Consider the following 56,643-nt stretch of genomic DNA (forward strand, 5'->3'; position numbering starts at 1 on the left):
TGGCGAATTTCGCCTGCATATCGGCGATGACCTTGGGTGTCGCGGTGGCCGTCAGCAGCAATACCTGGGGAATATTGAACTGGTGCTGGTAATCGGGAAGCTTGAGGTAATCAGGTCGGAAGTTATGCCCCCATTCCGAAATGCAGTGGGCCTCGTCCACCACCAGCAACGAGATCGGCACCTGCTGCAGGAAATTGCGAAAGCGCTCGTTCTTCAGGCGCTCCACGGAAACCATCAGGATCTTCAACTCACCTGAACGGGCCCGCGCCATGGCGTCGTTGGCTTCGTCACGGCTCTGGGCCGAATCGATGCTGGCCGCCGCGATGCCGTGGCGCTGGAGGAACGCCAACTGGTCCTGCATCAACGCCAGCAACGGTGAGACCACCAGCGTCAGGTGCGGCAAGAGCAGGGCCGACAATTGATAACACAGGGACTTGCCCGATCCGGTGGGAAAGATGGCCGCCGCCGACCGACCGGCCAGTACGGCACCGATGACCGCCTCCTGACCGGGACGAAACTGTGGATAACCGAAAACCTGTTCCAGGGTGCTGTGCATGCGCGGTCGCTCCTTTGACTGCTGCGATGCCCAAAGCCTAGCGGGACAATGCGGCGAGTCGAGAAAAGGTCGGGGTCGAATCGATACGGGATGATACAGCCTGAATGGTCGCGACGCGGATCGACTCAAGAGGCAACGCAAGCGCGAAGACGTTTGATAACTGACCGTTTGAGCTTGGCGTTCAGTCATAAGACGTTAAATAAAGATCCAGCCCCTGCGGAAACTCAATGAGGCCAATCGTTCAATTTCAGGCACCTGCTCTGCAGCAGCGCTGGCAGCAGCACCAAGGGAAACCGGCATAGTCCGATCCAGGGCAAACGTGCCGAAGCTTGCCGGCAACGACCCGCCGATGTTCTTAAGCTGATCTTCTTCTTTTTCCAATGGCCAGCGATTCCCCCTAAACTTTCCCTCCAGACGAACACACGCCAACGCCCCGGAAACCTCGCCATGCACCTCGCCCCAGACTTCCCTGACGATCACACCATGCGCCAGCTCATGGAGCTGCTCCACGAAGAAATCGGCCTGCCTGAACGCAAGACGATTCGCCTGGACACCGCGATCAATCTCGACTGGGGTTGTGACGGCGCGGACGCTCGGCATCTGATGGAAGCAGTGGAGGAACGATTCGCCATCGAGTTCATCGACTACGACGCCTATCGCTATTTCCAGCCTGAAGGATTCGATGTGTTTCAAAAGCGCAGGGCCAAGGGCCGGGGGAACAAGCTGCCATTGACCATCGGCATGCTTTACAAGGCGATCAAGGCACAGCGATGGGATACGCGGGAAGTGGAAGAGGCCTAGCTGATCGGGGTGCCTCGAATAACCATGCATAAAAAAACCGCCCATTGAAGGGCGGTTTTTTATTCACCAACCAAGCCTTACAGCTGTGGACCTGCCGCCTTGATCGCGTCGCTCACGTCGAACTTCTTGAAGTTCTCGATGAACAGACCGGCCAATGCCTTGGCGGCTTCGTCGTAGGCGGCTTTGTCGGCCCAGGTGTTGCGTGGGTTCAACAGGCCAGTCTCGACGCCTGGAACTGCCAGCGGCACGTCCAGGTTGATGATGTCCAGGTGTTCGGTTTCAGCACCGATCAGCGCGCCGCTCTGGATCGCTGCGATCACAGCACGGGTGGTCGGGATGTTGAAGCGCTTGCCGACGCCGTAGCCACCACCGGTCCAACCGGTGTTGACCAGGTAGACCTTGGAGCCGAAACCGCGGATGCGCTTGATCAGCAGCTCAGCGTATTCACCGGCTGGACGCGGGAAGAACGGGGCGCCGAAGCAGGTGGAGAAGGTCGACTTGATGCCGCTGCCCGAACCCATTTCGGTCGAGCCCACCAGTGCGGTGTAGCCGGACAGGAAGTGGTAGGCGGCTTGTTCTTCGCTGAGGATCGACACCGGCGGCAAAACGCCGGTCAGGTCGCAGGTCAGGAAGATTACAGCGTTTGGCTCGCCACCGAGGTTTTTCGGTGCGCGTTTTTCGATCAGCTCACGCGGGTAGGCGGCGCGGCTGTTCTGGGTCAGGCTGTCGTCGGCGTAGTCGGCTTTCTTGGTGACGGGGTCCAGAACGACGTTTTCCAGTACGGCACCGTGCTGGATGGCTTTCCAGATGACCGGCTCGTTCTTCTCGGACAGGTCGATGCACTTGGCATAGCAACCGCCCTCAATGTTGAAGACCACGCCCACGCCCCAGCCGTGCTCGTCGTCACCGATCAGGTAACGGCTTTCATCGGCAGACAGGGTGGTCTTGCCGGTGCCCGACAAGCCGAAGAACAGGGTCACATCGCCCTCTTCGCCCATGTTCGCGGCGCAGTGCATCGGCAGCACGTCAACAGCCGGCAGCAGGAAGTTCTGCACGGAGAACAGGGCTTTTTTCATCTCACCGGCGTAGCGCATGCCGGCGATCAGCACTTTCTTGGCCGCAAAGTTGATGATCACGGTGCCGTCGGAGTTGGTGCCGTCGCGCTCAGGCTCGCAAACGAAATTCGGCGCGTTGAGGATCTGCCATTCGTCCTTGCCACCGGCGTTGTACTGCTCGGGGTTGATGAACAGGCAACGGCCGAACAGGTTGTGCCACGCCGTCTCGGTGGTCATCTTGACCGGCAGGTAGTGCGCAGGATCGGAGCCTACATGCACATGGGATACAAAACGCTCGCGCTCGCCCAGGTAGGCTTCAACGCGGCTCCACAGGGCATCGAACTTGTCGGCCGGGAACTTGCGGTTGATCGGGCCCCAGGCGATGGCGTCCTGGGTGGTTGGCTCTTCCACAATGAAACGGTCGACTGGCGAGCGACCGGTACGATGACCGGTACGGACAACCAGCGCGCCAGTATCGGCAAGCTCGCCTTCACCGCGATTCAGGGCTTCTTTGACCAGATCATCGACACTCAGATCGGTGTACACGGCGTTATTGGCTTGCGTCATGAGATTCCCCGTCGGCCCGTGGCCGAGTGCTCCAAACGTTTTGTAGTAGGAAGTCGCGCACTACTACCCGAAAAAAGTGGGCCGGATTATGCCAGAAAACCCCAAAAAGAGTAGGGCCCTCCCGTCAGTACGGCGTAAATCCGGCGTTTGCCAGGAGATTTACCTGCGCTGAACCGTTTTAGTGTCGAGTATCTGACGGTGTGTCGACACCCGCACCGGCGAACAATTGAGCGATGTCCGCCGCGTCGAACAGGTAGCGTTCGTTGCAGAACTGGCAGTCGACTTCGATGGCGCCGCCATGCTCGATCACCAGTTGCTGCGCATCTTCCAGACCCAGACTGACCAGCGCATTGCCGGAACGTTCACGAGAGCAACTGCATTGGAAGCGCAACGGCTGGCCGTCGAACAAGCGTACCTGCTCCTCGTGGTAGAGGCGATGCAGCACCGTTTCGTTGTCCAGGCCCAGTAGCTCATCGGCGCTCAAGGTGCTGGCCAGAGCGGTGATGTGCTGCCAGCTGGCATCACGTTCTTCCGGGTCACGCAGGCGATCGGCAGGCAGCTGTTGCAGCAGCAAACCACGCGCGCGCCGCCCGTCGGCGTAGAGCCAGAAGCGGGTATTGGTCTGCTGGGACATGACGAAGTAGTTGGTGAAGCATTCAGCCAGGGTCGCCCCGTCCAGATCGACGATGCCCTGGTAACGCTGGCCTTGGGTCGGATCGACCGTCAGGGCCAGCACGCCGTTGGGCATCATGTCGGCCAGGGTGGCGTCGGGCGCGATCTGTTCGGCGTCATACCGGGCCAGGCCACGGATCTCACGCTCGCTGGAGCATTCGATCATCAGCAGCGGGACCGGACCTTCGGAGCGCGCCTGGAGAATCAGCAAGCCATCGAACTTCAAGGTGCCCACCAGCAACGCTGCGGCCGCCATCAGCTCGCCGAGCATTTGTGCGACCGGCTCCGGATAGGGGTGCTTGGCGAGGACTTCGGCGTAGCTACGCTCCAACGCCACCAGCTCGCCACGGGCGTCGCTGTCATCGAAGATGAAACGCTGGGTGTAGTCGGTATCCGGTAAATCAGTCATAGGGTCTGGTATCTGAAGTGATGACAAATGATGGCAGGCATTTTAGGGGCATTCAGGGTGGGTTCCAAGCAAGGCTTGGGTTTGCCTGACGGGAAGGGACTGACGCCCATCTGAATGTGTAGGCTGACACATTGTGGCGAGAGAGCTTGCTCCCGCTCGGTTGCGCAGCGACCGCAAGATTTCGGGGCCGCTGCGCAGCCCAGCGGGAGCAAGCTCCCTCGCCACGGGTGACATGACCGGCGTTTTATTCGTTGTTGCTGCCATGAAACTTGAACAGGTCCCGGCGCTGCTTCTTGCTCGGTTTGCCGTCGGTGCTGACCCCCAGGGCGCCGGCCTTGCGTTGCGCGGCGGCGGCTTCGCGCTTGGCGATGCTGGCTTCGGTTTCACGATACAGCGCCTGTGCTTCAGGCGCGCCGCGCCGCACGATCGACAGGGCCTCGACCACCACGGTCTTTTCATCGAACCCGGTGCGGATGACAAACTCATCGCCGATACGTGGCTCCTTGCCCGGCTTGCAACGTTCTCCCCGGTGATGGACCTTGCCGCTTTCGATGGCGGTCTTGGCCAGGGCCCGCGTCTTGTAGAATCGCGCCGCCCATAACCATTTATCGAGACGGACCTTGTCGTCCTCTTCCTTTTTTTGTGCCACTGCCATTCCTCTTTTCTGCCAATAGCCGGAACTGTACTACCGTTTTTGTCGGGCGCACGAATCCGGCCCGACGGATAGAATGCCCGTCAAACCGACGCCGTACGCATCGCTGGGGTCGGAATCGGTTACAAGCACAAACAAGTGCGTAGATAACTGTCGCCATTTTGTGATTATTCTGCGTGAATACCGCGATTCGCGGAGTCCACGATCCGATGTGCCAATTTCAGGTTGTTCTTATTGAAGACTTTTGACCATCTGACCGTCGTCGGTCTGCGCGAATGGGTGGCGCTCCCGGACCTGGGAGTCGCGGGCCTGCGGGCAAAAATCGACACCGGGGCCAGCACCTCCAGCCTGCATGCCACTGACATCGAACCTTTCGAGCGCGATGGCGAAAAGTGGGTACGCTTCACCGCGCACCTCGGCACGGTGGTGCAATTGCGCCATCGCCGCTGCGAAGCCCCGCTGGTGGCGCGCAAGACCATCAAGAGTTCCAACGGTCACGCCCAGGTCCGCTACGTGATCAGCACCACGTTGGCGCTGGGCGACCGGATCTGGCGGGTCGAGTTCACCCTGGCCTGCCGCAAATCCATGCGATATCGCCTGTTACTGGGTTCCAAAGCCTTGATCGACGGCCAACTGGTGGTCAATCCGGGTAGCAAATACGTTCAAGACAAGCCGGCATTCCCGGTGTCCACTACCTCTGCCACAGGTGTTGCATGAAGATCGCTGTGCTGTCGCGTAATCCGCGTCTGTATTCCACCCGTCGCCTGGTCGAAGCAGGGACCGAACGTGGCCATGAAATGGTGGTGATCGATACCCTGCGCGCCTACATGAACATCGCCAGCCACAAGCCGCAGATCCATTACCGTGGCAAACCGCTGGAAGGGTTCGACGCGGTGATCCCGCGGATCGGCGCATCCGTGACGTTCTATGGCTGCGCGGTGTTGCGCCAGTTCGAAATGATGGGGGTGTTTCCCCTCAACGAGTCGGTGGCCATCGCCCGTTCCCGGGACAAATTGCGCTCGTTGCAGTTGCTCTCACGGCGTGGGATCGGCCTGCCGGTCACCGGTTTTGCCCACTCCCCCGACGATATTCCCGACCTGATTGCGATGGTCAACGGCGCACCGCTGGTGATCAAGGTGCTGGAAGGCACCCAGGGCATCGGCGTGGTCCTGTGTGAGACCGCGACGGCGGCGGAGTCGGTGATCGAAGCGTTCATGGGCCTGAAGCAGAACATCATGGTCCAGGAATACATCAAGGAAGCCGGGGGCGCAGACATTCGCTGCTTCGTGGTCGGCGACAAGGTGATTGCCTCGATGAAACGCCAGGCCAAGCCCGGTGAATTCCGCTCCAACCTGCATCGCGGCGGCAGCGCCAGCCTGATCAAGATCACGCCGGAAGAGCGCATGACCGCCCTGCGGGCCGCAAAGGTCATGGGCCTGGCCGTGGCCGGCGTGGATATCCTGCGCTCCAATCATGGGCCGCTGGTGATGGAGGTCAATTCCTCGCCGGGCCTGGAAGGCATCGAGACCACCACGAACAAGAACGTGGCGGGAATCATCATTGAGCACCTGGAAAAGAATGGCGGGCCGAACATGACCCGGACCAAGGGTAAGGGTTAATTCAACACAAACCCCTGCGGGAGCTAGCTTTTGTGGGAGCCGAGCTTGCTCGCGATAGCGGTGTGTCAGTCAAGATCAACTTTACTGATCCACCGCTATCGCGAGCAAGCTCGGCTCCCACAGGACTCGCTCCCACAGCGTCTCTGTCTTGCTTGAGAGAGATCGCTACACCGCATCCCGAGGCAGCATCAAGCCCAACGGCAACCGCACCCGAGCTTCCAATCCACCACCGGCGCGGTTGCGCAGCTCGACGTTGCCGCCGTGCATCGAGGCGATGCGCTTGACGATGGCCAGGCCCAGCCCCGTGCCCTTCCCCCCACGGGCGCGATCGCCCCGGGTGAAGGGGTTGAAGATGGCTTCCAGCTCCGAGGGATCGATGCCGGCGCCACGGTCCATGACGCTCAGCACCACGTAGGGCGCGCTGGTGTCGCCGGAGACATAGGCCGCGACTTCGACGCCAGCACCGGCATGGTTCAGGGCATTGCCGATCAGGTTGTTCAGCAAACGCTTCATCGACACCCGGCGTAATGGAAACGGCTGGATCGGTTCCAGGCGCAACTGCACTTTCTCGTCGTTCTGGTTATAGGGCGCGACCACTTCCCGCACCAACTCGCTGAGGTCCACCTCTTCCACGGACTCATCACGCCCGTCGCGAATGAACGCCAGGAACTGGTCGAGAATCGCGTCCATATCCTCGATATCGCGGACCATCTCGTCGGTCAGGTCGGTGTGCTCACCCATCAACTCCAGCGACAGCCGCAGCCGGGTCAGCGGCGTACGCAGGTCGTGGGAGACGCCCGCAAGCATCAATTCGCGCTCGCGCCCGGCCTGTTCCACATCCTCGGCCATCTGGTTGAAGGCACGGTAGACCTCAGTCATCTCGCTGGGCGTATCGCTGATCGGCAGCCGCACGCTGCGCCCCTGGCCCAGTTGCCGAGCGGCGTAGACCAGGCGCTTCAACGGTTGGTTGAGCTGGCTGACGAAGATCCACGCCGACGCGGTCGACAGCAGGCCGATAGCCAGGAACCAGCCGAGCACGTTCCAGATTTTCTGACCGCGCAGCGGATGCGGATACAGCGGCACCTTCAGCCAGCCATCTCCCAGGCTCGGGGCTCGCACCCAAAGCGCCGGCGGCGAATGCATGCGCAATCGCACCTCGGTGTCGGCGCCCAGTTCGGCCTGCATCTGGCGTTGATAAATCTCGCTGTACGGCCAGTGCTGCTCGCCCACCGGCACGCCGGCACCGACGACGCGGATCAGCGTCGCCGCCTCGGCGATTTTCGCCCGGTTGGTTTCGTCCGCCGCCCAATAAGCCCGCAGGGTCAGAGCAACGCCATGGCTGTACTGCCGATCCACGAGCACGTCTTCGTTCATCAGCAGGTACACCAACGTCAGTGCCTTGGAGAAGAGCACGACGATCAGCACCAGCCAGAGGGTGCGGGAGAAGAAACTCTGGGGGAACCACACGGGGGTTTTCATGAATAACCGCTACACACTTGCAGGAGCGAGCGATGCTCGCACAATGACAGACCGCGAGTCGCCTGGAAGAAGACATTTCAACCGGCCAGGCCACCCGCTCCTACAAATCGCCGATCACTTGCTGGCGGCGCCATCCGGCACGAACACATAACCGACGCCCCAGACGGTCTGGATGTACCGCGGCTTGGAAGGATCGGGCTCGATCATCCGGCGCAGGCGGGAAATCTGTACGTCGATGGAGCGCTCCAGCGCATCCCACTCACGGCCACGGGCCAGGTTCATCAGTTTGTCGCGGGTCAGCGGCTGGCGGGCGTTCATCACCAGGGCCTTGAGCACGGCGAACTCACCGGTGGTGAGCATGTGGACCTCATCGCCGCGCTTGAGCTCGCGGGTGGCCAGGGACAGTTCATAGTCGCCGAAGGTCACGCTTTCGTCTTCGCTGCCCGGCGCACCCGGCACCGGTGCCGACTGGCGACGCAGCACCGCCTTGACGCGGGCCATCAGCTCGTCGGGGTTGAACGGCTTGGCCAGGTAATCGTCGGCGCCCAGTTCAAGACCCTTGATACGGCTCAGCTCGTCGCCCTTGGCGGTGAGCATGATGATCGGGATCTGGTTGTTGGCGCCGCGCAGGCGGCGGCAGGCAGTCAGGCCGTCTTCGCCGGGTAGCATCAGGTCGAGTACGACCAGGTTGAACACTTCACGGGCCAGCAACCGGTCCATTTGCTCGGTGTTCGGGACGGTGCGGGCGCGGTAGCCCTTGCTGACGAAAAAACGCTCCAGCAGGCTGCTCAGCCCTGGATCGTCGTCAACAATCAGAATTTTTTCGCCTTCAGCAGTTTGTGCAGTGCTGCTCATAGGAAGCTCCTTTGATCTTGGCGCGCATTATGGCTTAGCTGCCGTTATACGCACCGTGTGCATTGTTAGCAGATTTTTCCTCTATCTCCAGCAAACCGCCCATCAAAACCACATTCCACAACGCCCCCCGAACAGCGGAACGCTGGTTATAATGCGCGGCCCTTTGTGCCAGGGCAGACCGGATCGCTGGATCGGCGCCGCGCTTTATTATCTTGGCCAGGCAGCACTTTTTGAATTTCGCGGGTCAACAGGCAGCCTTTTGACCCAGGCAGCGGCGCATGCCAGGCCGCTCAACCAGTCTCGCCGAGCCCTGTTTCTGCGGTGGCGAGCCTGATTTCACAATTTGTCAGGTGGTTTTATGGACAGCATCAACAGCCGCATCGCCGAGGAACTCGGTGTACGCCCACAGCAGGTCGAAGCGGCCGTCGCGCTACTCGATGAAGGCTCCACGGTGCCTTTCATCGCCCGTTACCGGAAAGAAGTAACCGGCAGCCTCGATGACACCCAATTGCGGCATCTGGAAGAGCGCCTGCGCTACCTGCGAGAACTCGACGAACGGCGCATCAGCATCCTGGCCAGCATCCAGGAGCAGGGCAAGCTGACCCCGCAACTCGAGCGCGACATCAAGTTGGCCGACACCAAGACCCGTCTCGAAGACTTGTACCTACCCTACAAGCAAAAGCGCCGCACCAAGGGCCAGATCGCCCTGGAAGCCGGCCTCGGCGAGCTGGCCGACGGCCTGTTCAACGACCCGACCCTGGCCCCGGAAACCGAAGCCGCGCGCTTCGTCGATGCCGAAAAAGGCGTGGCGGACGTGAAGGCGGCGCTGGAAGGCGCCAAGTACATCCTCATGGAGCGTTTCGCCGAAGACGCCAACCTGCTGGAAAAGCTGCGCAGCTACCTCAAGCAGGAAGCCACCCTCAGCGCCCGGGTCATCGCCGGCAAGGAAGAGGAAGGCGCGAAGTTCCGCGACTATTTCGAACACGACGAACCGCTCAAGAGCATGCCGTCCCACCGCGCCCTGGCGATTTTCCGTGGTCGCAACGAAGGCATTCTCAGTTCTGCACTGAAGGTCGGTGAAGAATTGCCCGGCACCATGCACCCGTGCGAAGGCATGATCGGCCAGCAGTTTGGCATCCAGAACCAGAACCGCGCCGCCGACAAATGGCTGGCCGAAGTGGTGCGCTGGACCTGGAAGGTCAAGCTCTACACCCATCTGGAAACCGACCTGCTGGGCGAGTTGCGTGACAACGCCGAGACCGAGGCGATCAACGTGTTCGCCCACAACCTGCACGACCTGTTGCTGGCCGCGCCGGCCGGCCCGCGCGCCACCCTGGGCCTTGACCCGGGCCTGCGCACCGGTTGCAAGGTAGCCGTAGTGGATTCCACCGGCAAACTGCTGGACCACGCCACGGTCTACCCGCACGTGCCGCACAATAAGTGGGACCAGACCCTCGCCGTGCTCGCCGCCCTGTGCGCCAAGCATTCGGTGGACCTGATCGCCATCGGCAACGGCACCGCCAGCCGTGAGACCGACAAGCTGGCCGCCGAGCTGATCAAGAAATACCCAGCCATGAAGATGACCAAGGTCATGGTCTCCGAGGCCGGCGCTTCGGTTTACTCGGCGTCGGAACTGGCTTCTAAGGAATTCCCGGACCTGGACGTGTCGATCCGTGGCGCGGTGTCCATCGCCCGTCGCCTGCAGGATCCACTGGCAGAGCTGGTGAAGATCGACCCTAAATCCATTGGTGTCGGCCAGTACCAGCACGACGTCTCCCAACTGAAACTGGCGCGCGGCCTGGACGCCGTGGTGGAAGATTGCGTGAACGCCGTGGGCGTGGACGTGAACACCGCTTCGGTGGCGCTGTTGGCGCGCATTTCCGGCCTGAACGCCACGCTGGCGCAGAACATCGTCACCCACCGTGACGAACACGGCGCGTTCAAGACCCGCGCCGCGCTGAAGAAGGTCCCACGCCTGGGCGAGAAAACCTTCGAACAGGCCGCCGGTTTCCTACGAGTCATGAATGGCGACAATCCGCTCGATTCGTCGGCGGTCCACCCTGAAGCCTACCCGCTGGTGCAACGTATCGCCGCCCAGACCGACCGCGACATCCGCTCGCTGATCGGTGACGCCGCGTTCCTCAAGCGCCTGGATCCGAAGAAATTTACCGACGAAACCTTCGGCCTGCCGACCGTGACCGACATCCTGCAAGAACTGGAGAAACCGGGCCGCGACCCACGTCCAGAGTTCAAGACCGCCGAGTTCCAGGACGGCGTCGAAGACCTCAAGGACCTGCAACCGGGCATGATCCTCGAAGGCGTGGTGACCAACGTCACCAACTTCGGTGCCTTCGTCGACATCGGCGTGCACCAGGACGGCCTGGTACACATCTCGGCCTTGTCCGAGAAGTTCATCAAGGACCCGCGCGAAGCGGTGAAGGCCGGTGATGTGGTGAAAGTGAAGGTCATGGAAGTCGACATCCCACGCAAACGCGTCGGCCTGTCGATGCGCATGAGCGACACGCCGGGCGAGAAAGTCGACGGTGCCCGTGGTGCGCGTCCTGGCTCGACGCCACGCCAGTCGCAAAACACCGCGCCGCGCAAGGAAACCGCCACCGCAGCCCCGGCGAACAGCGCCATGGCTTCGTTGTTCGCCAACGCCAAGCAGTTGAAGAAACGCTGATGGACGCACCGGCCGGGTTGGTGGAGAGCGCGTTCTTCAAGCTGCTCGGCTGCCGTCTGCAGAGCCTTGGGGATGGGGTGGCGCAAGTCGCCCTGAGCCTCGAGCCGCCGCTGCGCAACCGCGGCGGCAAGCTGCACGGCGGCGCGCTGTTCAGCCTGGTGGACATTGCCATGGGACTGGCCTGCTCCAGTGTCCATGGCTTTGACCAGCAGAGCGCGACCATCGAATGCAAGATCAACTACATTCGCGCCGTGTCCGACGGCGACGTGTTGTGCACCGCCCGGGTCATCCACCCCGGCCGGCGCACGCTGGTGGTCGAGGCCGAGGTGATGCAAGGCGACAAACTGGTCGCAAAAGCGCAAGGCACGTTCGCTGTCCTATAGCTCCCTGTCATCGATTTGAGTTAATTTCGACGCATGAATGCGGTGTCGAAATTTCTCCGTGGGAGCGGGCTTGCTCGCGAAGGCGGTGTGTCAGGCGACTACAATGTTGACTGACAGTCCCTATTCGCGAGCAAGCCCGCTCCCACAGGGGATCGAGGCGATCAGTCCTTGACCCAAAAAACCAGGCGAAAACGCCAGTTTTAACTTCACCCTTGTAGACCGTCTTGCCCACCCCCATATTGGGGCGACTGACGCGTGAAGGAATTCAACTTGAGCGACCTTTTAAACCGCCGCCTGGCCCTGCTCGGCGAGCGCGCCAACCTCTCCCTGCTCGAACAGTGCCTGCACGGCATCGAGCGTGAATGCCTGCGCGTCACTGGCGATGGGCGCCTGGCGCAGACCCCGCATCCCAAGGCCCTGGGCTCGGCGTTGACCAACGAGCAGATCACCACCGACTATTCCGAGTCGCTGCTGGAGTTCATCACGCCGGCCCTGGCCGACCCAGCCGATACCCTGCGCAGCCTCGACAAGATCCACCGGTTCGCCTACAGCAAGCTCGGCGACGAGTACTTGTGGAGCCCCTCGATGCCGTGCCCGTTGCCGGCGGAAGAAAACATTCCGATCGCGTATTACGGCACCTCGAATATCGGTCGGCTCAAGTACGTCTATCGCCAGGGCCTGGCCCTGCGCTACGGCAAGACCATGCAATGCATTGCCGGGATCCACTACAACTTTTCCCTGCCGGAAAAACTCTGGCCACTGCTCCGGCAGGACGAAGCCGCCGAGGTGAGCGACCGTGACTTCCAGTCGTCGGCCTACATCGCGCTGATCCGCAATTTCCGCCGCTACAGCTGGTTGCTGATGTACCTGTTCGGTGCCTCGCCGGCCCTGGACATCGGTTTCCTGCGAGGCCGTCCGCACCAGTTGGAGCAGTTGGATCCGGACACCTTGTACCTGCCCTACGCCACCAGCCTGCGCATGAGCGACCTGGGTTACCAAAGCAACGCCCAAGCCGGCCTCACGCCGTGCTACAACGACCTGGCGAGCTACACCGACAGCCTGCGCAAAGCGGTGGCGACGCCCTACGCACCGTACGTCGAAGTCGGCACGCACCAGAACGGCGAGTGGGTGCAGCTCAATACCAACATCCTGCAGATCGAAAACGAGTATTACTCCAACATCCGCCCCAAACGCGTGACCTACACCGGCGAGCGGCCGATCCAGGCCTTGATGGCCCGGGGTATCCAGTACGTCGAAGTGCGTTGCCTGGACATTAACCCGTTCCTGCCGATGGGCATCGATCTCACCGAGTCGCGCTTCCTCGATGCGTTCCTGCTGTATTGCGGCCTCAACGACAGCCCGCAGCTGGAAAACAACGAATGCGGCAACGCCACCAGCAACTTCCTGACCGTGGTCAAGGAAGGCCGCAAGCCTGGCCTGCAATTGCAGCGTCAGGGCCAAGCGGTGGATATGCAGACCTGGGCCGTCGAATTGCTGGAAAAAATCGCCCCGCTGGCCTCGTTGCTCGACCAGAGCCAGGGTGGCGATGCCCACCGCCAGGCCCTGGATGCGCAACTGGCGAAAGTCCGCGACCCGTCCTTGACCCCTTCCGCCCAGGTGCTGGCCGCCATGGCCGAACACCAGGAAAGCTTCGCCCAGTTCTCCCTGCGCCAGAGCAAGGCCCACGCCGAGTTCTTCCGCGCCGAGCCGTTGCCTGCCCAGGAGCAAGCGACGTTCGAGGAAACTGCCCGTAAGTCATTGGTCCAGCAGGCCGAGCTGGAACAGAACGAGGTGGGGGATTTCGATGTGTTCGTGGGCTCGTATCAGGCGAGCATCCTGGCGATCAGTAACTGAATCCCGGGGTACGAGAACGCTTTTTGTGGCGAGGGAGCTTGCTCCCGCTCGGCTGCGCAGCAGTCGTGAAAACGGGCCTGCTGCGCAGTCCAGCGGGAGCAAGCTCCCTCGCCACAAAGGTTCCGAGCCGCTCTCGATAGATTTTTTCGAAAATAAGCTCATTCGAAAAAGTTATTTATTTTCTAATTCTTAGATCATTTAGTCTCCTCCAACGCCGAACTCCCGGCGGTCTGTTGAGGAGCTTCCCCATGTCTTTGCGCTTCCCCCTTCGCCTTCTCGCAGCCGCCTCCCTGGCTGCAACGAGTCTTTTTGCCCAGGCGGCCGACCTGACCGTCGCTTACCAGACCACCGTCGACCCGGCCAAAGTCGCCCAGGCCGATGGCGCCTATGAAAAAGCCACCCAAGCCAAGATCGACTGGCGCAAGTTCGACAATGGCGCCGACGTCATCACTGCCATTGCCTCGGGCGATGTGCAGATCGGCTACCTCGGTTCCAGCCCGTTGACTGCGGCCATTACCCGCCAGGTCCCGGTGGAAACCTTCCTCATCGCTACGCAGATCGGCGCCGCCGAAGCCTTGGTGGTGCGTGACGGCTCTGGCATCAATTCACCAAAAGACCTGATCGGCAAGAAAATCGCCGTGCCGTTCGTCTCCACGGGCCACTACAGCCTGCTCGGCGCGTTGAAGCACTGGAACATCGACCCGTCGACAGTCACCGTGCTCAACCTGGCGCCACCGGCCATCATCGCTGCCTGGAAGCGTGGCGACATCGACGCCACTTATGTCTGGGACCCGGCCCTGGGCGTGGCCAAGGAAAACGGCAAGGTGCTGATCACCTCCGCGGAGCTGGCCAAGTTCGGCGCACCGACCTTCGACGCCTGGATCGTGCGCAAGGACTTCGCCCAGAAGCATCCCGAGATTGTCACCGCCTTCGCTAAAGTGACCCTGGATGCCTACGCCCAGTACCGCAAGGACCCGCAGGCCTGGCTGGCCGATGCGTCCAACGTCGACAAACTGGTGAAGCTCTCCGGCGCCAAGGCCAGCGATATCCCGCTGTTGCTGCAAGGCAACGTCTTCCCCCTGGCAGCCGATCAGGTCGTGAGCCTCGGCGCGCCGACTACCCAAGCCATCACCGACACCGCGGCGTTCCTGAAGGAGCAAGGCAAGGTCGACGCCGTGCTGCCGGACTACGCACCGTACGTCAGCGCCAAATACATCACTCGCTGATCGAAAAAGGGAGACACGCGATGGCCTTGCTACAGCTGGAGCGCATCAGCGCACAGTACCCCGGCGAGACGGAACCGGTGCTGGCGGATATATCCCTGACCCTGGGGCCGAAGCAATTGCTGGTTGCCCTCGGCCCGTCCGGCAGCGGCAAGACCTCGCTGTTGAACCTGATTGCCGGGTTCGTCGAGCCCAGCGCCGGACAGATCACCCTCGACGGCACACCCGTCAAGGGCCCGGGCGCCGAGCGCGGCGTGGTGTTCCAGGACGATGCGCTGCTGCCTTGGCAGGACGTGTTGGCAAACGTTGGGTTCGGCCTGGAACTGGCCGGGGTCGCCAAGCAAACGCGCGAAACCCAGGCTCGGGAAATGCTGGCACTGGTGGACCTGGCCGGCTTCGAGCAACGCCGCGTCTGGCAGCTCTCCGGCGGCCAGAAACAACGTGTTGGCCTGGCCCGGGCATTGGCGGCCGACCCTCGCGTGCTGTTGATGGACGAACCGTTCGGTGCCCTGGATGCCTTCACCCGCGAGCAGATGCAGGAACTGTTGCTGCAGGTCTGGCAGCGCACCGCCAAGCCGGTGTTCCTGATCACCCACGACATTGAAGAAGCGGTGTTCCTTGCCACTGACTTGATTCTGCTGGCACCGAACCCGGGGCAAATCGTCGAGCGCCTGAGCCTGGATTTCGGCCAGCGCTACGGGGCCGGAGAATCGGCGCGCTCGATCAAGTCCGACCCGCGCTTCATCGAAACCCGCGAGCATGTGCTCGCCAAAGTGTTCTCCCAACGCAGCGCCACTCGGCCACAGGAGCGCGCATGAGCAGCTATGAAATTCCAGCGGTGGTCCGTGACGCGGCGACCAAGCCCACGGCCCGTGGCTTGAGACTCCACCTGAGCACGCGCTGGATCAGCGGCTTGACCCTGATCACCTTGCTGGTGATCTGGTGGGCCGTCACCGCCAGCGGCCTGATCGAACCGCTGTTCCTGCCCTCACCGTCGGCCGTGCTGGAAAAAGGCTGGCTGCTGGCGACTCGCGGCTACATGGATTCCACCCTCTGGCAGCACTTGGCCGCCAGCCTTGAACGCATTGGCCTGGGACTGTTGTTCGCGGTGCTGACGGCGGTGCCGGTGGGCATCGCCATCGGCGCCAACCGCATCGCGCGCGGCGTGCTCGATCCGTTGATCGAGTTCTACCGGCCGATTCCACCGTTGGCGTACCTGCCGTTGATCGTGATCTGGTGCGGCATCGGCGAGCTGTCGAAGGTGCTGCTGATCTACCTGGCGATCTTCGCCCCGATTGCCATTGCCACCGCCACCGGCGTGCGCACGGTCGATCGGGTCAAACTGCGCGCGGCGCAATCGTTGGGTGCCACGCGGGCTCAGTTGATTCGCCATGTGATCGTGCCTAGTGCCCTGCCGGACATTCTCACCGGCATTCGCATTGGCCTGGGTGTGGGTTGGTCGACGCTGGTGGCCGCCGAACTGATTGCCGCCACCAGTGGCCTGGGGTTCATGGTGCAGTCGGCGGCGCAGTTCCTCGTTACTGACGTGGTGGTGCTGGGCATCCTGGTGATCGCACTGATCGCCTTCGCCATGGAAATGGGCCTGCGCGCCCTGCAACGCAAACTGGTGCCGTGGCACGGCCAGACCCATTGATATCCAATGACCACGCCGACCATTCGGCGCCCCAGACCGAGAACATTGCGATGAACCGTCCGACCATTACGCCTTTGAGCACCGCCCTCGGCGCGCAGATCGATGGGATCGACATCAGCCAGCCGCTGAGCCTGGCGGATCGCGACACCGTTAAGCAGGCGCTGCTTGAGCATCAGGTATTGTTTTTCCGCGACCAGCCGATCGAGCCGCCCCAGCAGGCACGCTTCGCCGCGTATTTTGGCGACCTGCACATTCATCCGATCTACCCCAACGTGCCGGAGCAGCCCGAAGTATTGGTGCTCGACACCGCCGTCACCGATGTGCGCGACAACGCCGTGTGGCACACCGACGTGACCTTTCTCCCGACGCCCGCCCTGGGCGCGGTGCTCAGCGCCAAGCTGCTACCGGCGGTGGGTGGCGATACGTTGTGGGCCAGCGGCATCGCCGCCTACGAAGCCTTGTCGACGCCCATGAAACGTTTGCTGGAAGGCCTGACGGCCACCCACGATTTCACCCGGTCGTTTCCGTTGGAGCGGTTTGGCAATAGCGCCGAGGACCTGGCGCGCTGGGAAGAAGCACGGCGAAAAAACCCGCCGCTGTCCCATCCGGTGATCCGCACTCACCCGGTGAGCGGGCGACGGTCGATGTTCGTCAATGAAGGCTTCACCACGCGCATCAACGAGCTGTCGGACACCGAGAGCGAGGTGATCCTGAAACTGCTCTTCGCCCATGCCACCCGCCCGGAGTTCACCCTGCGCTGGCGCTGGCAGGTCAACGACGTGGCGTTCTGGGACAACCGCGTCACCCAGCATTTTGCCGTGGACGACTACCGCCCTGCCCGGAGGGTGATGCACCGTGCGACGGTGTTGGGGGATGTGCCGTTTTTCAGGTGAGTGTCTTGCCCGAATGGTTTTCCGGGGTAACGCATATCCCCGTGGCGAGGGAGCTTGCTCCCGCTCGACTGCGCAGCGGTCGCAAAATCTGTCCCACTGCTTTTCCTGATACGCAGTGTTGAATGGGTTTGGGGCCGCTTCGCGGCCCAGCGGGAGCAAGCTCCCTCGCCACAGGGATTTGTGTGCACCCTCCTTGCGTTACTCAGCCGACGAAGGCTTCTCCCAAAGATTGATCCCGCCTTCCTGGGCAAACCGGTCGATCTCGGCCAGTTCGTCGGCGCTGAAACTCAAATTCTGCAACGCCGCGACGTTCTCGATGATCTGCTCCGGCCGGCTGGCGCCGATCAGGGCGGAGGTGATCCGTGGGTCGCGCAAAGTCCAGGCCAGAGCCATCTGGGCCAGGCTCTGGCCGCGTCGCTGGGCGATCTCATTGAGCGCCCGCACGTGGGCAAGGTTCTCCTGCGACAAGTGCGAAGCCTGCAACGAACCGCCCCCCGGACGATTCACTCGGGCATCGGCCGGAACGCCCTTGAGGTACTTGTCGGTCAGCAGGCCTTGGGCCAAGGGGGTGAAGGCGATCACACCCGTACCCAATTCCTCGGTGGCACCCAGCAGGTCTTTTTCCACCCAGCGGTTGAGCAGGTTGTAGGCCGGTTGGTGAATCAGCAAGGGGACTTTCCATTCCTTGAGCAGCGCCGCCATTTCCCGGGTCTTCACTCCGGAATACGAGGAAATGCCGATGTACAGCGCCTTGCCCTGCTGCACCGCAGTGGCCAGCGCACTGGCGGTTTCTTCCAGGGGCGTATCGGGGTCGAAACGGTGGGAATAAAAGATATCCACATAGTCCAGCCCCAGGCGCTGCAGGCTCTGGTCGAGGCTGGCCAGCACGTATTTGCGCGAGCCCCCGCCCTGGCCGTAAGGCCCCGGCCACATGTCCCAACCGGCCTTGCTGGAGATGATCAACTCATCGCGGTACTGCTTGAAGTCTTCGCGCAGCAAGCGGCCAAAATTGATCTCGGCGCTGCCGTAGGGCGGGCCGTAATTGTTCGCCAGGTCGAAATGGTTGATGCCCAGGTCGAACGCCGTGCGCAGCAAGGCGCGCTGGGTGTCGATGGGCGTGCTGTCGCCAAAGTTATGCCACAACCCCAGCGACAACGCCGGCAGCACCAGCCCGCTGCGCCCGACGCGGCGGTAAGGAATGGACTCGTAGCGGTTTTGCGCAGCGGTGTAGGTCATCGAAAAGGCTCTCTGTTCGGACGGCTGGAGGCAGAAGCTAACATTTCACAGACGCCTCGGTCAGGCGGAAAGTTCGCGAATCAGGTGTGGGAGCGAGCTTGCTCGCGAACGCATCTGCCCAGACAACCCAGAACCCGTGGCGAGGGAGCTTGCTCCCGCTGGCCTGCGCAGCAGGGCCCCGGCATGCTGACAGGCAGAACGCGTTGTTTGATTTTACGACTGCTGCGCAACCGAGCGGGAGCAAGCTCCCTCGCCACAGGGGCTTGGCAATGGCCGGAATTTGGTACCCATCCACAGGGTTTTGCAGTGCGAGGAAATCGGGGACCACGTTAACGCGCCTGCGCAAACACCTCCGCCACCCAATCCACAAACACGCGAACCCGCGGCGACATGAGTCGGTTGTGCGGATAGAGCACCGACACCGGCATGGACGGTGGTGGGGTGTGGGTGAGGACCTCCTGCATCAGGCCCTGCCGGATCGGCTCTTCCATTCGGTAATGCGGGCATTGGATCAGGCCCAGGCCGGCGATGGCCGAGGCGGCGTAGATTTCCGCGCCGGACACCGACAACGTCCCCCCGATCGGCACCTCCTTGAGTTCGCCATCGACCATGAACTCAAACGGATAGAGCTTGGCGGTGGTCCGCGAGACGTAATTCACTGCCCGGTGATGCTTCAAGTCATCGAGGCTTTTCGGTTCGCCGTACTGGCGAAGGTAACCGGGACTGGCACAGGTGATCTGCCGAAGATTGGCGACACGCCGACCAATCAATGAAGAGTCCGCCAACGTACCGGAGCGCAGCACGCAATCGACGCCTTCGGCTATCAGGTCAACGAAACGATCTGCTTCGCTGATGAACAGTTCTATTTCGGGGTAGCGGGCCATGAATTGCGGCAATGCCGGAATGACGAAATACCTGGCCTGGGTGCCGTGCAGGTCCACCCTCAGTTTGCCTTTTGGCGCCACGCCACGAAACGCCAGTTCGGCTTCTTCCAGCTCCGCCAGCAATTGCACGCAGCGCGGGTAATAGGCTTCGCCGTCGAGGGTCGGGCGCACCTTGCGGGTGCTGCGCTCCAGCAAACGCACGCCCAGCCAGGCTTCGAATTGGTTGAGTGTGTGGGTCAGCGTGGCCCGGGGCATGTTCAGGTCTTCAGCGGCCAGGGTGAAACTGCTGCGCTCGTAGATGCGGACAAACACCCTCATTGCCTTGACCTGATCCATCTGAATCCTGCGCTCTGATTGTTGGGGAATGTTGAACAGTCAAGGCAACTTTCCGGCATTTATCGCCAAGAGTAAACATGTGAATCTGGCTTCAACGACTCAAGCCTCAACAACAAAGGGAACCCTCACATGACTGTTCAAAACTCGAAAGTTGCCATCGTGACCGGCGCCTCCCGCGGCATCGGCGCCGAAATCGCCAAGCACCTGGCCAGCGAAGGCTTCGCCGTTGTCGTCAATTACGCCAACAGCGCCAGCGAAGCGTCCAAGCTGGTGGTGCAATTGCGCCAGGCCGGCCACCAAGCCATAGCGGTCAAGGCAGACGTGTCATCTGCCGCCGATATCCGTCGGCTGTTCGATGAAACCGAAGCGCAGTTGGGCAAGGTCGATGTGTTGATCAACAACGCCGGCATCCTACAAGTGATGCCCCTGGCGCAGCACAGCGACGAGTTGTTCGACCAGACGTTCGCCATCAACACCCGTGGCACCTTCAACACCCTGCGCGAAGCCGCGACCCGCCTGAACGACGGCGGCCGGATAGTGAATTTTTCCAGCAGCACCGTAGGCCTGAACCTGCCCGGCTACTCGGTGTACATCGCCAGCAAGGCGGCGGTGGAATCCTTGACCCAGGTATTTGCCAAGGAACTGCGCGGTCGCCAGATCACGGTCAATGCCGTAGCTCCCGGCCCGGTCGCCACTGAGTTGTTCATGCACGGCAAGAGTGAGGAGCAGGTGCAACACTACGCCAAGATGCCGCCCCTGGAGCGCCTCGGCCAGCCGCAGGACATTGCCAGCATCATCGCGTTCCTGGTGAGCCCGGCCGCGGGCTGGGTGAATGGGCAGATCTTGCGGGCCAATGGCGGGCTGGTCTGAGGTTTAGTTCTGTGGCGAGGGAGCTTGCTCCCGCTGGGTCGCGAAGCGGCCCTGTTCTGGGACTGCTACGCAGCCCAGCGGGAGAAAGCTCCCTCGCCACGGTTTGTATGTTTGCCTGTGGCATCTACTTAACTGACAGGCATTAGGCACTGCGGTCCCTTTGGGTCACCGCACCAAATGCAGGAACTGCAGGTGCCGCTCGTACTGGTCGAGGATGTCGTTGATGACTTGCTCCTTGGTGTAGCCCACTAGGTCGTAATCCTGGCTGCCTTCGCTCAAGTGCACCTCGGCGCGGTAGTAACGACGGTTGTTCAATTGCTTGGACCCCATGCCGCCACGGGCGAAGGACGGCGTGAAGTAGCCGCGCATCTGCACCTGGTAGATGAACGGATGCTGCTCGCCATGGCCAATCTCCAGGCTGACGCTGTCGTTGGCCGGGTCGGGCTGGGTCACCACCGTCAGGCCCTTCTCGGCAAACACCGCGGTCACTTCTTCAATGGCCGGGCGCACCGTGGTGTCGAGAAAACGGTACACCTCATCACGGGACGGGAAATGCACCGCCTGGCTCAAGCGTTGGCGCCAGCCGCCCGTGCCCCGACGTGAACCCGAGACCGGTGCCAGGGAATGCAATTGTGCGATCTGCTTCTGGGATTCCAGGTAGAACGCCTTGTGCAGGCCCCACATCATCAGCAAGAGAATCAGCGAGAACGGCAGGGACGTCAGCACCACCGCCGACTTCAAGGCATCGATGCTGCCGGAGAACAACAACGCACTGGTCACCAGGGCGGTCATCGCGCCCCAGAACACTCGCAACCATTTCGGCCCGTCCTCGTCGGGGTTGCCACCCTTGGCCGACAGCGTCGACAGCACCACGGTGCCTGAGTCGGCGGACGTGACGAAAAACACGAAGCTGATGAACACCGTGACCGCGATGACGGTCTTGCTCCAGGGGTAGGTCTCCAGCAGCAGGTAAAGGCTCATCGATGGGTTTTCCAGGGCAGACATGCCCAGGGCGCTCATGCCGTGGTTCAACACCTGGTCGATGGCGCTGTTGCCGAAGATCGACATCCACGCCAGGGTGAACCCCAGGGGAATCAGCAGCACGCCAAAGACAAATTCACGGATGGTGCGACCGCGGGAAATCCGGGCGATGAACAGCCCCACGAACGGCGACCACGCGATCCACCAGGCCCAGTAGAACACCGTCCAGCCACCCAGCCAGTCGCTGGGTTCGTTGTAGGCGTACAGGTCGAAACTCTTCATCGGCAGGGCGCCGAGGTAATCGCCGATGTTCTGGATCAAGGTGTTGAGCAAATGCTGGGTCGGGCCGGCGAACAACACGAACAGCAACAACGCGCAGGCCAGCAGCATGTTGATGTCGGACATGACCCGCACGCCCTTGTCGACGCCGGCCACGGCGACGATGATCGCCGCCCCCATCATCAGCACGATCAGGCCGACCTGAATCCATTGGGTGTGGGCGATGCCGAACAGATAATCGAGCCCGGAATTGAGGTGCAGCACACCAAAGCCCATGTCCGCGCCGAGGCCGAACACCGTCGCGATAATGCCGAAGCCGTCCACGGCGTAACCGATGGGACCGTTGATGCGCTTGCCGATCAGCGGGTAAAGCGCCGAGCGCAGGGCCAGGGGCAAATTGTGCCGGTAGGCGAAGTACGCCAGGGCCATGCCGACGAACGCAAAAACGCCCCAGCCATGCAGGCCCCAGTGCAAGAACAAGATCTGCATGGCCTGGCGCGCTGCCTGCGCGGTACCGGCTTCACCCTGGGGTGGCTGCACCATGTGAGTCAGCGGCTCGGACACGCAGAAGAAAAACAGCGTGATGCTGATGCCGGCGGCGAACAACATGCCGGCCCAGGACAGATAACTGAATTCGGGCTCGTCGTGGTCGGCACCGAGCTTGATCTTGCCGTAGCCGGACAAGGCGGTGACCACCACGAAGACCAGATACAGCGTCATCGCCAGCATGTAGTACCAGCCGACCGTATTGGCCGCCCAGTTCTGCGCGGCCAGCAACCAGGCGCCGGCCTGCGCAGGCATGGCGATCACCACCAGGCCGAACAGCAAAATGAAAGTCGCAGCGAAGTAAAAGACCGGCGGGTTCATGCGGACCAGGCCGCTGGGTGGAAGGGACGAAGCGCTCATGAACGAAGCACCTCGGGAAGCGAAAGGGCGGCAGTGATATACGGACTCGGCAAAGGCAAGCCTCCTGTTGTGAGCGGGCAGCAAACCGACGGTTTAACTTGAATGAACGTTCAAGTTAAACATGAATAGGCAGCTAAGGACTAATCGCAGGGCTAAACGGCATGTTTCCTACACTAGCTTACGGGTGGGTATGACGGTGCCAGTAGAGCATTCGTTCATTAGCGGCAATCCCAAAGTGGGAGCGGGCTTGCTCGCGAAGGCGTCGGCATATCCAACATCATCGGTACAGACAGATCGCTTTCGCGAGCAAACCCGCTCCCACAGGTCAAGTACAGGACAAGCGGGCGGTGTCGCCAGATTCAAGCTCGGACAAAAACATGCCGGTTGCCCCTGAATATCCGCATGCCTATAGTCCAGGCATCGCTTACAACCAGTACGGACCCATGATCAAACAACAGCTGTCTCGCTTTAACCGTCTCGACCTGCTCGGCCATCCGACACCGCTGGAAAAACTCGACCGCCTCTCCACCTGGCTCGGCCGCGACCTCTATATCAAGCGCGACGACCTGACGCCCCTGGCCTTGGGCGGCAACAAACTGCGCAAGCTCGAATACCTGGCCGCCGATGCCATCGCCCAGGGCGCCGATACCCTCATCACCGCCGGGGCGATCCAATCCAACCACGTACGCCAGACCGCCGCCCTCGCCGCGAAGCTCGGCCTGGGTTGCGTGGCCTTGCTGGAAAACCCCATCGGCACCGAAGACAGCAATTACCTGGGCAATGGCAACCGGCTGCTGCTGGAGCTGTTCGACGCCAAGGTCGAATTGGTGGCAAACCTGGACAACGCCGATGAGCAATTGCAGGCCCTCGCCGGTCGCCTGCGCAGCAATGGGAAAAAGCCCTATCTGGTGCCGATTGGTGGTTCGAACGCCTTGGGTGCGCTGGGTTATGTACGCGCCGGCCTGGAACTGGCCGAGCAGATCAAGGACACCGGGATCGAGTTCGCCGCCGTGGTATTGGCCTCGGGCAGTGCCGGGACCCACAGTGGCCTGGCGTTGGCCTTGAGCGAAAGCCTGCCGGCGCTTCCGGTCATTGGCGTCACGGTTTCGCGCAGCGAGGAGGACCAGTTTCCAAAGGTCCAGGGCCTGGCCGAGCGCACGGCCGCGTTGCTCGAAATCGCCCTGCCAGAAGCGTTCAAAGTGAACCTGTGGGACGAGTATTTTGCCCCCCGCTATGGCGAACCGAACGCCGGGACACTGGCGGCGATCAAGCTGCTGGCCAGCCAGGAAGGGTTGTTGCTCGATCCGGTCTACACCGGCAAGGCCATGGCCGGCCTGCTTGACGGCGTGGGTCGCAACCGCTTCGACGAAGGCCCGATCATCTTCCTGCACACCGGCGGCGCACCGGCGCTGTTTGCCTACAGCGCGGCGTTCTGAGGTGTTGGGGAAACCTCCATGTGGGAGCGAGCCTGCTCGCGATAGCGGTGGATCAGCCAAGATTAATTTAGCTGACAGACCATCGCGAGCAGGCTCGCTCCCACAGGAGACTTCCATTACATATTGGAATATGTAGATGATTTAATATTATTTTCCAATCTATAAAAGCCACCCTATAGTCTCGCCGCAGGCGCATTTGCCGCGAGACGCCCAGGCTGCTTTAAGGCAGGATGTGGCAATCTTTTTGGATCGCGGCTACGCCTTATCTCAGCCAAAATAACCTCTTCATAAGAAAACACAGGGGCTTGTCATGAATTTTTCCGCATTACGTCGCAACCTGCTGGTGGGTTCGCTGGGCCTGGCATTGAGCGCCGGCCTGTTGGGGCAAGCGGTTGCCGGTGAGCAACTGCAGAAAATCAAGGATGCCGGTGAAATCAAGATCGGCTTGGAAGGCACTTATCCACCGTTCAGCTTCGTGGATGAAAGCGGCAAACTGACCGGCTTCGAAGTGGAGTTTTCCGAAGCCCTGGCCAAGGAGCTGGGTGTGAAGGTCAAGCTGCAGACCACCCCATGGGCGGGCATTCTCGCGGCCCTGGAATCCAAGCGTCTGGACGCCGTGGTCAACCAAGTCACCATCTCCGAGGAACGTAAGAAAAAGTACGACTTCTCCGAGCCGTACACCGTTTCCGGGATTCAAGCGCTGGTCCTGACCAAGAAAGCAGCCGATCTGAACATCAAATCGGCAGCTGACCTGGGCGGTAAAAAAGTCGGCGTTGGCTTGGGCACCAATTACGAACAGTGGGTCAAAGCCAACGTACCCACCGCCGATGTGCGCACCTACGAAGATGACCCGACCAAGTTCCAGGATCTACGCGTAGGCCGCATTGACGCCATCCTGATCGATCGCCTGGCCGCGCTGGAATACGCCAAGAAAGCCAAGGACACGACGGCCGCCGGCGAAGCCTTCTCGCGCCAGGAATCCGGTATTGCCCTGCGCAAAGGCGAGCCTGAACTGCTGGCCGCCGTGAACAAAGCCATCGAAAAACTTCGCGCCGACGGTACGCTGAAAAAACTCTCGGAAAAATATTTCGACGCTGACGTCACCCAATAATGGAAGCAGCACTTCAACTCGCACTGGACTCCGCGCCCTTCTTGCTCAAGGGCGCGTACTACACGGTCATCCTCAGCCTCGGCGGCATGTTCTTCGGCTTGCTGCTGGGGTTCGGCCTGGCGCTGATGCGCCTGTCGCGTCTCAAGGTGATCAACTGGATCGCCCGCATGTACGTGTCGTTCTTTCGCGGCACGCCATTGCTGGTGCAGTTATTCCTGATCTACTACGGACTGCCGCAACTGGGCCTCGAACTTGACCCACTGCCGGCGGCGCTTATCGGTTTCTCGCTGAACATGGCTGCCTATGCGTGTGAAATCCTGCGGGCCGCCATCAGTTCCATCGAGCGCGGCCAGTGGGAAGCCGCGGCGAGTATCGGCATGACCCGCGCGCAGACCCTGCGCCGGGCCATCCTGCCGCAAGCCGCACGCACGGCCCTGCCACCGCTGGGCAACAGCTTCATTTCCCTGGTCAAGGACACCGCGCTGGCGGCGACCATCCAGGTACCGGAGCTGTTTCGCCAGGCGCAGTTGATCACCGCGCGAACCTTCGAAATCTTCACCATGTACCTTGCCGCCGCGCTGATCTACTGGGTTCTTGCCACCGTGCTCTCGCACCTGCAGAACGTATTGGAAGCCCGGGTCAATCGGCACGACCAGGAGTCCTGACCCATGATTTTCGTGGAAAAACTGACAAAACAGTTCAAGGGTCAGGTGGTGCTCAACGGCATCGACCTGAAGATCGAAGAAGGCGAAGTGGTTGCGATCATCGGCCCCAGCGGCTCGGGCAAGACCACGTTCCTGCGCTGCCTGAACTTCCTCGAAGAGCCTACCAGCGGCCGGATCAAGGTCGGCGACATCGAAATCGATGGCAGCCGACCGCTGAACCAGCAACAGGGGCTGGTGCGCCGCTTGCGCCAGCAGGTGGGCTTCGTGTTCCAGAACTTCAACCTGTTCCCCCATCGCACCGCGTTGGAAAATGTCACCGAAGGCCCGCAGGTGGTGAAAAAAGTCCCCCGTGCCGAAGCCGAAGCCCTGGGGCGCAAGCTGTTGGCCAAGGTCGGGCTGGCCGGCAAGGAGGATGCCTACCCTCGGCGCCTTTCCGGCGGCCAGCAACAGCGCGTGGCGATTGCCCGGGCGTTGGCGATGGAACCGGCGGTGATCCTGTTCGACGAGCCAACCTCGGCCCTCGATCCGGAATTGGTAGGCGAGGTCCTGGCAACCATTCGCGGCCTGGCCGAAGAAAAACGCACCATGGTCATCGTGACCCACGAAATGGGCTTTGCCCGGGACGTGGCCAACCGTGTGGTGTTTTTCGACAAAGGCGTGATCGTCGAACAAGGCGAAGCCAAGGCCTTGTTTGCAGCGCCCAAGGAAGAACGCACGCGACAGTTCCTCAGCAAGTTCCTCTCTGCCGGACACGGCGATCAGTAAGTAAGTGTGCATCACTTCCAGGGATGGAAGTCATGCCACTACATAACTAACACATCATCGCTACTCACTTCACACAAACGACACAACTTGCAACTTCTGCCTCACCAACCTCCTCAACTATTTATAGCGTTTCAAATACCGGGAAGCCTGGGAAAACGACCTGTGGCGCCGAGTATTCTTGACAGACAAGCGTAGGACGTTTCTGAAGCCCTTCATAATGAGTTATTAAGCAACCCACTCTATTGACACTGAAACTATAGAGCCCTTATCTAGTGCCCGACAGGCGACGTACATGACTTTAGTTGCGCAATGATTTAGCGCAGACAGCCCATATAACTGCCTAAATAAAATAGGCCGTATTATCCGTCGCCTTTGATCTTTCTGAAACGGACTTAGTTTTCAAGCATCAAGGAGAACACCATGACATGTAAGTCGAAGAGTCCCGAACTGGCCGCCCCGACCCTGGCCAATGCCCACCCTGCGGGCATCAACATCGCCAGCGCCGCTCACCTGGAAGTTGTCATCGCACCTTACCCCGGCATGGACGCGGGTGACCTGATCGAATTGTTCTGGGACAACTGCTACGTCGGCTCGCGCGTGCTCTCACAGGCCGACGTGCTGGACGGCATCACGATGCGCATCCCGGAGAGTTTCATCGTCAACGGGACCTCGCGCATCCATTATCGGGTGATGCAGGTTGGTCGCGGGCCGGCGCTGTCAACCAAGCAACGGGTCCAGGTCAAGCTCGACTGTCCCGGCGGCCAGCCCTCGGCCTTGAGCGGCGATGAAAACCAGGGCCTGGCGCCGGTGCGCATTCCCGCCGCCATTCGACGCCAAGGGGTGAACCCGAATCAGATCAAACGTGGCGTACCGCTGACCATCGAACCCTACCTGAACATGGCCGCCGGCGACGCCGTGACCCTGCGCTGGGGCGACGTGCGCATGGACCTGCCGGCGGTCACCGCCAGCGAAGTCGGCCAGCCAATCAATATCTGGGTCCCGCCGCAAATCATTCTGGAAGCGGGAGAAGACCTGCGCCTGGAAGTGACCTATTGCGTCCTCGACCGCGTGGGCAACAACTCCCACTGGGCACCGCCACGGACGTTGAAGATTGGTTGTGCCAATCCGTATCTGAACACCTCACCGAAACAGGCGTTCATGGCCGCCGAAACGCGCCGCCGAGAGCCCTGATGCAACCCTTCCTGCGGCCTACAGGCTTTTGTGGCGAGGGAGCTTGCTCCCGCTTGGGCTGTGGGAGCAAAGCTTGCTCGCGAAACAGGCGCCTCGATTCTGCAAGACCGCATCGCGTCCATCGCGGGCAAGCCTTGCTCCCACATAGCGGGAGCAAGCTCCCTCGCCACAAAAGCTGCCTGGCCCTCGCTGAGCGTATGGCCTTCAAATTAAAACCAACCTATCCATATTCCTAAAAGTTAGTTCAAAAAAAATTTATACGCGCTTAGGGTATATGGACCGGACCACCGGACATTCTTGATTTTTACTCGTCGCAATCATCGCGGCGTTTCTTGAGATGTGAGGTGGGTATGGAACGGAACACATTCACCCCAGCGCAGTATGCCAAGGCACTGCCCGCAGCCACGGAGTGGCTGTAATGTCGGATCTGGCGCAAGCAAAGGTCCAGAGCGACCTGGACATCGCCCCCCTGCTGTTGCCCGCACAAGTGCTGCGCAACGATGCCGAGGCGATCAAAGCCGCCCACGAACTGGCACAGGTCGCTCGTCAACAAGCGGCGCGTCGTGACCAGCAACGCAAGCTGCCTTGGGCTGAAATCGAGCAATTCACCCGCAGCGGCCTGGGCAGCATCGCCATTCCCCGGGCATACGGCGGCCCGCAGGTTTCGTTCGTCACCCTGGCCGATGTGTTCGCGATCATTTCCGCTGCCGACCCGGCCCTCGGGCAGATCCCGCAAAACCAGTTTGGCGTGCTCCAACTGATTCTCGGCACCGGCACCGAGCGGCAGAAGAAAATCCTGCTGCAAAGCGTGCTCGATGGCTGGCGCATCGGTAATGCCGGGCCCGAACGTGGCACTCGCAATACCCTTGAACTCAAGGCCCGGATCAGCGCCGACGGTGACGGCTTCGTCATTAATGGCCAGAAGTTCTATTCCACTGGGGCGCTGTTTGCCCACTGGGTCGCGGTCAAGGCGCTGAATGACGAAGGTCGGCAGGTGCTGGCGTTCGTGCGGCGCGGCACCCCGGGCCTGCGGATCGTCGACGATTGGTCGGGCTTCGGCCAGCGCACCACGGCCAGTGGCACCGTGCTGCTGAACAATGTACGGGTGGATGCCGAGTTGGTCCTGGATAACTGGCGCATCAACGATACGCCCGGTGTGCAAGGGGCGATTTCCCAACTGATTCAGGCCGCCATCGATGCCGGCATCGCCCGTGGCGCCATCGACGATGCCATCGCCTTCGTGCGCGAACGCGCCCGGCCTTGGATCGACGCCAAAGTCGACCGCGCCAGTGACGACCTCTACGTGATCGCCGACATCGGCATGCTGAAAATCGAACTGCACGCCGCCGAAGCGTTGCTGCGCAAGGCTGGACAGGTACTGGACCAGGTCAGCGCCGTCCCCATCACGGCGCAATCGTCCGCCCGCGCCTCGATTGCCGTGGCCGAAGCCAAGGCGCTCACCACCGAGATCGCCCTGCAAGCCAGCGAAAAATTGTTCGAACTGGCCGGCAGCCGCGCCACCCTCGCTGAATTCAACCTTGATCGCCACTGGCGCAACGCCCGGGTCCACACCCTGCACGACCCGGTGCGCTGGAAATATCACGCGATAGGCGCCTACCACCTGAACGGCACCTTGCCGGCCCGACATTCCTGGATCTGACGACCCGACCTCTGGAGCAGCACATGCCGTTTTCCCAACACGTCGCGGTGATCACCAGCGATGAACAAGCCCTGATCGTGGCCAGTGACCTGGCCGATGACTTCAAGCGCGACAGCGCCCTGCGCGACCGTGAGCGCCGCTTGCCGTATCCGGAACTGGAAGCTTTCTCCCGCTCCGGCCTGTGGGGCATCAGTGTGCCCAAGGCCTACGGCGGCGCCGGTGTGTCCAACGTCACCCTGGCCAAAGTGATCGCCCTGATTTCCCAGGCCGACGGCTCTCTTGGGCAGATCCCCCAGAATCATTTCTACGCCCTGGAAGTGCTGCGGGTAAACGGCAACGAAGCGCAGAAGCAACGTTTGTACGCCGAAGTCCTGGCCGGCCAACGCTTTGGCAATGCCTTGGCCGAGCTTGGCACCAAGACCGCCCACGACCGCGTCACTCAACTGCGCCGCGACGGCGAGGGTTATCGCATCAACGGGCGCAAGTTCTACGCCACCGGTGCGATCTACGCCCAGCGCATCCCCACGTCGGTGGTGGATGAAAACGGCGTGCAGCAACTGGCGTTCGTTCCCCGCAACAGCCAAGGCCTGACGGTGATCGACGACTGGAGCGGTTTCGGCCAGCGCACCACCGGCAGCGGTTCGGTGGTGTTCGAAGAGGTATCCGTCGCTGCCGACGACATCGTGCCCTTCCAGAGCGCCTTCGAACGGCCCACACCGGTGGGGCCGCTGGCGCAGATTCTTCACGCCGCCATCGACACCGGCATTGCCCGCGCCGCCTATGAAGACGCCTTGCATTTTGTCCGTAGCAAAACCCGTCCCTGGATCGACGCCACCAGCGATGTCGCCACCGAAGACCCGCACACCCTCAAGAGTTTCGGCCAACTGAGCATCCGCCTGCACGCCGCCGAAGCCCTGTTGGAACGCGCTGGTGAATTCCTCGACCGGGCCCAGGCCGACACCCAGGCCGACACGGTCGCCGCCGCCTCGATTGCCGTGGCCGAAGCCCGCGCCATCAGTACCGAGATTTCCCTGGCCGCCGGCAGCACGCTGTTCGAATTGGCCGGCAGCCAGGCGACCCTGGCCGAGCATGGTCTCGACCGCCACTGGCGCAACGCCCGGGTGCATACCCTGCACGACCCGGTGCGCTGGAAATACCACGCGGTGGGCAACTTCTACCTCAACGATGAAAAACCGCCGCTGCGGGGGACGATCTGATGGCGGCCGGCAAGAAAAAAATTCTCCTCAATGCGTTCAACATGAACTGCATCGGGCACATCAACCATGGCCTGTGGACCCATCCCGAGGATACGTCGACCCAATTCAACACGATCGAGTACTGGACCGCCCTGGCGCAATTGCTCGAACGCGGATTGTTCGACGGGCTGTTCATCGCCGACATCGTCGGCGTCTACGACGTGTACCAACAGTCGGTGGACGTCACGCTCAAGGAGTCGATCCAACTGCCGGTCAATGACCCGTTGCTGCTGGTGTCCGCGATGGCCGCCGTGACGAAAAACCTGGGCTTCGGCCTCACCGCCAACCTGACCTACGAACCGCCCTACTTGTTTGCCCGACGCATGAGCACCCTCGATCACCTGAGTCGCGGTCGGGTCGGCTGGAACATCGTCACCGGCTACCTGGACAGCGCCGCCAAAGCCATGGGCCTGACGGCGCAGGTCGAGCATGACCGTCGCTACGACCAGGCTGACGAGTACCTGCAAGTGCTCTACAAATTGTGGGAAGGCAGTTGGGAAGACGACGCGGTCATCAACGACCGCGAGCAGCGGATCTATGCCCGGCCAGAGAAAGTGCACAAGGTCCGGCACCAAGGCGAGTTCTACCAGGTCGAGGGCTATCATCTTTGCGAGCCCTCGCCCCAACGCACGCCGGTGCTGTTCCAGGCTGGCAGCTCCGAGCGCGGTTTGTCGTTCGCCGGGCAGCATGCCGAGTGCGTGTTCATCAGTGGCCAGAACAAACCGGCGACCAAGGTCCAGGTGGACAAGGTTCGCGCCAGCGCCATCGAGGCCGGGCGCAACCCCGAAGACATCAAGGTGTTCATGGGCCTGAACGTGATCGTCGGCGAGACCGAAGCCGTCGCCTGGGCCAAGCATGCCGAGTACCTGGGGTACGCCAGCGCCGAGGCCGGGGTGGCGCACTTTTCCGCGTCGACGGGGATCGATTTTTCCCAGTACGAACTGGACGAGCCGATCCAGTACGTCAAGAGCAACGCGATCCAGTCGGCCACCAAGACCTTGCAGAACAACGATTGGACCCGGCGCAAATTGTTCGAACAGCACGCCCTGGGCGGTCGCTACATCACGGTGGTTGGCTCACCCGAACAGGTGGCCGATGAGCTGGAATCGTGGATCGCCGAAACCGGCCTCGACGGTTTCAACCTGACCCGCATCGTCATGCCGCAAAGCTACGTGGATTTCATCGACCTGGTGATCCCCGAGTTGCAGCGACGCGGCTCGTACAAGACCGAATACGACAGCGGCACCCTGCGCGAGAAGCTGTTTCACGCCGGGCCCCGGTTGCCCGAACAACACACTGGCTCGACCTACCGACACTGATCCTGTGGCTACCGACACTGATCCTGTGGCGAGGGAGCTTGCTCCCGCTGGTGGGCGAAGCCCGCCCAAAAAGGCTTAGGGGCCACTTCGTAGCCCAGCGGGAGCAAGCTCCCTCGCCACAAAGGCCTGAGACTCACCCATTAATGACTGGAATAACCGACATGACCAAACACTTCCTCACCCTGCCAGTCAAAACCCTGGCCCTGGCCCTCGGCCTGTTCAGCTCGGCGCTGTTTGCCGCCGACGCACCGTTGAAGATCGGCACCACCGCCGCCTTCGCCATTCCCCTGGAAGCGGCGGTCGAAGAAGCCGACAAGCAGGGCCTGAAAGTCGAGCTGGTGGAGTTCAGCGACTGGATTGCGCCCAACGTCAGCCTGGCCTCCGGTGATATCGACGTGAATTACTTCCAGCACATCCCGTTCCTGGAAAATGCCAAGGCCGCCGCCGGATTCGACCTGGTGCCCTTCGCCCCGGGGATCATCAACAACGTCGGCCTCTATTCGAAAAAATACAAAAGCTTCGACGAACTGCCCAAAGGCGCCAGCGTCGCCATCGCCAACGACCCGATCAACAGCGGTCGCGGCCTGCAATTGCTGGCCAAGGCCAGGCTGATCAGCCTCAAGCCGGGCGTCGGCTACAAGGCCACCGAAGACGACATCGTCGCCAACCCGAAGCAACTCAAGATCCTGCAAGTCGAAGCCGTGCAACTGGTACGCGCCTATGAGGACGCCGACCTGGTGCAGGGATATCCGGCCTACATCCGCCTGGCCAAGACTTTCGATGCCAGTTCCGCCTTGCTGTTCGACGGCCTCGATCACAAGGAATACGTGATTCAGTTCGTGATCCAACCCAAGAGCAAGGACGACCCGCGGCTGATCAAGTTCGTCGACATCTACCAACACTCGCCCGCCGTGCGCGCCGCCCTGGACAAGGCCCATGGCAAGCTCTACCAAGCCGGCTGGGAAGGCTGACATGAACGCCGTCAACGCTCGACTCCGCCACGAAGCCCCCGCGCCGCAAAGCGCCGACCAGACCGAACTGCACCCGGAGCTGAACCGCGCCCACGTGCGCTTCATCGGCCTGGGCAAGACCTACAACGGCGCCCAGGGTCCGGTGGCCGCGTTGCAAGGCATCGACCTGGCGATCCAACGCGGCGAAGTGTTTGGCATCATCGGCCGCAGCGGCGCCGGCAAATCCTCACTGATCCGCACCATCAACCGGCTCGAACGACCTACCAGCGGCCGGGTGTTGATCGATCGGGTGGACGTTGGCGAACTCGATGAAGACCGCCTGGTGGAACTGCGTCGACGCATCGGCATGATCTTCCAGCACTTCAACCTGATGTCGGCCAAGACCGTGTGGCAGAACGTTGAATTGCCCTTGAAAGTCGCCGGCGTGCCCAAGGCGCAGCGCCAGCGCAAAGTCCGCGAGCTGCTGGAACTGGTGGGCCTGCAAGGCAAGCATCTGGCCTATCCGGCGCAGCTTTCCGGTGGGCAGAAGCAGCGGGTCGGGATTGCCCGGGCGCTGGTGCATGACCCGCAGATATTGCTGTGCGACGAGGCCACCTCAGCCCTGGACCCGGAGACCACCCAATCGATCCTCGGCCTGCTGCGCGAGATCAACCAGCGGCTGGGCCTGACCATCGTCTTGATCACCCACGAGATGGCGGTGATTCGCGAAGTCTGCGACCGGGTGGTGGTGCTCGAGCAAGGACGAATCGTCGAGCAGGGCCCGGTCTGGGAAGTTTTCGGCAACCCTCGACACGAGGTCAGCCGGACGCTGCTGGCGCCGTTGCAACACGCCATCCCGGAGGAACTGCAAAGTCGCTTGCAGGTGCAGCCGGCGCCGGCTGACGCGGCGACGGTGCTGCGCCTGCAATTCACTGGCGCAGGTGATGATGAAGTAGACCTGGCCGCCTTGTTCAGTGCCCTCGGTGGGCGGGTGCGCTTGCTGCACGGCGGCATCGAACGGATTCAGGGCCACGGGCTGGGTCAGTTGCTGCTGGCCGTGAGTGGTTCGTCGTGGGGTGCCGAGGAGCTGCGCCAACGGGCGGGCAATTGGGCGCAACGGGTGGAGGTACTGGGTTATGTGGTTTGATCGGTTGTTGCAGGGTTTCATCGACACGTTCCTGATGGTCGGCGTGTCGTCGTTGATCGCATTGATGGCGGGCATACCGCTGGCGGTGATCCTGGTCACCAGCGGCAAGGGCGGGATCTATGAAGCGCCAGTCTTGAACAAGGCCCTGGGCGCGTTCGTGAACCTGTTCCGCTCGATACCGTTCCTGATCCTGATGGTGGCGCTGATTCCGTTTACCCGGCTGATCGTCGGCACCACCTATGGCGTGTGGGCTGCGGTCGTACCGCTGACCATCGCCGCCACGCCGTTCTTCGCCCGCATCGCCGAAGTCAGCCTGCGGGAAGTCGACCATGGCCTGATCGAAGCGGCCCAGGCCATGGGTTGCAGGCGCTGGCACATTGTCTGGCATGTGCTGCTGCCCGAAGCCCTGTCGGGCATCGTCGGTGGTTTTACCATTACGCTGGTGACCATGATCAACTCCTCGGCCATGGCCGGAGCGATCGGCGCCGGCGGCCTGGGCGACATTGCCTACCGTTATGGCTACCAGCGTTTCGACAGCCAGATCATGCTCACGGTGATCGTGTTGCTGGTGGCGTTGGTGGCCGTGATCCAATTGGGTGGTGACCGCCTGGCACGGGGCTTGAACAAACGCTGAGCTGTGGAAGCAGTTGACCTGTTGGGGGCAATCCAACCTGTGGGCAGTTGACCTGTGGGGGCAATTCAACCTGTGGGAGCAAAGCTTGCTCGCGATAGCAGTATTCCATCCAACATGGATGCCAGCTGGACGACCGCAATCGCGAGCAAGCTTTGCTCCCACAGGCAGGTCAGCGGGCTTGCGGTATAGTCGGCTGACACTCCTCACCCAAGCCCGCGATCATGAAACACACCACCGAAGACCTGCACGCCATCACCGCCACGACCCTGGGCCATTACAACGCCGTGGCGGAAAGTTTCCGCGAAGGCACCCGCGATCACGATGTCAGTCAGAACATCGACGCCTTACTGCGCCATATCCAGGGCCAGGCACCGCTGCACATCCTGGATCTGGGCTGCGGCCCGGGGCGCGACCTGCGCACATTCACGGCCTTGGGTCATGTCGCGGTCGGCCTCGACGGCTCAGAAGAATTTGCCCGGATGGCGCGCCAGGACAGCGGCTGCGAGGTGTGGCAACAAGACTTCCTGGAGCTCGACCTGCCGGCCGAACGCTTTGACGGGATTTTCGCCAACGCGGTGCTGTTTCATGTCCCCGTCCAGGAACTGCCGCGGGTGCTCAAGCAATTGCGCGCCACGCTCAAGCCCGGCGGCGTGCTGTTCAGCTCCAACCCTCGGGGCGAAAACCAGGAAGGCTGGAACGGCCAGCGCTTCGGCGCCTACCACGACCTCGCGGCCTGGCAAACGCTGCTTGGCGAAGCGGGCTTCGTGGAACTGGAGCACTACTACCGACCGGCGGGGCTGCCGCGCGAGCAACAGCCTTGGCTGGCGAGTGTCTGGCGTAGACCTTGAAGGCAAACCCGCCCGAACCGGATGGATGCTAACCCCTGTGGCGAGGGAGCTTGCTCCCGCTGGGCCGCGAAGCGGCCCCAATCCGGATGATGTGATTTTCCAGGCAGACGGCGTCATCGGCTTTACGACGGCTGCGCCGCCGAGCGGGAGCAAGCTCCCTCGCCACAAGAGTTGCGCTTGATTCAAGGTTTTCCTCAGTCCTGCTTAACCAACCACTTCTGCGACAACTGCTCCAGCCTCCCATCATCCTTGATCCGCGCCAGGGCATTATCCAGGCTGGCCTTGAACGCCGGGTTGCCCTTCTGGAACGGAATTACCAGGCTCGGCGGCGGGCCGCTCTTTTCTTCCGGCTGGAACGACTGCGCCATGACCAACGGACGCTGCGGCTCTTCCTTGCTCGCCAGCAGTTGCGCATCCGGACGGCTATAAGCCGCACTGAGGTCGAAACGTTCCGCCAGTTCCGGGGTCATTGCTATGTGGTTGATGGCAACGTCGTATTTGCCGCTTTCCACACCGGGCAGCAGATCCGCGGCATCGGTGACGACGAAGTCGGGGCGTACATCCAGCTCGGCCGCGAGCATTTCACCCAGCTCCACTTCGAAACCGGTGAGTTTGCCGTCTTCCTTGAAGTTGAAGGGCGCGGTGTTGGCCTCGAGAGCAATGCGCAGCTCGCCACGGTCATTGATGTCGTCGATCAGTTCGGCATGAGCCAGGGGGCTCAAAAGGGGTAGCAGGCAGATCAGGCCAGGCAGGAAACGCATGGTCACTCCTAGTATTTATACAAGCGACGCTCGTTTCAGGCTCGCTTTGCTATGGTTGTTGCAGGCTTCGACAACGATTGGCCATGAAGTTGTGATGGCCAGGCGGATTTCATGGAAAAACTGGAGAAAAAAATGAAAAGCTTTATGTCTCGTGCCGCGTTGGCCGGTCTGTTATTGGGCGCTTCGATGCTGGCAAGTGCCGCGACGCCGGCGCCCAAAGGTGCAGAAGTGTTCATCGTTTCCCCGGAAGACGGCGCCACGGTCGCCCAGGAATTCAAGGTCAAGTTCGGCGTCAAGAACATCGCCCTGGCCCCGGCGGGCGATGTGACCAAAAATACCGGCCACCATCATTTGCTGATCGATGTCGACGACGTACCCGCCGAAGGCGCGCCGATTCCGACCGACGCCCACCACATGCACTTCGGCAAGGCACAGACCGAGGCCACCATCAAACTGGCCCCGGGCAAGCACACCTTGCAATTGATCCTGGGCGACAGCGGCCACATGCCGTTCGACCCGTCGATTGTGTCCAAGAAAATCACCGTCAATGTGAAGTAACACAGCACCGGCTGGCACTACGCAGATCCCTTGTGGGAGCGGGCTTGCTCGCGAAGGCGGTGTATCAGCTGGCAATATATCGACTGGCACACCGCCTTCGCGAGCAAGCCCGCTCCCACAGGGGGTTGATGGCGTATCAGATAAAAAAACGGGAGCCCTTTGGGGCTCCCGTTTTTCATTGCAAGCCAGGCTAGCTTAGAACAACACGCGGCAACGAATCGTGCCATTGATGTGCTGCAGCTTCTCTTGCGCCAGGTCCGAGTATTCGGCGTCGACGTCGATCACGACGTAGCCGACTTTCTCGTTGGTCTGCAGGAACTGACCGGAAATGTTGATGCCGTTTTCGGCGAAGACCTTGTTGATCTCGCTCATCACACCCGGAATGTTCTCGTGGATGTGCAGCAGGCGGTGCTTGCCAGGGTGGGCAGGTAGGGCCACTTCCGGGAAGTTCACCGACGATACCGAGGTACCGTTGTCGCTGTACTTGACCAGTTTCTCCGCCACTTCCAGGCCGATGTTGGCTTGGGCTTCAGCGGTGGAACCGCCGATGTGCGGGGTCAGGATCACGTTGTCCAGGCCACGCAGCGGGCTCTCGAAGATGTCGTCGTTGGAGCGCGGCTCCACCGGGAACACGTCGATGGCGGCGCCGATCAGGTGCTTGTCCTTGATCGCGTCGGCCAGGGCGTCGAGCTTGACCACGGTGCCACGCGCGGCGTTGATCAGGATCCCGCCTTTCTTGATAGCGCGGATTTCCTTCTCGCCGATCATCCACTGGGTGGCAGCGGTTTCCGGCACATGCAGGGTCACGATGTCGGACATGCCCAACAACTCGTGCAAGTCGTTGACCTGGGTGGCGTTGCCCAGGGGCAGCTTGGTCACGGTGTCGTAGAAGAACACCTGCATGCCAAGGCCTTCAGCCAGTACCGACAACTGCGTGCCGATCGAGCCGTAGCCGACGATACCCAGCTTCTTGCCGCGGATTTCGAAGGAGTTGGCCGCGCTCTTGATCCAGCCGCCACGGTGGCAGGAAGCGTTCTTCTCGGGGATGCCGCGCAGCAGCAGGATCGCTTCGGCCAACACCAGTTCGGCAACGGAACGGGTATTGGAGTACGGCGCGTTGAACACCGCGATACCGCGCTCGCGCGCCGCGTTGAGGTCAACCTGGTTGGTGCCGATGCAGAAGCAGCCGACCGCGACCAGTTTCTTGGCGTGGTCGAAGATCTCTTCGGTCAGTTGAGTACGGGAGCGAATGCCGATGAAGTGAGCATCGGCGATCTTTTCCTTGAGCTGGGCTTCCGGCAGAGAACTGGTGATGTACTCGATGCTGGTGTAGCCCGCCGACTTGAGGACGTCGACAGCCGATTGGTGGACGCCTTCGAGAAGAAGGAACTTGATCTTGCTCTTATCGAGAGAAGTCTTGCTCATCTGCGTAAACCTGTGTCCCGGAGAAAAATGGCAGGGAATCGGACAGCGCATGCTGGCCCGACCGGCGTGACAGCCGTCGCCGCAGAACAGCCGTTGGGCACTACGCTGCGGGGTCGGTATGCTAGCATACGCCCCCCGCAAACACTCATTCCTGCGACGTGAAGCGTTCTCAGGATGACCATGAATTGTTAGAGAGTTCTGTCGATGACCCATCCTGCCGTGATAGATGAGCTGAAGACCCTGGTTGAGCCTGGCAAGGTCTTGACCGATGCCGACTCCCTGAACGCTTACGGCAAGGATTGGACCAAGCATTTCGCCCCGGCGCCTTCGGCCATCGTCTTTCCCAAGACCACCGAACAGGTCCAGGCCATTGTGCGCTGGGCCAATGCGCACAACGTCGCGCTGGTGCCGTCAGGCGGGCGCACCGGGTTGTCCGCCGCCGCCGTGGCCGCCAACGGCGAAGTGGTGGTGTCATTCGACTACATGAACCAGATTCTCGACGTGAACCTCACTGACCGCACTGCCGTGTGCCAGCCGGGCGTGGTCACCGAGCAACTGCAGAACAAGGCTGAAGAACATGGGCTGTACTACCCGGTTGACTTCGCTTCGGCAGGCTCCAGCCAGATTGGCGGCAATATCGGCACCAATGCCGGCGGAATCAAGGTCATTCGCTACGGCATGACCCGCAACTGGGTGGCGGGCATGAAGGTCGTCACCGGCAAGGGCGACCTGCTGGAACTGAACAAGGACCTGATCAAGAACGCCACCGGCTACGACTTGCGGCAGCTGTTCATCGGCGCCGAAGGCACCCTGGGCTTCGTGGTCGAGGCCACCATGCGCCTGGACCGTGCGCCAAAGAACCTCACCGCCATGGTGCTCGGCACCTCGGACTTCGACTCCATTATGCCGGTGCTGCACGCCTTCCAGGGCAAGCTGGACCTGACCGCTTTCGAATTTTTCTCCGACAAGGCCCTGGCCAAGGTCCTCGGTCGTGGCGACGTACCGGCGCCATTCGAAACCGAGTGCCCGTTCTACGCGCTGCTGGAATTCGAAGCCACCACCGAAGAGGTCGCCAACCAGGCCTTGGAAACCTTCGAGCATTGCGTGGAACAGGGCTGGGTGCTGGACGGTGTGATGAGCCAGAGCGAAACCCAACTGCAAAACCTGTGGAAATTGCGCGAGTACATCTCCGAAACCATCTCCCACTGGACGCCGTACAAGAACGACATTTCGGTGACCGTCTCCAAAGTCCCAGCCTTCTTGCAAGAAATCGACGAGATCGTTGGCGAACATTACCCGGACTTCGAAATCGTCTGGTTCGGTCACATCGGCGACGGCAACCTTCACTTGAACATCCTCAAGCCAGAAAACCTGAGCAAGGATGAATTCTTCGCCAAATGCGCGACCGTGAACAAATGGGTCTTTGAAACCGTCGAGAAGTACAACGGCTCGATTTCCGCCGAACACGGCGTGGGCATGACCAAGCGCGACTACCTGACTTATAGTCGTTCGCCAGTGGAGATCGAATACATGAAAGCCGTGAAAGCCGTATTCGACCCGAACGGCATCATGAACCCGGGCAAGATTTTCGCGGTTAACGCCTAAAAAACACCTGATGAACCCCAGAGCAGGAGTCGGTAAATGAGCTATCAGCACCAGTATGTCGACGGTACACGTATTCATTTCCCGCTAGGAAAAATGGTGTGCATTGGCCGCAACTACGCCGAACATGCCAAGGAACTGGATAACCCGGTGCCCACCGAACCCTTGTTGTTCATCAAGCCGGGCAGCTGCGTGGTGCCGCTGGAAAGCGGTTTCAGCATTCCCGCCGACCGTGGCTCGGTGCACTACGAGGCGGAAATCGCCGTGTTGATCGGCAAGCCGCTGTCCACCAAGCCCAGCGTTGAAGAGGTGCTGGACGCGATCTCCGGCTTCGCCCCGGCCCTGGACCTGACCCTGCGGGACAAACAGGCCGAGCTCAAGGCCAAGGGCCTGCCGTGGGAAGTCGCCAAGTCCTTCGACGGCGCGGCAGTGATCGCGCCATTTGTCTCGAAGGATACGTTTGCCGACCTGACCGACATTCCCGTGCGCCTGACCATCAACGGTGAAGTGCGCCAGGACGGCAACAGCAGCCTGATGCTCAACCCCATCGTGCCGATGATCCAATACATGGCCGGTTGTTTCTCGCTGCAGGCCGGCGACGTGATCCTCACCGGCACCCCGGCGGGCGTCGGGCCGCTGAATGCGGGCGATGAACTGATCCTGGAACTGCCAGGGGCGAGCCGCTTCGAGAGTAGCGTTCGCTAACTCGGTTTTGTGACCACTACAGATCAAATGTGGGAGCGGGCTTGCTCGCGAATGCGGTGTATCAGAAACATATATGTCGACTGACACTAAGCATTCGCGAGCAAGCCCGCTCCCACATTAGAGATCCAGGCTTTCCTGAAGACCGAAGTTTTACCGTTTTTTTCACATGCCATCCGGATAATTCCGAGGAATGCGGCATCTGAGCCAGCCACTCCCTTAGCCGAACTTTCTGGAACGCATTCCCCGATGGCCAAAACCCAAACACTGCCTGCCGCCAAGCCTGCCCGCCGCTCTCGCTTCGCCCTGCCCTGGTATGCCTGGTCGCTGCTGGCGGTGGCTGCAGCCTATGGCTTGGCGTTTGCGATGCATTGGGACGACCGCGGCCTGCTTTGGCTGTCGGAACACTTCCAGAGCCCGGCCCAGCGCCAGGAAAGCATCTGGTTGCCAGACTATCGCGCCGTGATCGACGCCAAGCCGCTACCGGGCATGGAGAAGGACGAAGCGTCCGATGTGACCTATAACTCGCAGACCAAGACCCTGTTCGCAGTCATGGGCAAGAACCCATTCCTGGTGGAGCTGACCCTGCAAGGCGACGTATTGCGCAAGATGCCATTGGTGGGCTGGGGCAATCCGGAAGGCGTGGCGTTTATGGAAAACGGTCTGCTGGCCATTACCGATGAACGAAAGCACCTGCTATCGATCGTTCAGGTCGATGCCGACACCCGCGCGCTGAACATCAATGATTTTCCTCGCTATGACCTGGGCACGTCGAAGAATCAGAACAAGGGATTCGAAGCCATCGTCTGGGACCCGAAAAATCAGCAACTGGTCCTCGGTGAAGAGCGCCCACCTGCGCTGTTCACCTGGAAAAGTGACGGTAGCCAGTTGCTCAAGGGCGATAAGCAGATCCATGTCAGCAACGAATTGGACCTTCGCAACCTTTCAGCATTGGCCGTAGACCCCCGCACCGGTCACATGCTGGTGCTGTCAGCCGACTCCCATCTATTGCTGGAGTTGGACGAAGAAGGCGAGCAGGTCAGCTTCATGACCTTGCTAGGCGGCTTCAACGGCCTGAAAGACACGATCCCTCGTGCCGAAGGTGTCACGATCGATGAGGCCGGTAACCTGTACATGGTCAGCGAGCCGAACCTGTTCTATCGTTTCGAAAAACAGCGCTGACAACTAACTCTGTAGGATAAGTCCTGCTTCGCTGTAGGGTGTGGCACGCAGCCATTAAGTTTCAGTTCAGGCAGCCGTGGTATTTCCACCCACCTGTTCTTATCCGAGCCCACCCCAACATGCGTCGACTCGCCCACCCCAAATCTTTGATCCTGATACTGCTGACGCTGGTGCTGATCAGCCTGATCGCCGTCGGCCAGCACCTGCGCCTGTTCGAACGCGCCTGGTTCAACCTGAATACGCTCTGGAAAAATACCAGCGAACAGGCCATTGCCCTGGATCAATACCGGGTCACCGTCGAGGCGCGGGTGATCGAAGGCCTGGATGATGATGTTTCCGCGCTGACGTTCGATCCGGTCCGCAAGAGCCTGTTCACTGTCACCAATAAAAACGCCGAGCTGATCGAGCTGTCGCTGGATGGCAAGATTCTGCGGCGCATCGCCCTGATCGGCTTTGGCGACCCGGAGGCGGTGGAGTTCATCAGCGAAGACACCTACGTCATCACTGACGAGCGCCAGCAACGGCTGATCAAGATTCACTTGGAAGACAACACCCAATTCCTCGACGCCGCCGACGCCGAGCAGATATCCCTCGGCGTGCACATGAGGAGCAACAAGGGGTTCGAAGGACTGGCCTACGATTCGGTGGGCAAACGCCTGTTCGTGGCGAAGGAACGCGACCCGATGCTGATTTACGAAGTGCACGGGTTTCCCCACCACAATCCGGAAAAGTCCTACGCGGTGCATGTGATCAACAACCCCAAGCGCGATGCCGGGCTGTTCGTACGCGACCTTTCAAGCCTGCAATACGATGAACGCAGCGGCCATTTGCTGGCGCTGTCCGATGAGTCGCGGTTGATTATCGAGTTGGATATCGACGGCCGACCGTTGAGCACGCTCTCATTGAGCAAGGGCCGCCAGGGGCTGCAACAAACCGTACCCCAGGCCGAAGGCCTGGCCATGGACGACGATGGCAACCTGTACCTGGTGAGCGAGCCGAACCTGTTTTATGTGTTCACGAAGCCGCAGCCTTGATCCTGGTCTGACGCAGAACCATGTGGGAGCGGGCTTGCTCGCGAATGCGGTATATCAGACACATATATGCCAACTGACACACCGCATTCGCGAGCAAGCCCGCTCCCACAGGACTCGAGCTTAAATCAATAGCCCCTGGGCCTACTCAGCCCGCAGGGTCTTCACCCCATCAGCAGTCCCCAGCAACAGCACATCCGCCGGGCGAGCAGCGAACAAACCGTTGGTGACCACGCCGACGATGGCGTTGATCTGGCTTTCCAGTTCCACCGGGTTAGTGATCTGCAGGTTGTGCACATCCAGGATGATGTTGCCGTTATCGGTCAGCACGCCTTCGCGATACACCGGGTCGCCGCCCAGCTTCACCAGTTGGCGGGCCACATGACTACGGGCCATGGGGATAACTTCCACCGGCAACGGGAACGCGCCGAGTACCGGCACCAGTTTGCTGGCGTCGGCAATGCAGATGAAGGTCTTGGCCACCGCCGCGACGATCTTCTCGCGGGTCAGGGCCGCGCCGCCGCCCTTGATCAGGTTCAGGTGCGCGTCGCTTTCATCGGCGCCGTCGATGTAGAACTCCAAGTCGCTGACGGTGTTGAGTTCGTACACCGGGATCCCGTGGCCCTTGAGGCGCGCAGCGGTCGCTTCGGAGCTGGCGACTGCGCCATCGAACGCACCCTTGTGTTGCGCCAGCGCGTCGATGAAGCAATTGGCCGTGGAGCCGGTGCCGACCCCGACGACGCTCTTGTCATCCAGTTTCGGGAGGATGAGGTCGACGGCGGCCTGGGCCACGGCCTGTTTGAGTTGATCCTGGGTCATGCGGGCTCCGAAGGTGCCGAGAGAGAACGAAAGGCCGGCATTATAGGCGCCGAAAGGGCCCTGGTCATTGCCTGATTGGCACCGAGCCAGTGTGGCGAGGGAGCTTGCTCCCGCTCGGCTGCGAAGCAGTCGTGATTGATGTCTACCGCATATCGAAGGGGGCCGCTGCGCGACCCAGCGGGAGCAAACTCCCTCGCCACGGGGGTTTCTGCGCTCAAAGTGCCTTAATCGTATGGTCGCCCAGCCAAAAGCCGGGTTAGACTCCTTGGCCCTGCCCAACCCGCTCAGTGATGCTTTCCGATGCTTGAACAGTACGTCAAAAAGATCCTCACCTCGCGCGTTTACGACGTTGCCGTAGAAACCCCGCTGCAGGCCGCTCGCCAGCTCTCCGAGCGGCTGGGCAACAGCATCCTGCTCAAGCGTGAAGACTTGCAGCCGGTGTTCTCGTTCAAGATTCGCGGGGCCTACAACAAGCTGACCCAGCTCAGCGACGAAGAACGCGCACGCGGCGTGGTCACGGCTTCGGCGGGCAACCACGCCCAGGGCCTGGCCCTGGCGGCCAAGGTGCTGGGGGTCAAGGCCACCATCGTGATGCCCAAGACCACGCCGGAAATCAAAGTCGAAGGCGTGCGCTCCCGTGGCGGCAAAGTAGTCCTGCACGGTGACTCGTTCCCCGAAGCCCTGGCCTATTCGCTGAAACTGGTCGACGAAAAGGGCTACGTCTACATCCACCCGTATGACGATCCCCACACCATTGCCGGGCAGGGCACCGTGGCGATGGAAATCCTGCGCCAGCATCCTGGGCGCCTCGATGCGATCTTCGTCCCGGTGGGCGGTGGCGGGCTGATCGCCGGGATCGCGGCCTACGTGAAATACCTGCGCCCGGACATCAAGATCATCGGCGTCGAGCCGGACGACTCCAACTGCCTCCAAGCGGCCATGGCCGCAGGCGAGCGCGTAGTGCTGCCGACCGTGGGGCTGTTCGCCGACGGCGTTGCCGTGGCACAGATCGGCCAGCACACCTTTGATATCTGCAAGCACCACGTGGACGAAGTGATCACCGTCAGCACCGACGAGATCTGCGCCGCCATCAAGGATATCTACGACGATACCCGCTCGATCACCGAACCTGCCGGTGCATTGGGCGTGGCCGGGATCAAGAAATACGTCGAGTCACGGCACATCAGCGGCCAGACCCTGGTGGCGATCGACTCCGGCGCCAACGTCAACTTCGACCGCTTGCGCCATGTCGCCGAGCGCGCCGAGCTGGGCGAGGGCCGCGAAGCGATTATCGCCGTGACCATCCCCGAGAAGCCGGGCAGCTTCAAGGCGTTCTGCGAAGCAGTGGGCAAGCGCCAGATCACCGAATTCAACTATCGCTACAACACCGGCAGCGAAGCGCACATCTTCGTCGGCGTGCAGACCCACCCGGAAAACGACCCGCGCAGCGCGCTGATCGCCAGCCTGACCGAACAAGGCTTCCCGGTGCTGGACCTGACCGACAATGAACTGGCCAAGTTGCACATTCGCCACATGGTCGGCGGGCATGCGGCCCATGTCATCGACGAAGTGGTGCTGCGCTTCGAATTCCCGGAACGTCCGGGGGCGCTGTTCAACTTCTTGAACAAGCTGGGTGGGCGCTGGAATATCTCGATGTTCCATTACCGCAACCATGGCGCGGCGGATGGTCGTGTGGTCGCCGGGCTCCAAGTGCCCCACGATGAACGCCACCTGGTCCCGGCCGCCCTGGAAGAAATCGGCTACCCGTACTGGGATGAAAGCGATAACCCGGCCTATCAGTTGTTCCTGGGTTGATAAAGGCGGGCTAGGCTGTGAGCAAGACTTAAGGAAATCGAACCCATGGAAACATTGACCGCGCTGAAGATCGCCCACGGCATCGCCACTGTATTACTGCTGGCGGGTGCACTGGGGCTGGCCATCTGGGTCTGGCGCACGCGCCGCAACGGCGACGCCACGGCGGCTGCGCGCACACTGCAACGTCCGCGGCTGTTCATCTGGCTGGTCATGATCCTGGCGCTGACTAGCCTGCCATTCACCGGCTGGTGGATGGTTCATCAAATCGGCTGGCCACTGGGACAGACCTGGCTGCTGGCTTCCAGCGTGCTCTACACCTTGGCGGCGCTGGCGGGGTTCTGGCTGCTGGTGCGGCTGAACACATTGCGCAAGACGCCAGGCGGTAGCGGGAAGTTTACCTTTGCCCTGGCACTGTTCAGTGTTGTCTGCTTTGTGGCCATTGCGGGGTTGATGGGGGCCAAGCCGGTTTAAAACACAGTCTGTGGGAGCAAAGCTTGCTCGCGATTGGCATCCTTTGCATCGCCTAAAGCCAATCGCGGGCAAGCCTTGCTCCCACAGTCAATTGCGCAACGAAATCACCGGCCAACCCCGCTTCTGGGCCTCAGCCCGAAGATTCGGATCCGGATCCACCGCCACCGGATGCGTCACCGCTTCCAGCAACGGCAAATCGTTCATCGAATCGCTATAAAAGTAGCTATCGTCGAGCGAGTACCCGGTTTCTTCCAGCCAACGGTTCAACCGGGTCACCTTGCCCTCGCGGAAACACGGGATGTCGGTGCTGCGTCCGCTGTAGCGCCCGTCGACCATCTCGCACTCGGTGGCAATCAGGGTTTCGACCCCCAGGCGCTCGGCAATTGGCGCGGTAACGAAGCGGTTGGTGGCGGTGATGATTACCAGCTTGTCGCCGGCGTCACGGTGCTTTTTCAGCAGTTCGATGGCCTGGGGCAACACGATCGGCTCGATGCAGTCGCGCATGTAGTCCAAGTGCCACTGGGCCAGGATGTGCATTTCGGTACGGCCGAGGATTTCCAGGCAAAAGTTCAGGTACTCGGCATTGTCCAGCTTGCCGGCCAGGTAATCCTGGTAGAACGCGTCGTTGCGTGCCTTATAGGTGACAGCGTCCAGAAAACCGCGCTCGCACAGGTAATCGCCCCACGCGTGGTCGCTGTCGCCACCCAGCAATGTGTTGTCCAAGTCGAATAAAGCCAGCCGCATCGCAGTTACTCGCTGAAAAATCTAAAGAAAGGCGTCCAGAATACGGACTTTTCACAAGAGTGCACATAAGCTAGGGACGCTCGTTGCTGCTTTCACAACCTTTGTGGAACAATGCGGCGACATGCGTTTGCGAGGTTGTTGCCGTGATCGATCCCGATGGTTTCCGTCCCAATGTGGGGATCATTCTTACGAATGATGCTGGGCAGGTGCTATGGGCACGCCGTATCAATCAAGACGCCTGGCAGTTTCCCCAGGGTGGGATCAACCCCCAGGAGACGCCGGAAGAGGCCTTGTACCGCGAGTTGAATGAAGAAGTGGGGCTTGAGCGCGAAGATGTCGAAATACTCGCCTGCACCCGAGGCTGGTTGCGCTATCGTTTGCCGCAACGCCTGGTCAGGACGCACAGCCAACCGCTGTGCATCGGCCAGAAGCAGAAATGGTTTCTCCTGCGCCTGATCTCCAACGAGCAGCGGGTGCGGATGGATTTGACCGGTAAACCGGAGTTCGATGGCTGGCGCTGGGTCAGCTATTGGTATCCGTTGGGCCAGGTGGTGACATTCAAGCGCGAGGTGTACCGACGCGCCCTCAAAGAGCTTGCCCCGCGCCTGCTGACGCGCGACTGACGACGGAGTTCGACCCCGAGCCATGCTCAATACGCTGCGCAAGATCGTCCAGGAAGTTAACTCCGCCAAGGATCTCAAGGCGGCGTTGGGGATTATTGTATTGCGCGTCAAAGAGGCCATGGGCAGCCAGGTCTGCTCGGTCTACCTGCTGGACCCCGAGACCAATCGTTTCGTGCTGATGGCCACCGAGGGCTTGAACAAGCGCTCCATCGGCAAGGTGAGCATGGCGCCCAATGAAGGCCTGGTCGGTCTGGTCGGCACGCGCGAAGAACCCCTGAACCTCGAAAACGCCGCGGATCACCCGCGCTACCGCTACTTTGCCGAAACGGGTGAAGAACGCTACGCCTCGTTCCTTGGCGCACCGATCATCCACCACCGCCGCGTCGTCGGCGTGTTGGTTATCCAGCAAAAAGAGCGCCGACAGTTCGACGAAGGTGAAGAAGCCTTCCTTGTAACCATGAGCGCGCAACTGGCCGGGGTTATCGCCCATGCCGAGGCCACTGGCTCGATCAGCGGCCTGGGTCGCCAGGGCAAGGGTATCCAGGAAGCGAAGTTCGTCGGTGTGCCCGGCTCACCGGGCGCGGCAGTGGGCACGGCGGTGGTCATGTTGCCGCCCGCCGACCTCGACGTGGTGCCGGACAAGACCGTCGCCGACATCAATGCCGAACTGGGCTTGTTCAAGACCGCCATCGAAGGCGTGCGCGCCGACATGCGGGCCCTGTCGGCCAAGCTGGCGACGCAGTTGCGCCCCGAAGAACGCGCACTGTTCGACGTCTACCTGATGATGCTCGACGATGCCTCCCTGGGCAGCGAAGTGACCACCGTCATCAAGACCGGCCAATGGGCCCAGGGTGCGCTGCGCCAGGTGGTGACCGACCACGTCAACCGTTTCGAACTGATGGACGACGCCTACCTGCGCGAACGCGCCTCGGACGTCAAGGACCTTGGCCGTCGCTTGCTGGCGTACTTGCAGCAGGAGCGCCAGCAGACCCTGGTCTACCCCGACAACACCATCCTGGTCAGTGAAGAGCTGACCCCGGCCATGCTCGGCGAAGTACCCGAAGGCAAGCTGGCGGGCCTGGTCTCGGTACTGGGTTCGGGCAACTCCCACGTGGCGATCCTGGCCCGGGCGATGGGCATTCCGACGGTGATGGGCCTGGTGGACCTGCCGTATTCCAAGGTCGACGGCATCCAGATGATCGTCGACGGCTACCACGGCGAGGTCTACACCAACCCCAGCGACGTGCTGCGCAAGCAGTTCGCCGATGTGGTGGAGGAAGAAAAGCAACTGTCCCTGGGACTGGATGCGCTGCGGGACCTGCCGTGCATTACCCTCGATGGCCACCGCATGCCATTGTGGGTCAACACCGGCCTGCTGGCCGACGTCGCCCGGGCGCAGAAGCGTGGCGCCGAAGGTGTGGGGCTGTACCGCACCGAAGTGCCGTTCATGATCAACCAGCGCTTCCCCAGCGAAAAAGAACAGTTGGCGATCTACCGCGAACAACTGGCCGCGTTTCACCCACAACCGGTGACCATGCGCAGCCTGGACATCGGCGGCGACAAGTCCCTGTCCTACTTCCCGATCAAGGAAGACAACCCGTTCCTCGGCTGGCGCGGCATCCGCGTGACACTCGACCACCCGGAAATCTTCCTGGTCCAGGCCCGCGCCATGCTCAAGGCCAGCGAAGGCCTGAACAACCTGCGCATCCTGTTGCCGATGATCTCCGGCACCCATGAACTGGAAGAAGCCCTGCACCTGATCCACCGGGCCTGGGGCGAAGTCCGTGACGAAGGCACCGACGTGCCGATGCCGCCGGTCGGCGTGATGATCGAGATTCCGGCCGCGGTGTACCAGACCAAGGAACTGGCGCGGCAGGTGGACTTCCTGTCGGTGGGTTCCAACGACCTGACCCAATACCTGCTGGCCGTGGACCGTAACAACCCACGGGTCGCCGACCTGTACGACTACCTGCACCCGGCGGTGCTGCAAGCCTTGCAGAACGTGGTGCGTGACGCCCATGCCGAAGGCAAGCCGGTCAGTATCTGCGGCGAAATGGCCGGCGACCCGGCGGCCGCGGTGCTGCTGATGGCGATGGGGTTCGACAGTTTGTCGATGAACGCCACCAACCTGCCGAAAGTGAAGTGGATGCTGCGCCAGATCAACCTCAGCAAGGCCCAGGAATTGCTCGCGGAAGTGATGACCATCGACAACCCGCAAGTGATCCACAGCTCCTTGCAACTGGCGCTGAAGAACCTTGGGTTGGCGCGGATGATCAATCCGGCTTCGAACAAGACCCTCTAGACAGTTCAGCGAGCATTTGTGGCGAGGGAGCTTGCTCCCGCTGGGCTACGAAGTAGCCCCAAGGCTTTTTTGGGCGGGCTTCGCCCACCAGCGGGAGCAAGCTCCCTCGCCACAAGTGACTCTCATTCAAGTGTGTAGCGCCACCTCCCCCAAATGCCCCCCATGGGGTCCGAAACTGCGCTCGACCATCTGCCGCGTCCCATCGGCATGGACAATCAGCGCCGTACTCGCCCGTGTCCCATAAGCCGGGCTGGCGATGAACACACTCGACAACAATGCCTCGGTCGCCAGCCCGACGCCGGTGTCGGGCAGTTCGGCCACCGGCGCGGGTTGTGGATCGTTCAGCAAGGCCAACAAGGCCTGGGGTTGCGGATCGCCCAGCACCTCCTCCAGCGCCAACCGGGCCTTGAGCAACTTGGGCCATGGCGTGTTCAGCCCAGCATTCGACAGGCCATACACGCCCCTGGCCAATTGCTGTGGCCGGGTATCACGGGCGTTGTAGTGCCAGAGCTCGGCGCCATCGCCGAGCAGCAGGTTGAAGCCACCGTACTCGCCAGCACGGGGCACGACTTCGCTCAGGTAGTCGGCAATCGACAGATTCCCGGTGAGGAACCGCGCCACCAGTTCACCGCGGGACTTGAAGGCCGGCAATTGGCCAGGGTCGCGGATGTTGGTCAGCGCGGCAAAACGGCCCTCGGCGCCGATGCCGAGCCAAGTACCGCCGGCTTCGAGGTCGCGCCCTGCATGGACATGGGGCGCGTCAGGCCATTGGGCCAGGGGCAAGGTCGGCCGGGCGTAGAACTCGTCGCGGTTGGCCGCCACGACCAGCGGCTGGGCGTGGCCAGGGCGCCAGGCAAATACGATCAGGCACATCAGGTTGTCCTGTTATAGGAATAAAACCGAGCAGCGCTTTTTGTGGCGAGGGAGCTTGCTCCCGCTGGGCTACGAAGTAGCCCAAATCCAAGGGCCAGGCTTGTCAGACCGATCACCCTGGCTTTTTCGGGAGTGCTTCGCACTCCAGCGGGAGCAAGCTCCCTCGCCACAACAGCGGTTCGCCATCCGGTGTCGTGATGCAGACACCCGAGTGTTTCCAGCCACTCTACTCACACATCGCCCCGGCATCCATCGCCTTCAGTAGAGCCCAAGCCCCTCGATCCGTTACCATGCCGCTCTTATTTCGGGGATGGGCGGGGAGAGTCTGGTGGAATTTGTGCTCTATCTGCTACTCGGCGCCTGCGCCGGCGTACTGGCCGGGTTGTTTGGCGTAGGGGGCGGGATCATCATCGTCCCGGTGCTGGTATTCAGTTTCACCCTGCAGGGCTTCGACCCGCAGGTGTTGACGCACCTGGCCGTCGGCACCTCCCTGGCGTCGATTATCTTTACCTCGGTCAATGCCGTGCGCGAACATCAGCGCAAAGGCGCGGTGCGCTGGCCGGTATTCGCCTGGATGACCGTCGGCATCCTGATCGGTGCCGGTTTCGGCGCGATCACCGCCGAAGCGATTTCCGGCCCGCACCTGCAAAAGATCATTGGCGTGTTCGCCTTGATCGTTGCCGTGCAACTGGCCCTGGACTTCAAGCCCAAGGCCAGCCGCACCGTACCGGGCAAGGCCGGGCTGACCGTGGCTGGCACGGTGATCGGCTGGGCCTCGGCGATTTTCGGCATCGGTGGTGGTTCGCTGACCGTGCCGTTCCTGACCTGGCGCAGCGTGCCGATGCAACAAGCGGTGGCGACCTCATCGGCCTGCGGCTTGCCGATCGCCCTGGTCAGTGCATTAAGTTTCATGATTCTGGGCTGGCACGATCCGTTGCTACCGGCCCATAGTTTCGGTTTTGTGTATTTGCCGGCGCTGCTGGGCATCGCCTTGACCAGCATGGTCTTTGCCCGCTTTGGTGCGCGGCTGGCCCATCGCCTGTCGCCACGCTTGCTCAAGCGCTTGTTCGCCGCCTTGCTATTCTGCGTGGGGGTGAGTTTTCTGCTCTGACGCAATCCTGGCTTAATCCCGTGGTGGCAGCGTCGCCCGGGTATTTTTTGACGTTTACGAGGAATATCAATGCTGCCTTACCCGCAGATCGATCCGGTAGCCCTGGCCATCGGCCCGCTGAAAATCCACTGGTACGGCCTGATGTACCTGATCGGTATCGGCGGCGCCTGGTGGCTGGCGTCGCGCCGGCTCAACCGCTTCGACCCGACCTGGAACAAGGAAAAGCTCTCCGACCTGGTGTTCTGGCTGTCCATGGGCGTGATCGTCGGCGGACGCCTGGGCTACGTGCTGTTCTACGACCTGAGTGCCTACCTGGCCAACCCGACGCTGATCTTCGAAGTCTGGAAAGGCGGCATGTCGTTCCACGGTGGGTTCATTGGTGTGATGCTGGCGGCGCTGTGGTTCGGCAAGCGCAACAACAAGTCGTTTTTCGAGCTGATGGACTTCGTCGCGCCGATGGTGCCGATCGGCCTGGGTGCCGGGCGCATCGGCAACTTCATCAACGCCGAGTTGTGGGGCAAGCCGACCGACGTGCCCTGGGCGATGATCTTCCCGCCGTTCAGCGACCCGGCGCAGTTGCCGCGCCACCCGTCGCAGCTGTACCAGTTCGCCCTTGAGGGTGTGGCACTGTTCCTGATCCTCTGGCTGTTCTCGCGCAAGCCGCGCCCCACCATGGCGGTGTCGGGCATGTTCGCGCTGTTCTATGGCATCTTCCGTTTCATTGTCGAATTCGTCCGCGTGCCGGATGCCCAGCTCGGCTACCTGGCGTGGAACTGGCTGACCATGGGCCAGGTGCTGTGCCTGCCGATGATCATCGGTGGCCTGGCGCTAATCTGGCTGGCTTATCATCGCGCGCCGGCTGCGGCGGCCAAGGTTTAAAATTCGAACCCCGGGGCGCAGGCCCCGGGTTCAAGGACACAGGTAACCCATGAAGCAATATCTCGATCTGGTGGCCCACGTCATCAAGAACGGCACCAAGCAAGCCAACCGCACCGGTGTGAACACCATCAGCTTCCCCGGCGCCATGCTGCGCTATGACTTGAAGGAAGGCTTTCCCGCCATCACCACCCGCAAGATGGCCTTCAAATCGGCCATCGGCGAGATGTGCGGTTTTCTCCGTGGTGTGAACAATGCCGCTGAGTTTCGCGCCCTGGGCTGCAAGGTCTGGGACCAGAACGCCAACGAAAACGCCCAGTGGCTGGCCAACCCGTTCCGCCAGGGCGAAGACGACCTGGGTGAGATCTACGGCGTGCAGTGGCGCAAGTGGCCGGCCTATAAGCAGATCCCGGTAAGCAACCCGGCGGCCATCGAGCAGACGCTGGCCCAGGGTTACCGGCAGATCGCCGAGGGCGAAGAAAACGGCCAGGCCTACGTGGTGCTGTACAAGGCCATCGACCAGGTTCGCCAGTGCGTCGACACCATCATCAAGGACCCGGGCAGCCGGCGCATCCTGTTCCACGGCTGGAACTGCGCCCAGCTCGATGAAATGGCCCTGCCGCCGTGCCATCTGCTCTACCAGTTCCACCCGAATGTCGAGACCAGGGAAATTTCCCTGACCCTCTACATCCGCTCCAACGACCTGGGCCTGGGCACGCCGTTCAACCTCACCGAAGGCGCCGCGCTGCTGAGCCTGATCGGCCGCCTGACCGGCTACACGCCGCGCTGGTTCACCTATTTCATCGGCGACGCCCACGTCTACGAAAACCACTTGGACATGCTCAACGAACAGCTCACCCGCGAGCCGTTCCCGATGCCCAAGCTGGTGATTTCCGAGCGCGTGCCGGAGTTTGCCAAGACGGGTGTGTATCAGCCGGAGTGGCTGGAGCAAGTCGATCCGAGCGATTTTTCCCTTGAAGGCTACCAACACCATGCGCCGATGACCGCGCCGATGGCGGTCTAAGCCACGCTACCTCTCCCTGTGGGAGCGAGCTTGCTCGCGATAGCGCCCTCACATTCAATACTTATGTGACTGACCCACCGCTATCGCGAGCAAGCTCGCTCCCACATTGGATCTGCATGAGCTCCAAGGAGCGGGTGGAGCCGGGCGATTTCTCCCTCGAAGGCTACCGGCACCATGTGCCGATGGCAGTCTAAGCCCCATCACCTCCCCTTTGTGCGCGAGCTTGCTCGCGAAGGCGACCTATCACGCAGCTGTTTTCTCAACTGCCCCTCACTTTCCCGGCAAACCACGCAAAAAATAGGTCCATGGCGTAGGAAAAAGCGCGTTCCCGTTGGCGAAGTTTCCTATTCACTCTAAATTCCCTCCCCGCAGGGATTGCGACTCACCCGCGCCGCGACGTCTCATTCATCGTTCCAGTATTCGCCCGGCTTGGTGCATGCCAAGCGGACAACCTTGAATGGGAGTCTTGAAAAATGAACGCATCCTTGCATCTCGCCTACACCAACGAAGCATCCCCTGAATTTCTGCTCTGCTTGGACGACTGCCCTTTCACGAAACAGCAACTTGCCGATTTTGATGAACAGTCGTTGGCGATTGTTCATCAACAACAGACTTATGCCAAAGCCCATCCTCCCATTGCGATTTACCGCGTGGCCACCGAGGGCAGCCAGACCCGTGACGGCGGAGTTGTCCAGCAAGGGACCGCTCCGCTGGAGTTCACATTGGCTAATGGCGATCAGGTGCGTGCAGCACGCAAGGGCGATCTTGTCGTTTATGCCGATGGCAGCACGGCGCGCATCGTAACCACCGCAGGGGAAGGCAATAGCCATGTTGCGCTGGTGGGCAGCTTGCTAAGCAACGGCGACGAGATCATCAATACCCCCCAAGGCAAGGCACTTCTCATCGCCCGGGACGGCGTGCCGAAGGCAGAAGATTTTTTACCGCCTCTCCAGCAAATGGATCTTGCCCCCCTGCGGTCGGATGACACAAAAGGGAAGATCCAATGAACGTGGGTTATTACATCGGCCTGGGCGATGACACCTCCTGCGGCGGAAAGGTGTTGGACGGTGACCCCCGGATCAACCTGTACGGTTTGCTCCATGCCTGCGAAGGCGACCGCGTCTCCTGCGGCAAGGATGGTCAAACGTATCGGATCATCGGTGGGATTTCGCACATGATCAGCCATGGCCGACTCATGGCCGGGACGCTGGACAGCTACAGCGGTTGCCCGTGCGAGGCCCATCTGATTCCCTCGGTATTTACCGCTACCTACAGGAACGCATCTTCTGCGCCACGAGCGACCAGCAGAACCGCTCAACCGGACGCGCCTACGGTCACCAGCCGTCCGACGATGTCGCCAAAATCTGCTTTCGCCTCTTTCTTCCCTCCGTCGTCAGCGGCGTCCACCCGAGTAGAGCCACAGGAGCCAGGCTTCTACATCGTGCCCAAAAGCGTGACCCGCGAAGCGTTGGAAGCCACCCTTTTCCCAGCGCCCGACCCGCAGGTGATGCGCAAATTCCGCGCGCTAAATCCTCATCGCGACGTCGTTAAGGCCGGTTCGATGATCGTGCTGAGCGACCCGAACAATTACCAATGCACCCGTGAAGAAGCGCAGGTGATGGCGGCGGCGGAAACAGTGAATACCGCGCTCGATGACCTCACCGCTGAACAAGCCGACTTCATGCATCGCCACGCGGCTGAGATCGCCAGTTTCACCGGCCAGACCTCGACATGGTTGGGCGTCAGCGCGGTGATGATGGAGAAACACCTGAGCAACCTGCGCGATACGCTCCAGGCCATGGAACGCTTACACCAGAACAGTTTTCGTCAATACGGCCATCTTAGATCGCCGCAATTCTTCGCCGAGCGTAAGCTCCTGCTCGCCCAGCTGGATGCGCACCTGCTGAATTCCACCCGCCTGCGCGGCCATACGACCCTGGGCGACCACCCCAAACTGAAAACTGCCCTTGGCATTTCGAGCCGTAGCTTAGTGCACCATTGGAACAAGGCCGGAGCACCGGGGCAGATTCCGGGGTATGCGACGCATGTGGAGGCGACCAGTCGTGCTGCGAAGTACATGAAGTCAGGTGGGTATATCGGTATTGGAATTGGCGGGGTGTCTTCGTTGCTGGCGATTCAAGAGGTTTGTAACGGGGGATCAGGGGAAGCTTGTGAGCGGGTCAGGTTTACTGAAGGAGGAAAATTTTTGGGGGGGACCTTTGGCGGCGCTGCACTTGGATGGATGGCCCAAAGTGCCAGCGTCCCGCTCTGCGCGGCAATTGGCGCCTCTACAGCAGGTTTGGGTGGTGTTCTCTGCGTCGGGGTCGTGGTAGCGACTGGCGCATGGGTGGGCACAACTTACGGTGCGATGGGCGGTGAAGGAATCGGGGAAGTGGTGTACGAGAAAACTTTGCCATGATACCGGAGGCGTTCTGGAAGTCCTGGCTAGCTTTCTGGCTTATGGCCGGTCCCCTCCTGCTGAGCTTTTTGGGCCTGGTGTTCAATCTGTACCTCAGCCGCAGACATTTGGACGTCATGATGGAAGCTTTGAAAAATAGCCGCTACATATATCTTTGGGGGCCCGCATGGCGAGGCCGGGGTTGGTTCGGCGGGGTCGTACTGCTCAGTAAAATTGCCGGGATAGTGGTGTGGTCAAAGGCGCATATTCGCAGTGGAGATGCGGACCCTGTAGATATTAAGAACTTCCCGCCTCACCTGAAGCGTCTTCTCGCTATTGATCTGGTTGTGATGGGCATTGCCTCCATTTGGATAGTCGCTATTGGCCTGCTGATCCAGTTCAAATAATTGAGCTACCTCTGCATTTCTAACCGTCGCCTGGCGCACCACTGGAACAAGGCCGGAGCACCGGGGCAGATACCGGGGTATGCCGCACAT

Annotated in this window: 53 protein-coding genes (1 of these 53 running past the window's edge); 38 read left to right on the forward strand and 15 right to left on the reverse strand. The window is 61.2% G+C overall.

The window, feature by feature from the left end:
* Window positions 1-556, reverse strand: the start of a protein-coding gene (locus J3P88_RS28830) for a RecQ family ATP-dependent DNA helicase (RefSeq protein WP_434573043.1). 1,373 nt of this gene lie to the left of the window's left edge; 556 of the gene's 1,929 nt are visible here — the first part of the coding sequence; its start codon is at window positions 554-556; the stop codon falls past the left edge of the window.
* Window positions 557-751: 195 nt separating this feature from the next.
* The gene (locus J3P88_RS28835) at window positions 752-937 is read right to left on the reverse strand and encodes a hypothetical protein (protein ID WP_434573045.1); all 186 of its coding nucleotides are present in this window, start codon (window positions 935-937) and stop codon (window positions 752-754) included.
* Between the two features lie 66 nt (window positions 938-1,003).
* On the opposite strand from J3P88_RS28835, the gene J3P88_RS28840 reads away from it, so the two are divergent.
* Window positions 1,004-1,357: a DUF1493 family protein gene (locus tag J3P88_RS28840; protein WP_434573047.1), complete on the forward strand. Its 354-nt coding sequence runs from the start codon at window positions 1,004-1,006 to the stop codon at window positions 1,355-1,357.
* Window positions 1,358-1,434: 77 nt separating this feature from the next.
* On the opposite strand, the gene J3P88_RS28845 is transcribed toward J3P88_RS28840, so the two are convergent.
* The 3 genes from J3P88_RS28845 to J3P88_RS28855 form a co-directional block, all read right to left on the reverse strand.
* Complete coding sequence (locus J3P88_RS28845; protein ID WP_186707301.1) at window positions 1,435-2,979, reverse strand: phosphoenolpyruvate carboxykinase; 1,545 nt, start codon at window positions 2,977-2,979, stop codon at window positions 1,435-1,437.
* Between the two features lie 178 nt (window positions 2,980-3,157).
* Window positions 3,158-4,060: an Hsp33 family molecular chaperone HslO gene (gene hslO, locus J3P88_RS28850; RefSeq protein WP_186707302.1), complete on the reverse strand. Its 903-nt coding sequence runs from the start codon at window positions 4,058-4,060 to the stop codon at window positions 3,158-3,160.
* 244 nt (window positions 4,061-4,304) lie between these two features.
* Window positions 4,305-4,709: an RNA-binding S4 domain-containing protein gene (locus J3P88_RS28855; protein ID WP_060739670.1), complete on the reverse strand. Its 405-nt coding sequence runs from the start codon at window positions 4,707-4,709 to the stop codon at window positions 4,305-4,307.
* Between the two features lie 297 nt (window positions 4,710-5,006).
* Between J3P88_RS28855 and J3P88_RS28860 the strand changes: the two genes are divergently transcribed.
* Window positions 5,007-5,429, forward strand: coding sequence for an ATP-dependent zinc protease family protein (locus tag J3P88_RS28860; RefSeq protein WP_238349469.1), 423 nt, complete (start codon window positions 5,007-5,009; stop codon window positions 5,427-5,429).
* Window positions 5,426-6,331 carry a 30S ribosomal protein S6--L-glutamate ligase gene (rimK, locus tag J3P88_RS28865; protein WP_053117324.1) on the forward strand — a complete coding sequence of 302 codons (906 nt, stop codon included), beginning with the start codon at window positions 5,426-5,428 and terminating at the stop codon, window positions 6,329-6,331. Before J3P88_RS28860 ends, rimK begins: the two co-directional genes overlap by 4 nt.
* A gap of 165 nt (window positions 6,332-6,496) precedes the next feature.
* Here rimK and J3P88_RS28870 read toward each other — a convergent pair whose 3' ends face one another.
* Together J3P88_RS28870 and ompR are read right to left on the reverse strand one after the other, a co-directional pair.
* Window positions 6,497-7,810 carry an ATP-binding protein gene (locus J3P88_RS28870; RefSeq protein WP_186707303.1) on the reverse strand — a complete coding sequence of 438 codons (1,314 nt, stop codon included), beginning with the start codon at window positions 7,808-7,810 and terminating at the stop codon, window positions 6,497-6,499.
* A gap of 114 nt (window positions 7,811-7,924) precedes the next feature.
* On the reverse strand, window positions 7,925-8,665 hold the full coding sequence (gene ompR / locus J3P88_RS28875; RefSeq protein WP_003196691.1) for an osmolarity response regulator transcription factor OmpR: 741 nt from the start codon (window positions 8,663-8,665) through the stop codon (window positions 7,925-7,927).
* Window positions 8,666-9,023: 358 nt separating this feature from the next.
* Between ompR and J3P88_RS28880 the strand changes: the two genes are divergently transcribed.
* From J3P88_RS28880 to tauD, 7 genes are all read left to right on the forward strand, one after another.
* The gene (locus J3P88_RS28880) at window positions 9,024-11,348 is read left to right on the forward strand and encodes a Tex family protein (RefSeq protein ID WP_186707304.1); all 2,325 of its coding nucleotides are present in this window, start codon (window positions 9,024-9,026) and stop codon (window positions 11,346-11,348) included.
* Entirely contained in the window at window positions 11,348-11,731 is a 384-nt protein-coding gene (locus tag J3P88_RS28885) for a PaaI family thioesterase (protein WP_122565189.1), read from the forward strand. The genes J3P88_RS28880 and J3P88_RS28885 overlap by 1 nt, the downstream gene beginning before the upstream one ends.
* 270 nt (window positions 11,732-12,001) lie before the next feature.
* Window positions 12,002-13,585, forward strand: a complete 1,584-nt coding sequence (gene gshA / locus J3P88_RS28890; protein ID WP_434573052.1) for a glutamate--cysteine ligase — start codon at window positions 12,002-12,004, stop codon at window positions 13,583-13,585.
* 248 nt (window positions 13,586-13,833) lie between these two features.
* Complete coding sequence (gene tauA / locus J3P88_RS28895; RefSeq protein WP_434573054.1) at window positions 13,834-14,811, forward strand: taurine ABC transporter substrate-binding protein; 978 nt, start codon at window positions 13,834-13,836, stop codon at window positions 14,809-14,811.
* A gap of 20 nt (window positions 14,812-14,831) precedes the next feature.
* On the forward strand, window positions 14,832-15,626 hold the full coding sequence (gene tauB / locus J3P88_RS28900; protein ID WP_434573056.1) for a taurine ABC transporter ATP-binding subunit: 795 nt from the start codon (window positions 14,832-14,834) through the stop codon (window positions 15,624-15,626).
* Entirely contained in the window at window positions 15,623-16,462 is an 840-nt protein-coding gene (gene tauC, locus J3P88_RS28905) for a taurine ABC transporter permease TauC (protein WP_434573057.1), read from the forward strand. The genes tauB and tauC overlap by 4 nt, the downstream gene beginning before the upstream one ends.
* A gap of 50 nt (window positions 16,463-16,512) precedes the next feature.
* Window positions 16,513-17,355, forward strand: a complete 843-nt coding sequence (gene tauD / locus J3P88_RS28910; protein ID WP_434573059.1) for a taurine dioxygenase — start codon at window positions 16,513-16,515, stop codon at window positions 17,353-17,355.
* Window positions 17,356-17,553: 198 nt separating this feature from the next.
* Here the strand turns inward: tauD and mgrA are convergent, their stop codons facing one another.
* Both mgrA and J3P88_RS28920 read right to left on the reverse strand, forming a co-directional pair.
* Window positions 17,554-18,591 (reverse strand): L-glyceraldehyde 3-phosphate reductase, encoded by a 1,038-nt coding sequence (mgrA, locus tag J3P88_RS28915; protein ID WP_434573061.1) that lies wholly within the window; start codon window positions 18,589-18,591, stop codon window positions 17,554-17,556.
* A gap of 329 nt (window positions 18,592-18,920) precedes the next feature.
* Entirely contained in the window at window positions 18,921-19,811 is an 891-nt protein-coding gene (locus J3P88_RS28920) for a LysR family transcriptional regulator (RefSeq protein ID WP_186707311.1), read from the reverse strand.
* Between the two features lie 129 nt (window positions 19,812-19,940).
* Here J3P88_RS28920 and J3P88_RS28925 point away from each other — a divergent pair, with 129 nt between their 5' ends.
* Complete coding sequence (locus J3P88_RS28925; protein ID WP_434573064.1) at window positions 19,941-20,681, forward strand: SDR family oxidoreductase; 741 nt, start codon at window positions 19,941-19,943, stop codon at window positions 20,679-20,681.
* A gap of 165 nt (window positions 20,682-20,846) precedes the next feature.
* On the opposite strand, the gene betT is transcribed toward J3P88_RS28925, so the two are convergent.
* Window positions 20,847-22,808 (reverse strand): choline transporter BetT, encoded by a 1,962-nt coding sequence (gene betT, locus J3P88_RS28930; protein WP_186707338.1) that lies wholly within the window; start codon window positions 22,806-22,808, stop codon window positions 20,847-20,849.
* 482 nt (window positions 22,809-23,290) lie between these two features.
* Here betT and J3P88_RS28935 point away from each other — a divergent pair, with 482 nt between their 5' ends.
* From J3P88_RS28935 to J3P88_RS28990, 12 genes are all read left to right on the forward strand, one after another.
* Window positions 23,291-24,283: a D-cysteine desulfhydrase gene (locus J3P88_RS28935; protein ID WP_434573066.1), complete on the forward strand. Its 993-nt coding sequence runs from the start codon at window positions 23,291-23,293 to the stop codon at window positions 24,281-24,283.
* A gap of 310 nt (window positions 24,284-24,593) precedes the next feature.
* Window positions 24,594-25,394 carry a cystine ABC transporter substrate-binding protein gene (tcyJ, locus tag J3P88_RS28940; protein ID WP_186707313.1) on the forward strand — a complete coding sequence of 267 codons (801 nt, stop codon included), beginning with the start codon at window positions 24,594-24,596 and terminating at the stop codon, window positions 25,392-25,394.
* Complete coding sequence (gene tcyL / locus J3P88_RS28945) at window positions 25,394-26,059, forward strand: cystine ABC transporter permease (RefSeq protein WP_186707314.1); 666 nt, start codon at window positions 25,394-25,396, stop codon at window positions 26,057-26,059. Before tcyJ ends, tcyL begins: the two co-directional genes overlap by 1 nt.
* A gap of 3 nt (window positions 26,060-26,062) precedes the next feature.
* Entirely contained in the window at window positions 26,063-26,824 is a 762-nt protein-coding gene (gene tcyN, locus J3P88_RS28950) for an L-cystine ABC transporter ATP-binding protein TcyN (RefSeq protein WP_434573069.1), read from the forward strand.
* Between the two features lie 420 nt (window positions 26,825-27,244).
* On the forward strand, window positions 27,245-28,015 hold the full coding sequence (locus J3P88_RS28955; RefSeq protein WP_434573071.1) for a hypothetical protein: 771 nt from the start codon (window positions 27,245-27,247) through the stop codon (window positions 28,013-28,015).
* A gap of 418 nt (window positions 28,016-28,433) precedes the next feature.
* The gene (locus tag J3P88_RS28960) at window positions 28,434-29,675 is read left to right on the forward strand and encodes an SfnB family sulfur acquisition oxidoreductase (RefSeq protein ID WP_434573073.1); all 1,242 of its coding nucleotides are present in this window, start codon (window positions 28,434-28,436) and stop codon (window positions 29,673-29,675) included.
* A gap of 23 nt (window positions 29,676-29,698) precedes the next feature.
* Window positions 29,699-30,892, forward strand: coding sequence for an SfnB family sulfur acquisition oxidoreductase (locus J3P88_RS28965; protein ID WP_434573075.1), 1,194 nt, complete (start codon window positions 29,699-29,701; stop codon window positions 30,890-30,892).
* Window positions 30,892-32,250: an LLM class flavin-dependent oxidoreductase gene (locus tag J3P88_RS28970; protein WP_434573077.1), complete on the forward strand. Its 1,359-nt coding sequence runs from the start codon at window positions 30,892-30,894 to the stop codon at window positions 32,248-32,250. The genes J3P88_RS28965 and J3P88_RS28970 overlap by 1 nt, the downstream gene beginning before the upstream one ends.
* Before the next feature lie 161 nt (window positions 32,251-32,411).
* Window positions 32,412-33,221, forward strand: coding sequence for a MetQ/NlpA family ABC transporter substrate-binding protein (locus J3P88_RS28975; RefSeq protein ID WP_434573078.1), 810 nt, complete (start codon window positions 32,412-32,414; stop codon window positions 33,219-33,221).
* Between the two features lies 1 nt (window position 33,222).
* The gene (locus tag J3P88_RS28980) at window positions 33,223-34,347 is read left to right on the forward strand and encodes a methionine ABC transporter ATP-binding protein (protein WP_434573080.1); all 1,125 of its coding nucleotides are present in this window, start codon (window positions 33,223-33,225) and stop codon (window positions 34,345-34,347) included.
* Window positions 34,337-34,981, forward strand: coding sequence for a methionine ABC transporter permease (locus tag J3P88_RS28985; RefSeq protein WP_434573082.1), 645 nt, complete (start codon window positions 34,337-34,339; stop codon window positions 34,979-34,981). The genes J3P88_RS28980 and J3P88_RS28985 overlap by 11 nt, the downstream gene beginning before the upstream one ends.
* A 221-nt stretch (window positions 34,982-35,202) precedes the next feature.
* Window positions 35,203-35,829, forward strand: coding sequence for a class I SAM-dependent methyltransferase (locus J3P88_RS28990; RefSeq protein WP_434573083.1), 627 nt, complete (start codon window positions 35,203-35,205; stop codon window positions 35,827-35,829).
* Window positions 35,830-36,023: 194 nt separating this feature from the next.
* Here J3P88_RS28990 and J3P88_RS28995 read toward each other — a convergent pair whose 3' ends face one another.
* Window positions 36,024-36,590, reverse strand: coding sequence for a transporter substrate-binding domain-containing protein (locus J3P88_RS28995; protein WP_434573085.1), 567 nt, complete (start codon window positions 36,588-36,590; stop codon window positions 36,024-36,026).
* A gap of 132 nt (window positions 36,591-36,722) precedes the next feature.
* On the opposite strand from J3P88_RS28995, the gene J3P88_RS29000 reads away from it, so the two are divergent.
* A complete protein-coding gene (locus J3P88_RS29000) occupies window positions 36,723-37,148 on the forward strand; it encodes a DUF4399 domain-containing protein (protein WP_250961822.1) in 426 nt (141 codons plus the stop codon).
* 195 nt (window positions 37,149-37,343) lie between these two features.
* On the opposite strand, the gene serA is transcribed toward J3P88_RS29000, so the two are convergent.
* Window positions 37,344-38,573 (reverse strand): phosphoglycerate dehydrogenase, encoded by a 1,230-nt coding sequence (serA, locus tag J3P88_RS29005; RefSeq protein WP_053117264.1) that lies wholly within the window; start codon window positions 38,571-38,573, stop codon window positions 37,344-37,346.
* 204 nt (window positions 38,574-38,777) lie between these two features.
* On the opposite strand from serA, the gene J3P88_RS29010 reads away from it, so the two are divergent.
* From J3P88_RS29010 to J3P88_RS29025, 4 genes are all read left to right on the forward strand, one after another.
* Window positions 38,778-40,178 (forward strand): FAD-binding oxidoreductase, encoded by a 1,401-nt coding sequence (locus J3P88_RS29010; protein WP_434573087.1) that lies wholly within the window; start codon window positions 38,778-38,780, stop codon window positions 40,176-40,178.
* 36 nt (window positions 40,179-40,214) lie between these two features.
* Entirely contained in the window at window positions 40,215-40,880 is a 666-nt protein-coding gene (locus J3P88_RS29015) for a fumarylacetoacetate hydrolase family protein (protein ID WP_434573089.1), read from the forward strand.
* A 246-nt stretch (window positions 40,881-41,126) separates the two neighbouring features.
* On the forward strand, window positions 41,127-42,059 hold the full coding sequence (locus tag J3P88_RS29020; protein WP_434573091.1) for an SdiA-regulated domain-containing protein: 933 nt from the start codon (window positions 41,127-41,129) through the stop codon (window positions 42,057-42,059).
* Window positions 42,060-42,178: 119 nt separating this feature from the next.
* Window positions 42,179-43,093, forward strand: a complete 915-nt coding sequence (locus J3P88_RS29025; RefSeq protein ID WP_434573093.1) for an SdiA-regulated domain-containing protein — start codon at window positions 42,179-42,181, stop codon at window positions 43,091-43,093.
* A gap of 141 nt (window positions 43,094-43,234) precedes the next feature.
* Here J3P88_RS29025 and rpiA read toward each other — a convergent pair whose 3' ends face one another.
* Window positions 43,235-43,909, reverse strand: coding sequence for a ribose-5-phosphate isomerase RpiA (gene rpiA / locus J3P88_RS29030; RefSeq protein ID WP_186730346.1), 675 nt, complete (start codon window positions 43,907-43,909; stop codon window positions 43,235-43,237).
* Window positions 43,910-44,209: 300 nt separating this feature from the next.
* Between rpiA and ilvA the strand changes: the two genes are divergently transcribed.
* Window positions 44,210-45,724, forward strand: coding sequence for a threonine ammonia-lyase, biosynthetic (ilvA, locus tag J3P88_RS29035; protein ID WP_186707331.1), 1,515 nt, complete (start codon window positions 44,210-44,212; stop codon window positions 45,722-45,724).
* A 45-nt stretch (window positions 45,725-45,769) separates the two neighbouring features.
* Entirely contained in the window at window positions 45,770-46,195 is a 426-nt protein-coding gene (locus J3P88_RS29040) for a DUF2269 family protein (RefSeq protein WP_434573096.1), read from the forward strand.
* Between the two features lie 87 nt (window positions 46,196-46,282).
* Here the strand turns inward: J3P88_RS29040 and J3P88_RS29045 are convergent, their stop codons facing one another.
* Window positions 46,283-46,939, reverse strand: a complete 657-nt coding sequence (locus J3P88_RS29045; protein WP_434573098.1) for an HAD family hydrolase — start codon at window positions 46,937-46,939, stop codon at window positions 46,283-46,285.
* Window positions 46,940-47,082: 143 nt separating this feature from the next.
* Here J3P88_RS29045 and J3P88_RS29050 point away from each other — a divergent pair, with 143 nt between their 5' ends.
* Window positions 47,083-47,562, forward strand: a complete 480-nt coding sequence (locus J3P88_RS29050) for an RNA pyrophosphohydrolase (protein ID WP_003186867.1) — start codon at window positions 47,083-47,085, stop codon at window positions 47,560-47,562.
* 22 nt (window positions 47,563-47,584) lie between these two features.
* Entirely contained in the window at window positions 47,585-49,864 is a 2,280-nt protein-coding gene (gene ptsP / locus J3P88_RS29055; RefSeq protein ID WP_186707334.1) for a phosphoenolpyruvate--protein phosphotransferase, read from the forward strand.
* A gap of 126 nt (window positions 49,865-49,990) precedes the next feature.
* Here the strand turns inward: ptsP and J3P88_RS29060 are convergent, their stop codons facing one another.
* The gene (locus J3P88_RS29060; protein WP_434573100.1) at window positions 49,991-50,737 is read right to left on the reverse strand and encodes an NRDE family protein; all 747 of its coding nucleotides are present in this window, start codon (window positions 50,735-50,737) and stop codon (window positions 49,991-49,993) included.
* Between the two features lie 328 nt (window positions 50,738-51,065).
* On the opposite strand from J3P88_RS29060, the gene J3P88_RS29065 reads away from it, so the two are divergent.
* The 6 genes from J3P88_RS29065 (at window position 51,066) to J3P88_RS29090 (ending at window position 56,553) form a co-directional block, all read left to right on the forward strand.
* Window positions 51,066-51,848 (forward strand): sulfite exporter TauE/SafE family protein, encoded by a 783-nt coding sequence (locus tag J3P88_RS29065; RefSeq protein WP_434573102.1) that lies wholly within the window; start codon window positions 51,066-51,068, stop codon window positions 51,846-51,848.
* 69 nt (window positions 51,849-51,917) lie between these two features.
* Window positions 51,918-52,727 carry a prolipoprotein diacylglyceryl transferase gene (gene lgt / locus J3P88_RS29070; protein ID WP_053117240.1) on the forward strand — a complete coding sequence of 270 codons (810 nt, stop codon included), beginning with the start codon at window positions 51,918-51,920 and terminating at the stop codon, window positions 52,725-52,727.
* 49 nt (window positions 52,728-52,776) lie between these two features.
* Window positions 52,777-53,748 (forward strand): thymidylate synthase, encoded by a 972-nt coding sequence (locus J3P88_RS29075; RefSeq protein WP_434573104.1) that lies wholly within the window; start codon window positions 52,777-52,779, stop codon window positions 53,746-53,748.
* 473 nt (window positions 53,749-54,221) lie between these two features.
* Entirely contained in the window at window positions 54,222-54,755 is a 534-nt protein-coding gene (locus tag J3P88_RS29080; protein ID WP_434573106.1) for a hypothetical protein, read from the forward strand.
* Window positions 54,752-56,167 (forward strand): PAAR domain-containing protein, encoded by a 1,416-nt coding sequence (locus J3P88_RS29085; protein ID WP_434573108.1) that lies wholly within the window; start codon window positions 54,752-54,754, stop codon window positions 56,165-56,167. Before J3P88_RS29080 ends, J3P88_RS29085 begins: the two co-directional genes overlap by 4 nt.
* Window positions 56,164-56,553: a hypothetical protein gene (locus J3P88_RS29090; RefSeq protein ID WP_434573110.1), complete on the forward strand. Its 390-nt coding sequence runs from the start codon at window positions 56,164-56,166 to the stop codon at window positions 56,551-56,553. Before J3P88_RS29085 ends, J3P88_RS29090 begins: the two co-directional genes overlap by 4 nt.
* Window positions 56,554-56,643 lie beyond the last annotated feature (90 nt).

Origin of the sequence: Pseudomonas sp. Z3-6 (assembly GCF_051131985.1) — a bacterium.
Lineage (GTDB): Bacteria > Pseudomonadota > Gammaproteobacteria > Pseudomonadales > Pseudomonadaceae > Aquipseudomonas > Aquipseudomonas zanjanensis.

Excerpts from the sequence above, each read along its gene's own strand:
- rpiA (WP_186730346.1), bottom strand. The coding sequence starts at position 43,909 with ATGACCCAGGATCAACTCAAACAGGCCGTGGCCCAGGCCGCCGTCGAC.
- lgt (WP_053117240.1), top strand. The coding sequence starts at position 51,918 with ATGCTGCCTTACCCGCAGATCGATCCGGTAGCCCTGGCCATCGGCCCG.
- J3P88_RS28980 (WP_434573080.1), top strand. The coding sequence starts at position 33,223 with ATGAACGCCGTCAACGCTCGACTCCGCCACGAAGCCCCCGCGCCGCAA.
- J3P88_RS28935 (WP_434573066.1), top strand. The coding sequence starts at position 23,291 with ATGATCAAACAACAGCTGTCTCGCTTTAACCGTCTCGACCTGCTCGGC.
- J3P88_RS29080 (WP_434573106.1), top strand. The coding sequence starts at position 54,222 with ATGAACGCATCCTTGCATCTCGCCTACACCAACGAAGCATCCCCTGAA.
- J3P88_RS28845 (WP_186707301.1), bottom strand. The coding sequence starts at position 2,979 with ATGACGCAAGCCAATAACGCCGTGTACACCGATCTGAGTGTCGATGAT.
- serA (WP_053117264.1), bottom strand. The coding sequence starts at position 38,573 with ATGAGCAAGACTTCTCTCGATAAGAGCAAGATCAAGTTCCTTCTTCTC.
- J3P88_RS29015 (WP_434573089.1), top strand. The coding sequence starts at position 40,215 with ATGAGCTATCAGCACCAGTATGTCGACGGTACACGTATTCATTTCCCG.
- tcyL (WP_186707314.1), top strand. The coding sequence starts at position 25,394 with ATGGAAGCAGCACTTCAACTCGCACTGGACTCCGCGCCCTTCTTGCTC.
- tauA (WP_434573054.1), top strand. The coding sequence starts at position 13,834 with ATGTCTTTGCGCTTCCCCCTTCGCCTTCTCGCAGCCGCCTCCCTGGCT.
- mgrA (WP_434573061.1), bottom strand. The coding sequence starts at position 18,591 with ATGACCTACACCGCTGCGCAAAACCGCTACGAGTCCATTCCTTACCGC.
- J3P88_RS28885 (WP_122565189.1), top strand. The coding sequence starts at position 11,348 with ATGGACGCACCGGCCGGGTTGGTGGAGAGCGCGTTCTTCAAGCTGCTC.
- J3P88_RS29020 (WP_434573091.1), top strand. The coding sequence starts at position 41,127 with ATGGCCAAAACCCAAACACTGCCTGCCGCCAAGCCTGCCCGCCGCTCT.
- ptsP (WP_186707334.1), top strand. The coding sequence starts at position 47,585 with ATGCTCAATACGCTGCGCAAGATCGTCCAGGAAGTTAACTCCGCCAAG.
- J3P88_RS29075 (WP_434573104.1), top strand. The coding sequence starts at position 52,777 with ATGAAGCAATATCTCGATCTGGTGGCCCACGTCATCAAGAACGGCACC.
- tcyJ (WP_186707313.1), top strand. The coding sequence starts at position 24,594 with ATGAATTTTTCCGCATTACGTCGCAACCTGCTGGTGGGTTCGCTGGGC.
- J3P88_RS28840 (WP_434573047.1), top strand. The coding sequence starts at position 1,004 with ATGCACCTCGCCCCAGACTTCCCTGACGATCACACCATGCGCCAGCTC.
- J3P88_RS28870 (WP_186707303.1), bottom strand. The coding sequence starts at position 7,810 with ATGAAAACCCCCGTGTGGTTCCCCCAGAGTTTCTTCTCCCGCACCCTC.
- J3P88_RS28965 (WP_434573075.1), top strand. The coding sequence starts at position 29,699 with ATGCCGTTTTCCCAACACGTCGCGGTGATCACCAGCGATGAACAAGCC.
- J3P88_RS28995 (WP_434573085.1), bottom strand. The coding sequence starts at position 36,590 with ATGCGTTTCCTGCCTGGCCTGATCTGCCTGCTACCCCTTTTGAGCCCC.
- J3P88_RS29085 (WP_434573108.1), top strand. The coding sequence starts at position 54,752 with ATGAACGTGGGTTATTACATCGGCCTGGGCGATGACACCTCCTGCGGC.
- J3P88_RS29025 (WP_434573093.1), top strand. The coding sequence starts at position 42,179 with ATGCGTCGACTCGCCCACCCCAAATCTTTGATCCTGATACTGCTGACG.
- J3P88_RS28985 (WP_434573082.1), top strand. The coding sequence starts at position 34,337 with ATGTGGTTTGATCGGTTGTTGCAGGGTTTCATCGACACGTTCCTGATG.
- J3P88_RS28975 (WP_434573078.1), top strand. The coding sequence starts at position 32,412 with ATGACCAAACACTTCCTCACCCTGCCAGTCAAAACCCTGGCCCTGGCC.
- J3P88_RS28925 (WP_434573064.1), top strand. The coding sequence starts at position 19,941 with ATGACTGTTCAAAACTCGAAAGTTGCCATCGTGACCGGCGCCTCCCGC.
- tauD (WP_434573059.1), top strand. The coding sequence starts at position 16,513 with ATGAACCGTCCGACCATTACGCCTTTGAGCACCGCCCTCGGCGCGCAG.
- J3P88_RS29040 (WP_434573096.1), top strand. The coding sequence starts at position 45,770 with ATGGAAACATTGACCGCGCTGAAGATCGCCCACGGCATCGCCACTGTA.
- tauB (WP_434573056.1), top strand. The coding sequence starts at position 14,832 with ATGGCCTTGCTACAGCTGGAGCGCATCAGCGCACAGTACCCCGGCGAG.
- hslO (WP_186707302.1), bottom strand. The coding sequence starts at position 4,060 with ATGACTGATTTACCGGATACCGACTACACCCAGCGTTTCATCTTCGAT.
- ilvA (WP_186707331.1), top strand. The coding sequence starts at position 44,210 with ATGCTTGAACAGTACGTCAAAAAGATCCTCACCTCGCGCGTTTACGAC.
- J3P88_RS28970 (WP_434573077.1), top strand. The coding sequence starts at position 30,892 with ATGGCGGCCGGCAAGAAAAAAATTCTCCTCAATGCGTTCAACATGAAC.
- J3P88_RS29045 (WP_434573098.1), bottom strand. The coding sequence starts at position 46,939 with ATGCGGCTGGCTTTATTCGACTTGGACAACACATTGCTGGGTGGCGAC.
- J3P88_RS28990 (WP_434573083.1), top strand. The coding sequence starts at position 35,203 with ATGAAACACACCACCGAAGACCTGCACGCCATCACCGCCACGACCCTG.
- rimK (WP_053117324.1), top strand. The coding sequence starts at position 5,426 with ATGAAGATCGCTGTGCTGTCGCGTAATCCGCGTCTGTATTCCACCCGT.
- J3P88_RS29000 (WP_250961822.1), top strand. The coding sequence starts at position 36,723 with ATGAAAAGCTTTATGTCTCGTGCCGCGTTGGCCGGTCTGTTATTGGGC.
- J3P88_RS28880 (WP_186707304.1), top strand. The coding sequence starts at position 9,024 with ATGGACAGCATCAACAGCCGCATCGCCGAGGAACTCGGTGTACGCCCA.
- J3P88_RS29060 (WP_434573100.1), bottom strand. The coding sequence starts at position 50,737 with ATGTGCCTGATCGTATTTGCCTGGCGCCCTGGCCACGCCCAGCCGCTG.
- J3P88_RS28960 (WP_434573073.1), top strand. The coding sequence starts at position 28,434 with ATGTCGGATCTGGCGCAAGCAAAGGTCCAGAGCGACCTGGACATCGCC.
- J3P88_RS29010 (WP_434573087.1), top strand. The coding sequence starts at position 38,778 with ATGACCCATCCTGCCGTGATAGATGAGCTGAAGACCCTGGTTGAGCCT.
- J3P88_RS28955 (WP_434573071.1), top strand. The coding sequence starts at position 27,245 with ATGACATGTAAGTCGAAGAGTCCCGAACTGGCCGCCCCGACCCTGGCC.
- betT (WP_186707338.1), bottom strand. The coding sequence starts at position 22,808 with ATGAACCCGCCGGTCTTTTACTTCGCTGCGACTTTCATTTTGCTGTTC.
- tauC (WP_434573057.1), top strand. The coding sequence starts at position 15,623 with ATGAGCAGCTATGAAATTCCAGCGGTGGTCCGTGACGCGGCGACCAAG.
- tcyN (WP_434573069.1), top strand. The coding sequence starts at position 26,063 with ATGATTTTCGTGGAAAAACTGACAAAACAGTTCAAGGGTCAGGTGGTG.
- J3P88_RS29090 (WP_434573110.1), top strand. The coding sequence starts at position 56,164 with ATGATACCGGAGGCGTTCTGGAAGTCCTGGCTAGCTTTCTGGCTTATG.
- ompR (WP_003196691.1), bottom strand. The coding sequence starts at position 8,665 with ATGAGCAGCACTGCACAAACTGCTGAAGGCGAAAAAATTCTGATTGTT.
- J3P88_RS28920 (WP_186707311.1), bottom strand. The coding sequence starts at position 19,811 with ATGGATCAGGTCAAGGCAATGAGGGTGTTTGTCCGCATCTACGAGCGC.